Here is a 55,709-nt window from a genome sequence, read left to right on the forward strand (position 1 = left end):
CCAGTCCTCGACCTCGTCGTTCCAGCACAGCTGGGCCCCGGCGCAGCACGCCTCGCTCGGCGCCCTGCGCGCCGCCGAGACGGGCCGCACCTTCGTCCACGCGACGCTCACGGGCGTCTCCGCCGTCTACGACCCGTCGGGCCACCGCGTCGGCCGCACCCTCGGCACGAGCACGAGCGCGACGGCCGTGTACGAGGTCCCGCTCGCGAACGGCCGTACGCTGTACGCCCGTTACGGTGACTGGATGGTGTACGCGGCCCTCCTCGCGCTCGCCGCGTACGCCGTCACCCTGCGGCGGACACCTCGCGCACGACCCGCTCGCACAGCTCATGAGTCGCCAGCGCGTCCCGTGCGCTGAGCGTCTTCCCCGCGCGCACGGCGTCGAGGAACGCCAGCACCGCCTGCTCGATCCCCCGCTGCCGGGCCACCGGCACCCAGTCGCCGCGCCGCCGCACGCTCGGCTGACCCTTGTGGTCGATGATCTCCGCGAGGTTGACGACCTGCCGTTTCGTGTCCTGCCCGGAGACCTCCAGGACCTCCTCGTTCGACCCGCTGAGCCGGTTCATCACGCCGAGCGCGGTGAAACCGTCGCCCGCGAGCTGGAGGACGACGTGGTGCAGGAGCCCGTCCTCGACCCGCCCGCGCACGGTGACGTCCTCGACCTCGCCCGGCACGAGGAACCTCAGCGTGTCGACGACGTGGATGAAGTCGTCGTACACCATCGTGCGCGGGTCCTCCGGGAGCCCTATGCGGTTCTTCTGCATGAGGATCAGCTCGCGGGGATGGTCGGCGCACTGCGTGTACCCCGGCGCGTACCGCCGGTTGAACCCCACGGCCAGCGACACGCCGCGCGCCTCCGCGAGTTCCACCAGCCGTACGCAGTCCGCTAGTTGGTACGCCAGCGGCTTGTCGACGTACGTCGGTACGCCCGCCTCCAGCAGCCGCGTCACGATCTCCGGGTGCGCGGCGGTGGGCGCGTGCACGAACGCGGCGTCCAGCTCCTGGGCCAGCAACTCGTCGAGCCCGGCGTGCCGTTGGGCGGCCGGCACCCGCAACGCCTCCCCGACGTCCTCGAGCGTCGCGGGCGTCCGGGTGTGCAGGTGCAGACTTACTCCCGGCGACCCGCCCAGCACCGGAAGGTACGCCTTCCGCGCGATGTCCCCGAGCCCGATGCAGCCGACCTTCACGCCTACTCCTCACCTCGCCGTCCGCTCCGCAGCATACGGGGGGCGCCAGTCCGCCACGTTCACCTGGGAAAAGGCGTGGTCGGGCGGGGTGGGGTGGGGGATCATGCCGGGTATGAGCAATGAGCGGATCGAGCCCGCGCAGGACGCGTCCGAGCGAGAGATGCTGGAGGGCTGGCTGGAGTATCACCGGCGGACTCTGGCGTGGAAGTGCGAGGGGTTGGACGACGGGCAGTTGAGGACCGCAGCGGTGCCGCCGTCGGAGTTGTCGTTGATGGGGCTGGTGCGGCACATGGCGGAGGTCGAGCGGGGGTGGTTCCGGGCGAAGCTCATGGGGGAGGACGTCGGGGGGATTTATTTCACCGACGCCGATCCGGACGGGGAGTTCCACCTCACCGAGGCGGACACGTGGGCGGAGGCGTACGGGACCTGGCAGGGGGAGATCGTGGTCGCGCGCGAGAACGCCGCGCGGTACGGGCTCGACGAGCTGTCCCGGGGCAAGAGCCGGTCCACCGGGGAGCCGTTCAGCCTGCGGTGGATCTACACGCACATGATCGAGGAGTACGCGCGGCACAACGGGCACGCGGATCTGCTGCGCGAGCGGATCGACGGGACCACCGGGGAGTGACGTCAGTTCCGGCCGACGCGAGCCGTCCGTACGGGGCAGGAGATCACCCTTGCGGGGCAACCTCCGCTTGTCCATGGCCCCTTCGGGCGCCGGAGCCGACAGAGTTGCGCGGGTGCACCGTACGACGACTACCGCGACCCTGCTGGTGACTGTCGCCGCGTCCGCTCTCACCGGATGCGTGACCGTCCAGCATCATCCGACCGCGCCGGGGGCTTCCGCCGTGCCCGTGCCCGCGCCCGCTGTGCCGCCGTTGCCCCGTCCCGACGGGAAGGGGAGGGCCCGGGTGATCCAGGCGCCGGCGCGGGAGGCGCTGGACATGGTCGCGCCGGCGCGTACGGAGGCTCCGGCGCGGCGCCGGGCCGCTGAGCCGACGCCGGTGCCCGCGGCGCGGGGGCGGGAGGAGACGGGGGCCCGGGAGAAGGCCCACCCGCGGCGTCCCGCCGTACCCCATGAGCCCGCCGGGCCGCGGATCGAGATTCCCGATGTGGAGTCGGAGGTTCGGCGGCGGGCGGATGTGTGCGCGTTGGGGCGGCAGTACGGGGGGTGGCGGGAGGGCAGCCCCGAGGCCCGCATCTGTGATGAGGCGTACGGGAGGTAGCGCCAGCCGAAGGGGGGTGTGAGGTGGTGTGGCGACTGCGGGTCTGTTGTGGCTGGTCGCGCAGTTCCCCGCGCCCCTAAGGGCGTGGCAGCCCCGTGGGAGAAAAGTTCCTCGCCAGTCTTTGCGCCAGGCGCCCGCTCAGCCCGCCGACTCCGCCGCGTGCGGGCTCAGCACCCCCGCCGTCACCAGCGCGATGATCACGATCCCCAGCGCCACCCGGTAGTACACGAACGGCATGAACGACTTCGTGCTGATGAACTTCATGAACCACGAGATCACGACATATCCGGTGACGAAGGCGATGCCGGTGGCGAAGATCGTGGGACCCCAGGACACGTGGTCGCTCTCCAGCGCGTCCTTCGTCTCGAAGAGGCCGGACGCGAGGACGGCCGGGATCGCGAGGAGGAAGGAGTAGCGCGCGGCGGCCTCGCGCTTGTAGCCCATGAAGAGGCCGCCCGTGATGGTCGCGCCGGAGCGGGAGACGCCGGGAATGAGGGCGCACGCCTGGCAGAGGCCGAAGATCAGGCCGTCCTTGACGCCGAGGTTCTCCAGGGCCTTGCGCTGCTTGGGCGCGCGGTGCCTGCGGTCGGCCTCGTCGCGCGCGGCGAGCCGGTCGGCGACGCCCATGACTACGCCGATGACGATGAGCATCGTCGCGGTGATCCGCAGGTCCCGGAACGGGCCCTCGATCTGGTCCTTGAGGGTGAGGCCGAGGACGCCGATCGGGATCGAGCCGACGATGACGAGCCAGCCCATCTTCGCGTCGTGGTCGGAGCGCAGCTCCTTCTTGAAGAGGGACTTGCACCAGGCCCCGATGATCCGCCCGATGTCCTTGCGGAAGTAGATCAGCACCGCCGCTTCCGTACCGATCTGGGTGATCGCCGTGAACGCGGCGCCCGGGTCCTTCCAGCCGGAGAAGGCCGCGGTGAGCCGCAGGTGCGCGCTGGAGGAGACGGGGAGGAACTCGGTCAGCCCCTGGACGAGTCCGAGGATGAGGGATTCAAACCAAGACATGAGGTTACGGAGTCCAAGTGCCGATCGGGAACAGACGAGGAACGCGGCGACGACGGCCGCCGACACGGCGGCAGCGCGCCGCGCGCGGAGATCAACGGGTGCAGGGGGCAGCGTAGCGTCCCGGGCGGACAGGCCCGGCACAGGGGCCGTGCGGGCAGCTCGTGCGATGGTCGTACCACCGCGCCCGTCCGCCCCTTCTCGCCCCCTTTGACCTGTTGACCCACCCCGCCACCGGCACATACGTTGCAGGCGAGAGAAAGCGCTTGCTTCGGGTGTCTTCCCCCGCTCGCGCGTACGGCCGCCAGACCGAGGAGTGCTGATCACCCCCATGCCCCCGACCGCTCCCCTCACCGGCCGAAGGATCCGCGCGGCCGTCATCGGCACCGGCGCCATCGCCCGCGGCTCCCACCTCCCCGCGCTCCAGGAACTCGCCGCCGAGGGCGAGGTCGAGGTCGTCGCGGCCGTCGACATCGACGCCGCGGCCGTCGAGAAGTTCTGCGCGGAGGGCGGCATCCCGCATCCGTACACCGACCTGGAGCTGATGCTCGCCGAGCAGCGCCCCGACCTCGTCACCATCTGCACCCCTCCCACCCTGCACCGCGCCCAGAGCCAGGCCGCGCTGCGCGGTGGCGCCTGGGTGCTGTGCGAGAAGCCGCCCGTCCTCACCCTTGCCGAGTACGACGCCGTCGCCGCCGAGGAAGGCGCGGAGACGGGTCCCTACTCCTCCATCGTTTTCCAGCACCGTTTCGGTTCCGGCACCCGCCACATTCGTAAGCTGCTCGCCGAGAAGGCGCTCGGCCGGCCGCTCGTCGTCCACTGCCAGACCACCTGGTACCGCGACACCGCGTACTACGCCGTCCCCTGGCGCGGGCGCTGGGCCACCGAGGGCGGCGGGCCCGCGATGGGCCACGGCATCCACCAGATGGACCTCATGCTCGACCTGCTCGGCCCCTGGAGCGAGGTCCGCGCGATGGCCGGACGGCTCGTGCACGACGTCGAGACCGAGGACGTCTCCACCGCGCTCGTGCGGTTCGAGAACGGTGCGATGGCGACCGTCGTCAACAGCGTCCTCAGCCCCGACGAGGTCAGCCGCATCCGCGTCGACTGCGAGCGCGCGACCGTCGAACTCGTCCACCTCTACGGCCACTCCAACGCGAACTGGCGCATCACTCCCGCGCCCGGCGTCTCCGAGGAGGAACTCGCCGAGTGGCTCGACTTCGGTACGGACGTGCCGAGTTCGCACCTCGAACAGCTCCGGGAACTCGTCGCCAGCATGCGCGCGGGCGCGCGGCCCCGGCTCAGCGGCGAGGAGGGGCGCGCCAGCCTCGAACTCATCAGCGCCCTCTACAAGTCGGCGTTCACCGACGTCACCGTCCGGCGCGGCGAGATCGGTGCCGGTGACCCGTACTACACCGCCCTGCACGGCAACGCGGCCGGCTGGGCGCCCGAGGAGGGGTCCGCGTGAGCGAGCGGCTGAGGATCGTCCACGCGCACGGTGACCGCATCACCGTCACCGAGCCCGTCACCGGCGTCGAACTCCTCTCGTACGTCTACCGCGCCGAGGCCGACTGGGAGGCGCCCAAGCCGTACATCCACCCCCTGCGCACCCTCGCCGGCGACGTCGTCACCGACTACCGGCCCAACGACCACCGCTGGCACAAGGGCCTCTCGCTGACCGCCTCGCACCTCTCCGGCGCGAACCTCTGGGGCGGCAACTCCTATGTCCACGGCGAGGGTTACCTCGCGATCCCCGAACGCGTCGGCTCCATGCGGCACGTCGCCTTCGACGAGGTGTCCGCCGACGACGCCGGGCGCGTCGTCATCGCCGAGCGGCTCACCTGGCACCCCTACGACGGTGAGTTGTGGGCCGAGGAGACGCGGCGCGTGGAGATCCACGACGTCGACCTCGACTCCCGGTCCTGGGCGCTCACGTGGACCAGCGCCATCACCAACCGGCGTACGGAACCCCTGCTGTTCGGGAGTCCCACCACCGCCGGGCGTGAAATGGCCGGGTACACCGGGCTGTTCTGGCGCGGGCCCCGGGCCTTCCGGGACGGCCGCATCATCGGGCCCGACGGCGAGGGGCCCGAACTCATGGGCACGCAAGGGGAATGGCTCGCGCTCTCCGGTGAGCACGACGGGGCCGACGGGTACGCCACGGTCGTCTTCGCCCACGCTCCCGAGAACGCCGGCGGGCATCCCGCGCACTGGTTCGTCCGCAACGAGCCCTTCGCCGCCATCGCTCCCTCCTGGGCCTTCTTCGAGGAACTCGCGCTGCCGCCGGGGGAGACCCTCACCCGCCGCTACCGTGTCGTCGTCGCCGACGGGGCCTGGGAGCGGGCCGATATCGCCAAGTACCTTGAAGGGCGGCCGTGGTGAGCGGGTTCGCGGGGCTGCCGGGCGGGGTCGGGGTCTCGCGGCTGTGCGTGTACGACTGGCCCGCCGCCGACGGCCTCCACGGCGGAACCCCCCATATGCACCTGGCCTGTTCGGAGGGGTACGTCGTGACCGGCGGCCGGGGCGCGGTCCAGACCCTGACCGCGTCCGGCTACGAGGTCACCCCCCTGACGCCGGGCACGATCGCCTGGTTCACCCCCGGCACGATCCACCGCCTCATCAACGAGGACGACCTCCAGATCGCCGTCCTCATGCAGAACAGCGGGCTTCCGGAGGCGGGGGACGCGGTGCTGACCCTTCCCCCCGAGTACCTGACCGACCCCGACACGTACGCGTCCGTGACCCGCATCCCGGTGGACGCGCCCCGCGAGCAGCAGGAACAAGTCGCCCGTCAACGCCGGGACTTGGCATTGGAGGGCTACCGCGCCCTGCGCGAGTCCCCCGACGCCCTGGCCGCCTTCCACGACTCCGCAGCCGCTCTCGTCCGGCCCCGGCTGGGGGAGTGGCGGGAACGCTGGGAGCGGGGCGCGCTGGCGGCGGCCCAGGCCACGGGGGAGCAGCTCGACCGGCTGGGCCGGGGGGATGCCTCGCACTTGCGCGATGCGGTCGTGCGGGCTGAACAGCCGTCCGAGGAGGGGAAGTTCGGCATGTGCGGGCGGCTGGACGTGTACAAGCTGGAGGCGTGAGGGGCGCGGGGCGCGGCGTTGCCGACACCCCGGCCTCTTCGCCCGCCTCGACGGCGGTCCCGGTGACAAGGACGGCTGGGCCGATCTCTGGTCGTCCCTCTGTCACCAAGGGACCGTCCACAGCGCGAGTTTCGCCGCCCTCCCCCTGCTCACGGACATCGCCACGGGCCGCTCGCCCGGCGCCCGCGACAAGGCGCTCCTCATGGCCGGACTCGTCGTCGGCGCGGCCGGGGACGACGAGCGGCAGCTGTACGAGGCCCGGATCGCCGAACTCCTCCCCGTGGCCCGGGATGCCCTCGCCGGCATACCGGCGGACGCGCCCGGCGACTTCGTCCACCACCTCCAAGGGCTCCTCGCCTTCGAGGGTGTCCCCACGAGGACTTCGGCGTCGAACTCCTCGCGGCGCACCCCGCCGAACTCTCCGGCATCGGCGCCCGGTTGCAGGCCCTGGCCATCGAGGGCGGACAGAACGAACCGGCGGAATCACTGACCCGCCTCTTCGGGCGGGCTCGCTGCGCCGAGTGCGAGACGGTGTTCGGGGTGGCCGAGGCGCTGGTCGGTCAGGGCGTTGCCGGAGCCATGGAGCAGGGGGTTACGCCACAGGGCCCGCCACCGTCCAGCCCGGGGATTCCACGTGGGGGGTCAGGTCCTCCTCCGACACCTCCGCGCCGCACATCCGGCAGGTGACCGCCGGGAGGAGTTCGTGGCCGCAGGTGTGCTCGACCACCAGGGGGCGGCCGATGTCGTGGCGCAGGTGGTGGTCGCCCCAGGCCATCAGGGTGAGGAGGACCGGGTTGAGGTCGAGGCCCGCGCGGGTGGGGCGGTACTCGTGGCGGAGGGGGCGGTCCGAGTAGGCGTGTTTCGTGAGGACGCCTGCCTCGACCAGGCGGCGCAGGCGGGCCGACAGGACGTCGCGGGGGGCGCCGATGTTGCGGACCAGCTGGTCGAAGCGGCCGTTGCCCAGCAGGACCTCGCGGACGATCAGGAGGGTGTACTTCTCGCCGACGAGGGACAGGGTGTCGGCGATGGAGCAGGGGCGGGGGTCCTTGGGCGCGGGCATACGGCCCAGTCTAGGTGAGAGTTTGAATTTCCAACCCACCTGGTCAAGGGGGCATCTTTGTCGTTAGAGTGGGTTTGAATTTCAAACTGACCCGCTCTGGAGGCACCTCATGCGCGACGCCGTCATCGTCGAAGCCGTCCGCACCCCCGTCGGCAAGGGCAGACCCGGCGGCTCCCTCTCCCACGTCCACCCCGTCGACCTCCTCGCCCACACCCTGCGCACCCTCGTCGACCGCTCCGGCATAGACCCCGCGCTGGTGGACGACGTCATCGGCGGCACGGTCGACCAGGTCGGCGAGCAGGCGATGAACACGACCCGGTACGCGGCCCTGGCCGCCGGCCTCCCGGAGTCCGTGCCGGCGACGACCGTGGACCGGCAGTGCGGCTCCTCCCAGCAGGCCGTGCACTTCGCCGCGCAGGGAGTGATGGCGGGCGCGTACGACCTGGTCGTGGCCTGCGGGGTCGAGTCGATGAGCCGCGTACCGATGTGGTCGAACGTCCCGGAGGGCAAGGACCCCTTCGGACCGGGGATCGCCCGGCGCTACCCGGAGGGCCTCGTCCCGCAGGGCGTCAGCGCGGAGCTGATCGCCGCGAAGTGGTCCATCACGCGCGCGCGGATGGACGAGTTCGCCACGTCCTCGCACCACAAGGCCGCGGACGCGTGGGGACGGGGCCGTTTCGACGCCGAGGTCGCCCCGCTGGACGACGCCGTGCGCGACGAGTCCGTACGGCCCGGCACGACACCCGAGATCCTCGCCGGTCTGAAGCCCGCCTACTACGACCCCGCCTTCGCCGAGCGCTTCCCGCAGATCGAGTGGAACGTCACCGCGGGCAACGCCAGCCCCGTCAACGACGGCGCGAGCGCGGTCCTGATCGCCTCCGCCGACACGGCCGTACGCCTCGGGCTGCGCCCCCTCGCGCGCGTGCGCGACTTCGCCGTCACCGGCTCCGACCCCCTCCTCATGCTGACCGGCGTCATCCCCGCGACGGAGAAGGTGCTGCGCCGGGCCGGGCTCGGCCTCGGCGACATCGACCTGTTCGAGGTCAACGAGGCGTTCGCCAGTGTCGTGCTCGCCTGGCAGCAGGAGACCGGCGCGGACCTCGCGAAGGTCAACGTCGACGGCGGGGCGATAGCGCTCGGGCACCCGCTGGGCGCGAGTGGGACGCGGCTGACGACGACGCTCGTGCACGCGATGCGCGAGCGCGGGGCGCGGTACGGGTTGCAGACCATGTGCGAGGCGGGGGGACTGGCCAACGCGATGATCCTGGAGGCCGTATGAGACCTGCGGGTGAGGACTACTTCCCCCGCAGGTGATGCCTCTTCCGCCACGCCACCACCGCGCCCGCCACCGACGGCAGCGCGATGGCCGCCACGGCGATCAGGAACACCGGAGACGTGGGCGACGAGGCCCGCGCCCCGGCGACGACGTACGCGGCCGTGTTGGGCACCGAGCCCAGCGCGGTCGCGAACAGGAACGGGAACCAGCCGATGCGGGAGACGGCGGCGCCGTAGTTGGCCAGCCAGAACGGCATCCCCGGGAAGAGGCGCGCGGCGAGCATCGACCGCAGACCGTGCCGGCTCAGCTGGCCGTCCGCCGCCTTCAGGAGCCGCCCGCGCAGCAGGGGCCGCAGCGCGTCCTGCCCCAGCACCCGCCCGAGCCCGAACGCCGCGCCCGCGCCGAGCACCGTACCCGCGAGCGTGGTGACGAGCCCCACCTCCCAGCCGAACAGCGCGCCCGCCGCGAGGTTCAGCAGCGGCCGGGGGACGAACGCGACCGTGCACAGCCCGTACGCGACCGTGAACACGGCGGCGGCCGACGCGCCGGTCAGCTGGGGCGGCCAGCCGTCCTGGAGGAGCTTCTGCGGCTCGAAGAGCAGCACGCTCGACCCGGCCGCCGCGAGCAGCACGACCAGCAGGAAGAAGCGGGACCACGGGGACAGCAGCCGCGTACCGAGGGACACCGGCACGACGAGTTCGGGGGTGACCGGGGGAGCGGCCGTGGCGGTGCCGCCAGAGCGGGTGGTGGCATCGAGCATTCCGTGACGGTAGCCCACGAAGATGTCTGATCGCTGTATGGGGCTTCTCACCAGGACGGCCCTGAACGGCACGGCGCGGAAAACCGTTCGACGTACGACGGTCCTTCGACGATGATCGAGCCATGTTCCGGTACGCCTTCCACCTCGCAGCATCCGCCGTCGCGGATGCGCCGAAGGCTGCCGTCCCGCATCTCACGGCCGCTGTCGACGGCGCCCGAAGCTGACCCTCCCCGGAAAGTCCGGCGGACCCCGCAGGGGGAGGGTCGGACGGTCGGTCGGGGTCCCCTTTTTTCTTCTTCTCACGGACACGCTTCGAGGTACAGCCATGCCCAAGACCGCGTACGTACGCACCAAACCGCATCTCAACATCGGCACGATGGGCCACGTCGACCACGGCAAGACCACCCTGACCGCCGCCATCACCAAGGTCCTCGCCGACCGCGGCACCGGCACGTTCGTGCCGTTCGACCGCATCGACCGCGCCCCCGAGGAGGCCGCCCGCGGTATCACCATCAACATCTCGCACGTCGAGTACGAGACCGACACGCGCCACTACGCGCACGTCGACATGCCCGGTCACGCCGACTTCGTCAAGAACATGATCACCGGCGCGGCACAGCTCGACGGGGCGATCCTCGTCGTCTCCGCGCGCGACGGGATCATGCCGCAGACCGCCGAACACGTGCTGCTCGCCCGGCAGGTCGGGGTCGACCACATCGTCGTCGCGCTCAACAAGGCCGACGGCGCCGACGAAGAGCTCGTCGAACTGGTCGAGTTGGAGGTCCGGGACCTTCTCACGACCCACGGGTACGGGGGTGACAGCGCGCCCGTCGTCCGTGTCTCCGGGCTCAAGGCCCTTGAGGGGGACCCCCGTTGGGTCGCCTCCGTCGAGGCGCTGCTCGACGCGGTCGACACGTACGTGCCGATGCCGGAGCGGTATCTCGACGCGCCGTTCCTGCTGTCCGTCGAGAACGTGCTCACGATCACCGGGCGCGGAACTGTTGTCACCGGGGCCGTCGAGCGGGGGACCGTCCGGGTCGGTGACCGGGTCGAAGTGCTCGGGGCGGAGGTCGACACGGTGGTCATCGGCGTGGAGACCTTCGGGAAGCCGATGGATGAGGCGCAGGCCGGGGACAATGTCGCCCTGCTGCTGCGAGGGGTCGCCCGGGACTCCGTCCGGCGGGGGCATGTCGTCGCGGCGCCGGGGAGTGTGGTGCCTCGGCGGAAGTTCACGGCGCAGGTCTATGTGCTCTCGGCTCGGGAGGGTGGGCGGACCACGCCTGTTTCTTCCGGGTACCGGCCGCAGTTCTACATCCGTACGGCGGATGTGGTGGGGGACGTCGACCTCGGTGAGGTTGCTGTCGTGCGGCCGGGGGAGCGGGTGGACATGACCGTCGAGTTGGGGCGGGATGTGCCTTTGGAGGCCGGTCTGGGGTTCGCCATTCGTGAGGGTGGCAGGACCGTGGGGGCTGGGACTGTCACCGCCGTTTTGGGTTAGGTGAGTGGGGGGCTGTGGGCCGTATGTGGCTGGTCGCGCCCGCGCGGCGGAGCCGCATATGGACACAGCCCCGCGCCCCTAAAAGGACGCACAGCCAGGCACAATGGAAGGGTGAACCCCGAGCCCGTCCCCGTCTTCCGTTCCGTCGATCATGGGTTTGCCAAGCTCATGCCTGACGTGGATCGGGAGCGGGCCTGGTTGCTCACCGTCGACGGGGCTCCTCAGTCTTACGTCGATCTCGATGAGCCCGAGCACCTTGAGTTCGAGTATGTGCGGCGACTCGGGCACGCTCTCGATGTTCTCGTGGAGCCGGTGGACGTCGTCCATCTCGGGGGCGGGGCGCTTACGCTTCCCCGTTATCTCGCCGTCACCCGGCCCGGCTGTCGGCAGCATGTCGTCGAGTTCGATCGCGGGCTGCTGGACCTCGTCGTCGAGCAACTGCCGCTTCCCGACGGGGACTTCACTCTCCACGCCGCCGATGCCCGGGAGTGGCTCGCCGCCGCGCCCGATGCCTCCGCCGATGTCATCGTCGCGGATGTCTTCGGCGGCTCCCGGGTGCCCGCGCAGGTGACGTCCACGGGGTACGTCGATGAGGTCGCCCGTGTCCTGCGCCCCGACGGCGTCTATCTCGCCAACCTCGCCGACTCCGCCCCCTTCGGCTTCCTGCGTTCTCAACTCGCCGGGTTCGCCGAGGAGTTCGAGGAGCTGGCGGTCGTCGCGGAGCCGGCGGTGCTGCGGGGGCGGAGGTTCGGGAACGTCGTTCTTGTCGCCGCGCACCGGCCGCTCGATCTGGCCGCGCTGGCCCGGCGTACCGCTGCCGACGCGTTTCCGGCGAGGGTTGAACACGGGCCCGGTGTACGGAAGTTGATCGGCGATGCGCGGCCCGTGCCGGATGCTGAGGCCGTCGCCTCACCCGAGCCGCCCGACGGCGCCTTCGGGGTCGGGTGAAGGGTCGGGTGAGGGATCGGGCTCCGGTGTACGGAGTTTCAGGTTGCGGACGTCCGGGATGAACAGGACCGCCGCCGTCACCGCGACGACCGCCACCGCGCACCCCCACAGCGCGGACGGGCGGCCGAACGACGTCTCCGCCGGGCCCGCGACGGCCAGTGCGACGGGGACGAGGGCGACGGAGCCGAACCAGTCGTAGGCGGAGACGCGGGACAGCTTCTCCTCCGGGATCTCCTGGTGGAGGGCGGTCATCCAGCTCACTCCGAAGACCTCGACCGTCAGGCCGGTGAGGAACATCACCGCGCACAGGACGGCGATCGGCGCCGGGACCGCGAGGGCGGCGGCCGGGAAGGCGTAGGGGAAGACGCAGAGGGTGCCGACGAGGAGGAGGCGCCGGGGGTGCCAGCGGGTCATCAGGAGGGCCCCGGCGACCGTGCCCGCGCCGAGGAAGCCGAGGGCGATGCCCCAAGGGGCGGCGCCGCCCAGGTGGTCGCGGGCGACGAGAGGGCCGTACACCGCGTCCGCCGCGCCCGCCAGGGCGTTGGCGATCGAGAACTGGAGGACGATGCCCCACAGCCAGGGGCGGCTGCTGAACTCCTGCCAGCCCTCCCGGAGATCGGCGAACAGGCCCTGGGACCCGGTGCGTTCGGGGATGTGACGCACGTCGAGGAACGCCCGCAGCGAGCCCGCGACCGCGAAGGCCGCCGCGTCCACCGCGAGGACCCAGCCGGGGCCGATCGCGGCGACCATGGCCCCGCCGAGCGCCGCGCCACCGAGTGCCGCACCCTGCATCGCCGTCCGGTAGACGGCGAACGCGCGGCCCGCCTGGGAGCCGGAGACCGAGGACAGCAGCATGCCCTCGGACGCCGGGCCGAAGAACGCCTGGCCGGTGCCGCCCAGCGCGCTGAGCAGCATCATCTGCCACAGCTTCGGCTCGCCGGCCAGGACGAGCACGGCGAACGCGCCCTGCGAGAGGAAGTTGAGCGCGTTCGCGGCGACCATCACGCGGTGGCGGGGGAGGCGGTCCGCGACCGCGCCGCCGATCAGCAGGAACAGGACCAGCGGGAGGGTGCGGGCCGCCGCGACGAGGCCCACGTCGCCGCCGTCGCCGCCGGTTTCCAGTACGGCGAACGCGGCGGCGATCAGGGCGCCTTGAGCGCCGAGGTTCGTGACGAACGCGGCGGCGGTGAGGAGGGTGTAGTTGCGTCCGGCCCAGGTGGGGCGGGCGCGTCGGAGGCGGGGGGTGGCGGCTCGGGTCACCGGGTGACTATCGCGGCCGGGCGTGCGGGCCGACAAACGGATTATCGGCGCACGGGTGCCACCCCCACCGGAAAGAACCTCAGCCCTCCACCGGGTCCCCGTGCAGCCGCACCGTGCTCAGGATCTTCATGATCGTCGCGTCCGGCACCTCGTCCTTGACGCCCTTCGCCGTGGACAGCGTCCACGACACGAAGTCGCCCTTCGAGTTCTTGAACCCGAACGTGATGGCCTTGCCGTCCGCCGCGCACTTGCCCTTCGTGGGGTTGTTCGCGGACCGCGCCCAGCCGTAACTGCCCGCGATCCCGGCGGCGGTGGTGTACGGCGTGCCCTTCTTGTCGAAGGTGATGCTCTTCTTGTCGGGGTTCGTGTACCCGCCGAACACCCACCACGCGGGCGTGTTCACGGCGATCTCGTCGGTGTTCTTCGCCCCGGACGCGCCCTTCGTGCCGGTCACGCCGAGCCGCGAGTCGCTGGTCTTGCCGTCCTTGTCGGGGTCGGACGTGCACCACTTCGGCTTCAGCGCGGCGGTGCCGGTCATGATGACCGAGTCGTAGCCGGTGGGCTTGGTCTTGTCCTCCCACTCGTAGCCGAGCGCGGTTCCGGGCGGCTGCACCTCCCACTCGGGCGGCACGTCGAACGCGGTGCCCCACTTGGGGTTGACGACGACCTTCCACCCCGCGACCGTCGGCTTCTCCTCGCTGTCACCGCTGCGCGGGTTGGACCCGGCGTCGGTGGACACGGACGGCGTCGGCGACGCGGAGGCGCTCGCGCCGCCCCCCTTCGCCTCGGTCTTCGTGCCGCCGTCGTCGCCGAGCACCACGAACCCGGTCACCGCGGCGGTCAGCACGACCGCCGACGCGGAGACGATCGCGACGAGCTTCGTCCGGTTGCGGCCACCGCCGCCCCCGCCCCCCGGCTGCGCCTGCGGACCGCCCACGACGGTCGGCGCGCCCCAACCGGGCTGCTGCGCATAGGGGTTGGGCTGCTGAGCCCCAGGCTGCGGGTAGCCCGGCTGCGGGTACCCGGGCTGAGCCGGACCGGGCTGCGGGGCGCCCGGCTGCTGGGCCCCCGGCTGCGGGGTGCCGGGCTGCTGGTAGCCGCCCTGCTGGTACGGATTGCCCTGCTGATAGCCCGGCTGCTGATACGGATTGTTCTGCGCCTGCGGGTTCTGCTCTCCCCCGGGCGGCTGCTGTCCTTGCCACATGCGGAGAAACCCTAGTGGCGCCGTGGTCGCCTTTCGGCCACCACCCCCGGACGCTCACGGTTCGATCACGACTCGGACGGTTCGTACGTGTCCGTACCCCCCTGGCCGCCGTTGGCTACTCGTGGGTAACATCCTGGCATGAGCGCTGACCAGAAAACCCTCGGCGAGCAGCTCGCCGCCACCGTCCCCTTGGTCCGGACCCTCGGCCTTGAGTTCCTGGAGACCAGCCGGGAGCGGGCCGTCCTCGCCCTCCCGGACCAGGACGCCTTCCACAACCACGTCGGTGGCCCGCACGCCGGCGTCATGTTCGCCCTCGGTGAGTCCGCGAGCGGCGCCATCGTCCTCGCGGCCTTCGGCGACCAGCTCTCCCGCGCGGTCCCCCTCGCCGTCAGCGCCCAGATCGCCTACAAGAAGCTCGCGATGGGCCGCGTCACCGCCACCGCCACCCTCGGCCGCCCGGCCGCCGACGTCGTCGCCGAACTCGACAAGGGCGAGCGCCCCGAGTTCCCCGTCACCATCGAGATCCAGCGCGAGGACGGCGCGGTGACCGGCGAGATGACGGTCGTCTGGACCCTTCGCCCCAACAGCTGACCCCGTACGACGCGGGAGGGGCCCCAAGCCGGCCCCTTCGGCGTCTTCAGGCGGCCGGCCGCCTTCCCCCGGCCCTCTCCTCGAACCCGGCGACAAACTCCTGCTAGGCGCGTCCTCGCGCGCAGGCTTCTCCATGAGCCCGGTGACGCGTACGACGCCGTCCTAGCCGACCGGCTCCACGGCCGCGCAGCCGACGACCGGGACGACGGCCTCGCGGACGGTGGGCGCGGGGCGGCGGGGGGTGGTCATGCGGCCATGTTGGAGCGCCGGTCCGGGAGTGCGCCGGGAGCCGGATCGGAGAAAGCTGTGGATCCGGAACGTGCGGCGAACGACGGGCCGCCGTACGGAAGTTGAAGATTTCGTGTGCCATCCACCGGGGTGCGCGCACAAGTTGAGGTCCGTCTTCCGGGCACTCGGCGGAAGTTTTCGAATGCCGGTGCGGATACCGGCGGTAACTTATCTGAAATTCCCTCTGTTTGAACTTGGGTCACCCGAACTTCTTGTTTCCTCTGAGGCGTATGTGCGAAGGTAAGCGTCCCTTAAGGAGGGTCGGTTCAAGCCAAGAGAGCCGATCCGGCCACAGGTACGCACCAATCACGCACCTGCTTTTCCGGCGCGCCCTTATTCCCTGAGTGGACGCCGGCTTGGAAGGAAATGGTTCCGTGCAGTCGCCCAACCCACCCCGTCCGCCCTATCCGCCCCGTCCCGGCCGGCACCCCGGCGACTCGGACCGCGACCTCGTGGCCCACATCGGCGCGGCCGGCGACGGGAGTTCCCGCGCCGTCGCCCTGCTGCTCGCCCGGCACTGGCGCGCCACCCACGAGTACGCGGCGATCTGTCTCGCCGCCCGAGGCCAGTCCCCGCAGCTGGTGGCCGCGGCGGCCTTCCACCGCGTACTCGGCCGGCTCGCCGCGGGCCGTACCGGCGGCGCGCTGCGTCCCCAATTCCTCGTCGCCGTACGGGACGTCGTGCGGGAATGGGCCGGAGCCGACGCTGTACCCGCCGCGCTGCCGGAACTCCGTAAGACCGTCGGTGCGCGCGGCCTCAGGGCCTCGCGGGCCGGGACGCCGGAAAGGCGGCAACTCGCGGAAGCGGCTTTCCGTTCGCTGCCCGCCGCTTCTCAATGCCTCTTGTGGCACACGGAAGTGGAAGCCGAGTCCATATCCATACCCGCTGGTCTGCTGGGTGTCGACGAGTTGACGGCGGGCGCCGGGCTGCGGGAGGCGCGGACCCAATTCCGGACCGCCTGCGTGCGGGCGCACCGCGAACTCGCGCCGTCCGATCAATGCCGGTTCTACAACCGGCTCCTCGATGTGCCGCTGCGGCGGGGCGGGTCCCTGCTGCCCGACGTCCGCGACCATCTCGCCGAGTGCCGGTACTGCCGGCACGCCGCCGAGCAACTCAGCTTCTTCGACGACGCGTTGGACGTTCTGCTGGCCGAGACCGTGCTCGGGTGGGGCGGGCGGCGGTATCTCGAGTCGCGGGCCGGGCGGGGCGGGGGCCACGGGGCCGCCGTGACGCCGGTCCACAGTGGGAGACACCGGAGCGCCAGGATCGTCGATCTCGCCGGGCGGCGGGCCAGGGCCGTGCTCATCGGGGCGGGGGTGACCTCGCTCGTGCTCGTCGGGAGCGTGCTGGTCGGGTCGGGGTGGAGCGGCGGGGGGAGCGGGCCGGGGCCGCAGGTCACGTGGGGTGCGCCTGTCGGAGGGCCCGGGTTCGCCGCGGATTCCGGGAGCCCCGCGCCGTCCGCCTCCGGTGCCGCGTCGCCCGCGTCCGTCGAGCGGGAGCCCGCCGAGATCGCCCAGGGGAGGCTGTTCGCGCCGTCCGCCGGGCTCTGCATGGACAGCGCGGGCGGGCGGGTCGAGGACGGGGCGCGGGCCGTGCTCGCCGCCTGTTCCGCCGCCGCCTCGCAGCAGTGGTCGTACCAGGCGGACGGGTTGCTGCGGAGCGCCGCCACGCCGACCCTGTGCCTCGCCGCCGACGCCGACGGGCATCAAGGGGCCGCCGTCCTCGCCGGGTGCGTCGTGCACTCCGGGGAGGTGTTCTTCGATCTGACCGTGCGGGGGGAGTTGCTGCTGCGGCGGAGCGGGGGGCTCGTGGTGGCGCCCGGGGAGAGCCGCGAGGGGATGGGGGTCGTGGTGACCCGACGGGACGGGTCCGCCGGGCAGCGGTGGGTCTTCGGCTCGTCCTCCGGGAGTGAAGGGGGTCCGGTGACTCCGGCTCCGTCCGGCGGAGCGGCTCCGGACACGGGGCGGCCCCAGGAAGGGCCGGAGAAGAAGGCGTCCGGGGGGTCGCAGGGTTCGGAGGGGGATTCTGCGGCTCCCGGGGCTCCTACTGGAGACGCGGGCGGGTCCGGGACCGGCGGGACCGGCGGGACCGGCGGGACCGGCGCGAGCGGTGGGACGGGGGCGCAGGGCGGGCCCGAGGGGGGTGACGGGGCCGACGCTCCGCGCTACCACACGCGGATGGTGCAGGTGGGGGCGCCCGGGACGGTGGACTCGACGCCGGGCTCGGGAACGGGTCAGGGGCAGGGCGAGGGCCAGGGCTCTGGCTGGGGTCCGGGTTCGGGTTCTGGTTCGGCCCACGCTCCGGTCCCGGTCTCGCTTCCCGCTTCGGTGAGCGGGGTGGCGGAGCAGGCGACCGCGACCCTGCGGGAGCCGGTACGGCAGGTCGCGGGGCAGGTTTCCGCGGTGGCCGGACAGGCGTCCGGGGTCACGGGCTAGGTTTCCGTGATGGCCGGGCAGGCGTCCAGGAGCGTCGTGCGGGCTTCCGGGGCGGCGGGGCAGGTGTCCAGCGGCGTCGGGCAGGTGTCCGGCGTGCTCGGTGGGCTGGCCCGGGGCGTGTCCAGGGGCTGACGGGGCGAGAGGCGGGGTGGTTCGGCGGGTTCGTGGTGTGTCCGGCTGATCGTCGGGCCGGTGTCGGCGCATAGTGCCGTGCAAGGTCCGACGATCAGCCTCGACGCCCCCGCCCCTCGACGCCCCTGCCCCCAGCGCCCCGCCCCTCGGTGTCCCGCCTCTCAGCGCACCGCGCCCCGCGCCCCGCCCCGAAGGAGTCCCGCCCCATGCCCTCCCCCGTCTCCCGGCGCACTCTCCTCGCCTTCCTCGCCGCCGCCGGGGCCGCGTCCCCCGCGCGGGCGTGGGCGACCGGCGAGGAAGAGGGGGCCGTCGTGGCCGGCGGTCGCGTCGACAGCCTCGTATCCCGCCTCACCCTCGACGAGAAGCTCGGCCTCCTGCACGGCGCCCTCGATCCCGAGCCCCTCGGCCAGGCCGGATACCTGCCCGGCGTGCCCCGGCTCGGCATTCCGCCGCTGCGGCTCGCCGACGGGCCGGCCGGGGTGAGGGTGTCCGCGCCCGCCACCGCGCTGCCCGCGCCCGTGCTGCTCGCCTCGGCCTTCGATCCGGACCTCGCGCGCCGGTACGGGCAGGTCATCGGGCGTGAGGGGCGGGCGCTCGGGCAGGACGTACTGCTCTCGCCGATGGTCAACCTGCTGCGTACCCCGTACGGGGGCCGGAACTTCGAGACGTTCACCGAGGACCCGCTGCTCGCCGCCGACCTCGTCGCCGCCGAGATCGAGGGCATCCAGGGCGAGGGGCTGATCGCCACCGTCAAGCACTTCGCGCTGAACAACCAGGAGGCGGACCGCGAGAACGTCGACGTCAGGGTCGACGAACAGACGCTGTACGAGGTCGAGGCGCGGGGTTTCGAAGCCGCCGTCGCCGCACGCGTCGGCTGTGTCATGGGCGCCTACAACAAGGTCGACGGCACCTACGCCTGCGAGAACGAGCGCCTCCTCACCGGCCTCCTGCGCGACCGCTGGGGCTTCACCGGCTGGGTCATGACCGACTGGAACGCCGCGCACAGCACCGCCGCCTCCCTGCGGGCCGGGCTCGACATGGAGATGCCGGACGGGGCGTACTTCGGGGCCGCGCTGAAGGCGGCGGTCACCAGCGGGGAGGTCCCGGAGGCGTACGTCGACCGGGCGGTACGGCGGATCCTCGCCGTACGGGAGCGGTTCGGGCACTTCGACGCGGCCGTACGGCCCGCGCGGGACGCCGAGGCGGGCGCGGCCGTCGCGCTGGAGGTCGCCAAGGCGGGGGCGACCCTGCTGCGCAACATGAACGGGACCCTGCCCCTGCGCGCCGGGTCGGTCGCGGTGATCGGGGCCAGTGCCGACTACCCCTTCGTCAGCGGCGGGGGCAGCGCGCACGTCGTCAGCGCGGGTGCGCAGAGCCCGCTCGCGGCGATCAGGCGGCGGATGGGGGAGGTGACGTACGCGCTCGGGGAGGACCTGTTCGGGAAGGACCTGGCGCTCGGCGAGTCGGGCGTGTTCACCGGCGAGGGCGAGCACACCTTCGTCCTGCACTTCACCGGCTCCCCGGTCGAACGGCCGAAAGTCCTCCTCGACGGCGAGGAACTCTTCCCGCTCGCCCCCGGCTGGGCCGAGTACTTCGTCGGCGGCCTCACGACCACCGCCCCCGACGGCATGACCGTCCGCCGCGCCACCCGCCGGCTCGCACCCGGCGAACACACCCTCAAGATCACCGGCGGCGGGCGCTTCCGTATCCGGTGCATCACGGAGGCCACCCGCGCGCGGGACGTCGCCGAAGCCGTGGCCGCGGCCCGCGCCGCCGACCAGGTCGTCCTGTTCGCGTACGAGGACGCCACCGAGTCCCTCGACCGCACGACCCTCGCCCTCCCCGGCAACCAGGAGCGCCTGATCGAGGCGGTGACCGAGGCCAACCCGCGCACGACCGTCGTCCTGAACACGTCCTCCGCGACGGCCATGCCGTGGCTGGCGCGGACCGGCGCGGTTCTCCAGATGTACTACCCCGGCCAGGAGGGCGCCGCCGCGACGGCCGCCGTCCTCGCCGGGGACTGCGACCCGGGCGGACGGCTCACCCAGTCGTTCCCCGTCGACGACACGCACCACCCCGTCGCCGGGGACGCGCGCCGCTACCCCGGCGCGGACGGGGTCGTCGAGTACTCGGAGGGCGTGCACACGGGCTACCGCTGGTACGACGCGCGGGGCGTGCGCCCGCTGTTCCCCTTCGGGCACGGGCTGTCGTACACGTCGTTCGCGTACAGCGACCTCGCGGTGAGCGCCGACGGGCACGGCATCGGCGTGGAGTTCACGGTCGTCAACACGGGCGGGCGGGACGGGGTGGACGTGCCGCAGGTGTACGTGGGTCCCTCGCCGGACGTCACCGTCCCGCAGGCCGTGCGCGTGCTGGCCGGGTACCGGCGGGTGGCGCTGCGGGCGGGGGAGCGGCGGCGGGTCCGGGTGGAGGTGGCGGCGCGGACGCTGTCGTCGTGGGACCCGGGGCGAGGCGCGTGGGTGCTGGGGACGGGGGCGCGGACCGTGTGGGTGGGGGCGTCCGCGGGGGAACTGCGGCTGCGGGCCCGGGTGGAGGTGTGAGGCTCCGGTCGCGCAGACGTCGTTGAAGCGGTGGGGGCCCGGCCCCGAGGTGCGGCCCGCTCCACCCCCGCGCGTTCGGTAGGCTCGCGGGGTTCGTCGACGTCCAACGGAAGGAACCCGGCGGTGCACGTCCAGGAGTGGCTCGACTCGGTGCCTCCGGCCGCCGTGTACGCGGTGGTGGGGCTGGTCATCGGGCTGGAGAGCCTCGGCATTCCGCTGCCCGGCGAGATCATCCTCGTCTCGGCCGCGCTGCTCTCCTCCCAGCACGCGGGCGTCAACCCGATCGTCCTCGGCGCCTGCGCGACCGTCGGCGCCGTCGTCGGCGACTCCATCGGCTACGCGATCGGCCGCAAGGGCGGACGGCCGCTGCTCGCCTGGCTGGGCAGGAAGTTCCCGCGCCACTTCAGCGCCGGGCACATCGCGACCGCCGAGCGCTCCTTCGAGAAGTGGGGCATGTGGGCGGTCTTCTTCGGCCGCTTCGTCGCCCTCCTGCGGATCTTCGCCGGACCGCTGGCCGGGGTGCTGCACATGCCGTACTGGAAGTTCCTCACGGCGAACGTCCTCGGCGGGATCGCCTGGGCCGGGGGCACCACCGCCGTCATCTACTACGTCGGGATCGTCGCCGAGGACTGGCTCAAGCGGTTCTCGTGGCTGGGTCTCGTCCTCGCGCTGCTCATCGGGGTCACGTCGATGCTGGTGCTGAAGCGGAAGGCGAAGAAGGCGCAGGCGCAGGGGAACGCCGAGGGCGCGGAGCCGGTTCCCGCAGCCGAGTGAACGGTCTAGTCGCCGTGAACTTCCTTGTGCGCCTTGGCCAGTTCGGCGTACGCCGTGCCGTTGAGCGTGACCCCGTCGCGCTCCTCGGCGGTCAGTTCGCGCCGCACCTTCGCGGGGACGCCCGCGACCAGTGAACCGGGCGGGACGACCATCCCCTGCGGGACCAGCGCCTGCGCGGCGATCAGTGAACCCGCCCCGATCACCGCCCCGTTGAGGACGGTCGCCCCCATCCCGACCAGGCAGTCGTCCTCGACCGTCGCCCCGTGCACGACCGCGTTGTGGCCGACCGACACGCGCTCCCCGATGGTCACCGGGAACCCGGGGTCCGCGTGCAGCGTGCAGTTGTCCTGCACGTTGCTGGCCGCGCCGACCGCGATGGACTCGACGTCCCCGCGCAGCACGGCCCCGTACCAGACGCTCGCGCCCGCCCCGAGCGTCACGTCCCCGATCACGCTCGCCGTCGGCGCGACGAACGCCTCGCCGTCGATCTTCGGCTCCCTGCCCCCGATGCCCGTGATCAGAGCCCGCTGCGTCATCGACGCCTCCTCGTGTCGCTGGTGTCACCGCACCGTACGCCACCGGGGGTGGGGTGAAGATCACAGGGCGGGGGCGTGCGCGGACGACTACGGTGGGCGCGTGCCGAAGCCCAAGAACACGTTCTCGTCCTGGCGGCGCCGTCTCGCCCAGCGCGCCGTGCACGCCGGATGGGAGTGGGTGCGCAGCACGGGCGCGGTCACCGCCGAGCGCCCCGGACGGCTGCGGTTCGGCGCCATCGGCGAGCACACCCGCCTCGCGTTCCCGCTCGGTACGGTCTTCGGCGAGCCCTGGATCCACCTCGGCTCCCACTGCATCGTCGCCGAACAGGTCACGCTGACGGCCGGTCTCATGCCCGACCTCGACCTCGGCCCCGACCCGATCCTGCGCATCGGCGACGGCGTCGTCCTCGGCCGGGGCAGCCACGTCATCGCGGACACGACGGTGACGATCGGCAGCGACTGCTACGTCGGGCCGTACGTGTACGTCACGTCCACGAACCATTCGTACGACGATCCCCACGAGCCGATAGGCAAGCAGTGGCCCCGCATGGAGCCCGTCGAGATCGGCCCCGGCTGCTGGATCGGCACCGGCGCGGTGATCCTCCCGGGCGCGCGGATCGGCCGGAACGTGGTCGTCGCCGCCGGCGCCGTGGTCCGGGGCGAGGTCCCCGACCACGCGGTCGTCGCGGGCGCGCCCGCGCGGGTCGTCCGCCGCTGGACCTCCGACGGGGGCTGGCAGCCGCCGCTGCGTACGCCCCCGCCCGTGCCGATCCCCGAGGGCGTCACCTCCGAGGAACTCGTCGCGCTCTCCGGTCTTGACGAGGAGGCCGTGGCGGGGCTGGCGCGGCTCGAACCGGAGCGCTGAGTAGACTCGGCGCTTCCCAAGTACCGGCCCTGAAGTGGATGGATCGTGGCGGACCTCGAACTGCTGACCCAGTACCTGGCACGCAACGTCAAGCACTGGCGGGCCGTACGCGGCTTCACCCTCGACGTCCTCGCCGCGCGGGCCGGGGTGAGCCGGGGGATGCTCATCCAGATCGAGCAGGCCCGCACCAACCCGAGCATCGGCACGGTCGTGAAGATCGGCGACGCGCTCGGCGTCAGCATCACGACCCTCCTCGACTACGAGCGGGGCGCGAAGGTCCGCGTCGTCCCCGGCGAGGACGCGGTACGCCTGTGGCACACCGACGCGGGCAGCTACAGCCGCCTCCTCGCGGGCACGGAGGCGCCCGGGCCCGTCGAGCTGTGGGAGTGGAAGCTCATGCCGGGCGAGAGCAGCACGTCCGAGCCGCATCCCGCCGGGACCGTCGAACTACTCCACGTCACCTCCGGCGAACTGACCCTCACGGTCGACGACACGGAGTACCGCGTACCGGCCGGGGCGAGCGCGACGTTCGACGCGAACAACCCTCATACGTACGGCAATCAGGGTGCCGTGCCGGCCGTCCTGGTCCTCGCGGTCTCGGTCCCGCCGGTGTCCTGAGGCTTCCCGGACGGGTTCCTGGGAGGGGCGGCGGGCGTGCATCCGGGAGGGTTCGCCGGCGTGCTCCTGGGGGTGGTTCCGGGAGGGTTCGCTGGCATGCTCCTGGGGGTGGTTCCGGGCGGCGCGGCCCGTCGCGGTGGCTGCTGTTAGCGTGCGGCCATGCGCGCACCCATCGGAGACTTCGACACCGCGACCCCCGCTCCCGACTGCCTCGACGACCTGGCCGGCCCCGTCGCCGACGCCGTACGCGGCTGGTCCGCGAGCGTCCCCGCGGACCAGATCCTGTACGTCGAGACCGATCCGCAGTGGGCCGACACCGCTGTCTTCGTCGAGCACTACGGGCGCGAGCTGCTGGAGCAGTCGGCGAACTGCGTGGTGGTCGCGGGCAAGCGGGGCGGGGAGACGACCCTGGCCGCGTGCCTGGTGCTGTCGACCACGCGGGTGGACGTCAACGGTGTGGTCCGGCGCCGACTGGGCGCCCGCAAGGCGTCGTTCGCGTCGATGGACGTCGCCACCGGGGAGTCCGGGATGGAGTACGGGGGGATCACGCCGATCGGACTGCCGGGCGGGTGGCCGCTGTTGGTGGACGCGGCCGTGGTGGAGCTGCCGTGGGTGCTGGTGGGGAGCGGGCGGCGGCGGGGGAAGCTGCTGGTGCCGGGGAAGGCGTTGGGGGAGCTGGCGGGGGCTGTGGTGGTGGAGGGGGTGGGGGTTGAGGGTTGAGGGGGAGTCGGTGGGTGGGGTGAGGGGCGGCGTGGTGAGGGGCGAGGTGAGGTGGGGCGGCGTGGTGTAGCGGGGCGGCAGGGTGGGGCGGGGCGGTGTTGTGGGGGTGGGGCTCGCTGGTGGGTGAAGTTCGTTCGGCGGGGCCCCACTTGGCCGGGGGCGCGTGGGCGGGGCGCCTTGGCCGGGCCCGGTCGGCGTGGCTCGCTCGGCGAGGCTGGGTTTGATGGCCGAGGCGGGGTGTTTGGTGGGGCTGGGTTCGACGGTCGAGGTGGCCTGCTCGGCGAGGCTCGGGCCGCCTGCCGACCTGGCCTGCTCGGCGAGGAACTGCTGCACGGCCAACCCGGCTCGCGCGGCGAGGCGCGGTTCGGCGGCTGCCCTGGGGTGTTCGGTGGGGCTCGGTCCGGCGGCTGACCCGGCTCGTCCGGCGGCTCCCCGGGGGCGCGGCCCCTCGCGCTCACGCCCGGGCATGGTGCGCCAGCCTCAAGTGCGGGTCCGCGAGGCCCTGTTGTGGTGCCGGGTCCGCGTGGACCAGGGCTGCTGTGAGGCGGGGGACGGCGTGCAGGAGGGCGTGTTCCGCGTTCACCGCGATCTCGTGGGCCGCGCGGAGCGTCGCCTCGCCGTCCACCACGAGCGCGACCTCCGCGCGCAGGCGGTGGCCTATCCAGCGCAGGCGCAACTCGCTGACGTCGCGCACGCCGTGGACCTCACGGAGGGCCGCTTCCGCGCGGTCCGTGAGGGCCGGGTCGACCGCGTCCATGACGCGCCGGAACACCTCGCGCGCGGCGTCGCGCAGGACGAGGACGATGGCCGCCGTGATCGCCAACCCCACGATGGGGTCGGCGAGTTGCCAGCCCAGGGCGGAGCCGCCCGCGCCGAGCAGCACCGCGAGCGAGGTGAACCCGTCCGTGCGGGCGTGCAGGCCGTCGGCGACCAGCGCGGCCGAGCCGATCTCGCGGCCGACGCGGATGCGGTAGCGGGCCACCCACTCGTTCCCGGCGAAACCGGCCAGCGCGGCGACGGCCACCGCCCCGACGTGGTCGACGGGACGCGGGTCCAGGAGCCGGTCCAGCGCCGCCCACCCCGCGAACGCCGCCGACGCCGCGATCGTCAGCACGATCACGATGCCCGCGAGGTCCTCGGCCCGGCCGTAGCCGTACGTGAAGCGCCGGGTCGCCGCGCGGCGGCCCAGGACGAAGGCGATGCCCAGGGGGACGGCGGTGAGCGCGTCCGCCGCGTTGTGCACGGTGTCGCCGAGGAGCGCTACGGAGCCGGAGACGGCGACGACGGCGGCCTGGGTGAGGGCGGTCAGGCCGAGGACCGCGAGCGAGATCCACAGGGCGCGCATGCCACGCGCGGAGGACTCCAGGGCGGGGTCCAGCTTATCGGCGGTCTCGTGGGAGTGGGGGCGCAGGAGGTGGGCCAGGCGGTGGCGGATGGGGTGCGGATGCGTGTGTCCGTGCTCGTGTCCCCGCGGGTGCTCGTGCCCGTGGTGGTGCTGTCCGCTCATCGTGTTCCCCTTCCCTCGCCCTGGACTTACCCCGCCCTCCGCCGCATTATGTGCGTATGAGCGCACGCATGCACCTTTCATCTGCGCACCATGTGCACCCACACACCCCGGGCGAGGAACAGTTCGCCCTCGCCGCCGAACTCCTCGCGCTGCTGGGCGACCGCACCCGCCTGACCCTGCTGCACGCCCTGAAGGAGGGCGAGGCGGACGTCGGGACGCTCACGGAGGTGTGCGGCGCGGCCCGTCCGGCGGTGAGCCAGCACCTCGCGCGGCTGCGGCTGGCGGGGCTGGTGGCCACGCGCAAGGAGGGACGGCGGGTGATCTACTCGCTGCGCCACAGCCACCTGGAACGGCTGGTCGCGGAGGCACTGAACGTGGCGGACCACCGGATGACCGAGACGGGCTCGGACACGCCGCCTCAGTAGTGCTCGCCTCGGTGGTGCTCGCCTCAGTAGTGCCCGGCTCAGTAGTGCTCGGCGCTGCCCAGGTACTGCTCCGCGAACGCCGTGGCCGCCGCCGGTGACGTGAACAGCCGCCGCAGCCGCGCGAACGACGTCCCCGCGCGGAAGGGGTCACCGCTCGCGGAGCCGTGGTAGACCTCCGACAGCCACTGCGAGAACTCCTGGTAGTCCCACACGCGGCGCAGGCACGCGTCCGAGTACCCGTCGAGCCCCCGCCCGTCGCCCCGCAGCAGGTAGGCCACCAGCGCGTCGCCGAGCAGGAACGCGTCGTGCAGCGCGAGGTTCAGGCCCTTCGCGGCGATCGGCGCGATCAGGTGCGCCGCGTCCCCGGCGAGGAAGAGCCGCCCGTACGTCATCGGCTCGACCACGTAGTCGTGCATGTCCAGGACGCGCTTCTCGATCAGCTCGCCCTCGGTGGGCGAGGGGGCGCCGGCCGCCGCGAGGCGCGTCCGCAGGGCCGCCCACACGCGCTCCGGCGGCCAGTCGTCCGGGTCGTCCCCGGGCGGGCACTGGAGGTAGTACCGGGTCACCTCGGGGCTGCGCGCCATGTGCCCGGCGAACCCGTCCGGATGCACGCCGAACAGCACACAGTCCGAGGACGGCGGCGCCTGCGCGAGGAGCGCCAGCCAGCCGATGCCGTAGTCGTGCCGGGCCACCCGCGCGTGCCCCTCCGGTATCGCCGCCCGGCTCACCCCGCGCGCGCCGTCCGCGCCGACCACGAAGTCGCAGTGCAGCAGCCGCCGTTCGCCCGTGGGGTCGGTGTACGACACCGTGGGGCGCCCCGTCGTGAGGCCGTCGATCCCGACGTCCCGGACCCCGAAACGGGCGTCCCCGGCGCGCACGTCCGCGTACTCCCGGACGAGGTCCGTGACCAGCAACTGCTGCGGGTACACGTAGTGGTGGCGGCCCGTCAGCTCGCCGTACGCGAAGCGGTATCCGACGCCGCCGAAGCGGAACTCGCACGCCGTGTGCCGCTCGGCCCGCTCCAGCAGGCGGTGCGCCAGGCCCCGGCGGTCCAGCGCGCGCACCGCCCACTCCTCCAGCACGCCCGCGCGCGGGCGCTGTTCGATGAACGCGCGGCTCTCCGCCTCCAGCACCACGCAGTCCACCGACGCGGCCCGCAGGATCGTGCCGACGGCGAGCCCTGCGGGACCTGCGCCGATGACGACGACCGGGACGCGTTCGGGGGACGGTGAGTTCACACCGCCAGTATGGCCGCCGGGTCCGACAACGCCCTCGGCCCTACCGGCCCAGCCTGGGGATCTCGATCGCGGGGCAGCGGTCCATGACCATGTCGACGCCCTGCGCACGCGTGCGCGCGTACGCGTCCTCGTCGACCACGCCCAGCTGGAACCACACCGCCTTCGCGCCCTTCGCCACGGCCTCGTCGGCCACCGCGCCCGCGAGGTCGCTGTTCACGAACACGTCCACCACGTCCACGGGGAACGGGATCTCCGCGAGGGACGCGTACCCCTGCTCCCCGTGCACCGTCTCCGCCTTCGGGTGCACCGGTACGACCCGCTTCCCGAACCGCTGGAGCACCTCGGCGACCCCGTACGCCGCGCGCGCGGGGTTCGTCGACAGGCCCACCACGGCCCAGGTGTCGCCGCTCTCGGTGAGGATCTTGCGGATCGTTGCCTCGTCGCCGTACACGGGTGGCCTCCAGGGGACGCGGAAGAAGTGTCGTTGGTGCCAACCTCCGGAGGTGGCGGGGGATTCCGGGGCGGCCGTACGCGCGCGGGAGGGCGGCCGGGGCTCGGGCGGCGACGGCCCGCGCGCGGGCGGGACGTGTCACCGGTGTCCTGTTTCCGTGCCTTTCCCGTCGTTTCCGCTCCATCGAACTGCGCGCGGGCGCCGGGCCGCCTACGCTCGCCCCGTGCTCCGCATCATCGACGCCCGTACCGGCCAGTCCGTCTCCGCAGCCCCTGTCCGCCGTGGTCTCACCCGCGTCGAGGTGCATGCCTCGGGGTACGGGACGGGATCGCTGAGGGTGCTGCTCGTCGCCGACCTCCTCGTGCGGGCGCTCGAACTCGGCGGCACGCCCGTGTGGGCGCTGCTCACCGGGGAGCGGGACCAGGCCGAGCTGCGGGCCGGGGCGGTGGCGCTCGGGGCGCGGCCCTTCGAGGACAGCCGGGACGTCGGGGCGGGACTCGGGGAGGCCCAGGTGGTGCACGTCGCGCAGGAAGGCGCCGCCGGGCCCGACGGGCTGGTGCTCGCCGTGGCCCCCGTGGAGGGCGTGACGAGCCCCTCGGCGGCCAGGGACACCGACCCGGCCGCCTTGCGCCTCGCGCTGCTCGCCGTGCGCCGGGGGACGGCCCTCAGGCTCGACGAGGACGCGGTGCGCGAGGCCCGCGAGACGCTGGCGCGCTGGCGGCACGCCGTAGCCGACTGGGCCCGCCGCCCCTCACGCCCGGTCCCCGACCCCGTACGCGCGCGCCTGCGCCACGCCTGGGAGGACGACCTCGACATCCCGGCGGTCCTCACCGTCCTGCGCGCCGTCGAGACCGACCCCGCCCTCCCCGACGGCGCCCGCTTCGAGACGTACATGTACGCCGACCGCCTCCTCGGCCTCGACCTCGCCCGCGACCTCGGGACCCTGGCGTGAACGCGCCGCGCGCGTACGCGGGAGGTGGCGTGAGCGGTGTCGGCCTGGTGCGCGCCCGCGCCGGAAGTGTCGGAGAAGGCGGCGACGCCCATGCCGACCGTGCCCGCGCGGGAGATGGCCAGGAGGGGAGCGGCGTCGGTTTCGCGCGCGCCCGCGCTGGGGGTGCCGCAGAAGGCGACGGCGTCGGCTCCACGCGCGCCCAGGAGAGCCGCTTCGTCCCCGCCGGTGCCGGTGCCCTGCGTCGGCTGGTCGTTCTGCGGCATGCGAAGTCCGCCTGGCCCGACGGGGTGCCCGATCATGACCGTCCTCTCGGGCCCCGGGGTCTGCGGGACGCCCCCGCCGCCGGGCGGGCGCTCGCCGAGGCCGACTGTCTGCCCGACCTCGCCCTGTGCTCGACAGCCGAACGCGCCCGCCGTACCTGGGAGCTGGCGTCGGCGGAGTGGGGCACCCCGCCTCCCGTACGCCATGACGCCCGCCTGTACGGCGCCGATGTCGCCGAGATCCTGGACGTCCTGCGCGAGACGCCGCCCGAGGTCGAGACGCTCCTGCTGGTCGGCCACAACCCCGGCCTGGAGGACCTGGTCCTGGACCTCGCGGGCGACGGCGTGGACGACACCCTGGAGCGGGTCGCCGTGAAGTTCCCCACCTCCGCTATCGCCGTCCTCGCCTGGCACGCGGCGACCTGGCGCACGCTCGCGCGGGGGACGGCGCTCCTGACGTCGGTGACCGTCCCGCGCGGGAGGAAGCCCTGACCGGACGCCCCGTAGGCTGACCGGATGCAGGACGAGTACCGAACCGTCGCCCGCGCGGGCGTGCACGAGACCGAGGTCAACCGCTCCCGCTTCCTGTGCGCGCTCGCCCCGGCGGCCACCGAGCAGGAGGCCCAGGACTTCATCGCGTCCGTCCGCAAGGAGCATGCCGACGCCACGCACAACTGCTGGGCGTACGTCATCGGCGCCGACGCGTCCGTGCAGAAGGCCAGCGACGACGGCGAACCGGGCGGCACCGCCGGGCTCCCCATGCTCCAGATGCTGACCCGCAGGGACATGCGGTACGTCGTCGCCGTCGTCACCCGCTACTTCGGCGGCGTCAAACTCGGCGCGGGCGGCCTCATCCGCGCCTACGGCGGCGCGGTCGGCGAGGCCATCGACACCCTCGGCACGATCACCCGGCGCCGCTTCCGCCTCGCCACCCTCACCGTCGACCACCAGCGCGCGGGCAAGCTCCAGAACGACCTGCGCGCGACCGGGCGCGAGGTCCGCGACGTCCGGTACGGGGAGGCCGTCACGATCGGGATCGGGCTGCCCGACGCCGATGTGGACGCCTTCCGGAGCTGGCTCGCGGACGCGACGGCGGGGACGGCCGGCTTCGAACTGGGCGGAGAGGCGTACGGGGAGGTGTGAGGGGGCGTGAAGGGGCGGGTGAGAGCCTCGGCAACCCCCGATGTCACTGACGCCGCACGGGATGTCGGACCCGGCCGTTAACCTCGGTGACCATGAGGCTCCTGCACACTTCCGACTGGCATCTGGGCCGGGCGTTCCACCGGGTGGACATGCTCGGCGCCCAGGCCGGATTCATCGCCCACCTCGTGGCGACCGCGCGCGAACGCGAGGTCGACGCGGTGGTCGTGTCGGGGGACGTGTACGACCGCGCGGTCCCGTCCCTCGCGGCGGTGGAGCTGTTCGACGACGCCCTGCACCAGTTGGCCGCCCTGGGCGTGCCGACGGTGCTGATCTCCGGCAACCACGACTCGGCCCGCCGCCTCGGCGTCGGCTCCGGGCTCATCGACCGCGCGGGCATCCACCTGCGCACGGACCCCGCGTCGGCGGGCACCCCGGTGATCGTCCCGGACGCGCACGGGGACGTCGCCTTCTACGGCCTCCCGTACCTCGAACCCTCCCTCGTGAAGGACGAGTTCGGCGTCGAGAAGGCCGGGCACGAAGCGGTCCTCGCCGCCGCCATGGACCGTGTCCGCGCCGACCTCGCCACGCGCGCGCCGGGCACCCGCTCCGTCGTCCTCGCGCACGCCTTCGTCACCGGCGGACAGCCCAGCGACAGCGAGCGGGACATCACGGTCGGCGGCGTCGCCTCCGTCCCGGCGGGCGTCTTCGACGGCGTCGACTACGTCGCGCTGGGCCACCTGCACGGCGCCCAGACCCTCACCCCCCGCGTCCGCTACTCCGGCTCGCCCCTGCCGTACTCGTTCTCGGAGTCGACGCACCGCAAGAGCATGTGGCTGATCGACCTGGACGCGGCCGGTGAGGTCACGGCGGACCGCGTGGACTGCCCCGTCCCGAGGCCCCTGGCCCGCGTCAGGGGCACGCTGGACCACCTCCTGACGGACCCGGAGCTGGCGCGGCACGAGGACGCCTGGGTGGAGGCGACCCTCACGGACCCGGTCCGCCCCACCGACCCCATGGCCCGCCTCACGGCCCGCTTCCCCCACACCCTGAACCTGGTCTTCGCACCCGACCGCGCCCCGGAGGACCCCGAGGCGTCGTACGCGCGCCGCCTGGCGGGCCGAACGGACGAGGAGATCGCCGAGGACTTCGTGACGCACGTACGGGGAGCGGGCCCGGACACGGACGAACAGGGCGTGCTGAGGGCGGCGTTCGACGCGGTGCGCGCGCAGGAGGCGGTGGCCCGATGAGGCTGCACCGGCTCTCCCTCACCGCCTTCGGCCCCTTCGGCGCCACCCAGACCGTCGACTTCGACGCCCTCTCCACCGCCGGCCTCTTCCTCCTGCACGGCCCCACGGGCGCCGGCAAGACCTCGATCCTGGACGCCGTCTGCTACGCCCTGTACGGCGTCGTCCCCGGCGACCGGCACAACGGCCAAGGGCTCACCCTGCGCAGCGACCACGCCGCCCCGGACGTCCGCACGGAGGTCGTCCTCGACCTCACCGTCGCCGGACGCAGGCTGGAGATCACCCGGCAACCCCCCTGGCAGCGCCCCAAGAAGCGCGGCGCGGGCACCACCCTCGACAAGGCCCAGACCTGGCTCAGGGAGCACAAGGCGGGCGCCTGGAAGGACCTCAGCCGCTCCCACCAGGAGATCGGCGAGGAGATCACCCAGCTCCTCGGCATGAGCCGCGAACAGTTCTGCCAGGTCGTCCTCCTCCCGCAGGGCGACTTCGCCCGCTTCCTGCGCGCGGACGCGGAAGCCCGCGGCAAGCTCCTGGGCCGCCTCTTCGACACCCAGCGCTTCGCCGAGGTCGAGAAACGCCTCGCCGACCGCCGCCGCACCACGGAGGCCCGCGTCAAGGACGGCGACGCCACTCTCCTCGCGGACGCGCACCGTATGCAGCAGGCCGCGGGCGACTCGATGGACCTCCCTGAACTCACCCCGGGCGAACCGGGGCTGGCGGAAGCGGTCCTGGCGGCGGCGGCGATCGCCCGCAGCACGGCGCGCGAGCAGCTCACGATCGCCCACTGCGGACGCTCGGCGGCGGACGAGGCCCAGCACCAGGCGCAACGCGCGCTGGACGAGGTACGCGAGCTCGCGCGCCTCCAACACCGCTTCGACGAAGCACGGACCAGGGCAACCAGACTCCAGGAACGCTCCGGCGCCTACGAGGAAGCCCGCGCCCGCATGGACCGCGCGCGCAAGGCGGAGGCCGTCAAGCCCGCGCTGGACCTGCGCGAGGAGGCCGACGCGGAACACGCCAGGGCCGTGCGGGACGAGGCCCGCGCGCGGGCGCTGCTCCCGCAGCCCGACAGCGAGGCCGACGCCGTCACCCTCGCGGCGGCGGCCCGCCGCACCACCGAGGAACTCGGCGGCCTGGAATCGGCCCGCAGAGCGGAACGCAGGCTCACCGAACTGACCGGCGAACGCGCGACCCTGGACCGCCAGGAGCGCGCCGACGCGGCCGACCTCACCGACGCCGAGACCTGGCTCACCGGCTGGGACGCGACCCGCGAGGCCCTCCAGGCCCGGGTCGACGCCGCGCAGGACGCCACCACACGGGCCGAGAAACTCGCCGAGCGCCGCGAACCGGCACGCCACAGGCTCGCGGCGGCCGAACTCCGCGACAGCCTCGCCCGCGACGTCGAAACCGCCCAGCAGCGCGCGCTCACCTCCGGCGAAGCCGCCCAGCAGGCCCGCGCGCGCTGGCTCGACCTCAAGGAACAGCGCCTCGACGGCATCGCCGCCGAACTCGCCGCGAGCCTCGTCGACGGCGCCCCCTGTGCGGTCTGCGGCGCCACCGAGCACCCCGCGCCCGCGCGCAAGGACGCCGGACACGTGGACCGCGCCGCCGAGGAGAACGCCCTGGACGCCCTCCAGCGCGCGGAAGCACGGCACGGCGAGGACGAACAGCACCTCAACAACGCCCGCCAGGCCCTCGCCGCCGCCTCCGCCGAGGCCGGCGACACCCCGACCGCCACCCTCGCCGCCGAGTTCGAGGAACTGGAACGCCAGTACGCGCACGCGCGCCGCGAGGCGTCCGGCCTGCACGCCGCGCGCGAGGAACTGCACGCCGCGGAGCAGGAGCGCGAGCGGCGTATCGCCGTCCAGCGCGACGCGGCCGTACGCGTCGCCTCGCGGGCCGTCCACCGCGAGAACCTGGAGCGTGAACAGGCCGACCTCGAAGAGGAGTTGGCGCGGGCGCGCGGCAGCGCCGAGAGCGTGGCCGCGCGCGCCGCCCATCTGGAGCGGCGTGCCGGACTGCTGACCGGCGCGGCGGACGCCGTCCGCGCCGCCGAGGAGAGCGCGAGCCGCCTCAAGGACGCCGACGGGCGGCTCGCCGAGGCCGCCTACCGGGCGGGCTTCGGCACCCCCCGCGAGGCCGCCGAGGCCCTCCTCGCCCCCGACGTCCACCGCGACCTGCAACACCGCCTGGACGCCTGGCAGGCCGAGGAGTCCGCCGTCCGCGCGGTCCTCGCCGAACCCGAGACGGCAGCCGCCGCCCGCCGCCCGCCCGCCGACGTCACTGGCGCCGCCGAACGCGCCTCCGCCGCCGCCGAGGCCCTGCGCCGGGCCGCCTCCGCGCGGGACGCCGCCGCCCGCCGCTGCGAGGAACTGGACCACCTCTCCGCGCGCGCGGAAAGCGGCGTACGCCACCTCGCGCCCCTGCGCCGGGAGTACGACCGGGTGGCCCGGCTCGCGGGGCTCACGGCGGGCACCTCGGCGGACAACGAACGCAAGATGCGCCTGGAGGCGTACGTGCTCGCCGCACGCCTGGAGCAGGTCGCCGCCGCCGCGACCGTACGGCTCCAGCGGATGTCGTCCGGGCGCTACACCCTCGTCCACTCCGCCGACCGCTCCGGGCGCGGGCGCAGCGGGCTCGGGCTGCACGTCGTGGACGCCTGGACGGGGCGCGAGCGCGACACGGCGACGCTGTCCGGCGGGGAGACGTTCTTCGCGTCTCTCGCGCTCGCGCTCGGGCTCGCGGACGTCGTCACCGACGAGGCGGGCGGGGTGCGGCTCGACACCCTGTTCATCGACGAGGGGTTCGGCAGCCTCGACGACCAGACCCTCGACGAGGTCCTCGACGTCCTGGACTCACTGCGCGAGCGCGAGCGCAGCGTGGGCATCGTCAGCCATGTCGCGGACCTGCGGCGGCGCATCCACGCCCAGCTGGAGGTGGTGAAGGGGCGGACCGGGTCGACGCTGCGCAGGCGCGGTCACTGACCGAGCGGGCGGCGCGGCAGCGGCGAGGAGTAGACGACGCTCGTCGTCACCGACCCGAGCGCGCCGAGCTTCCCCGACACCTCCTCCAGGTGCCGCATCGAGCGGGCGGTGACCTTGATGACGAAGCAGTCGTCGCCGGTCACGTGGTGCGCCTCCAGGATCTCCGGGGTGACCGCCACCAGGTCGTGGAACGGCTTGTAGTTGCCGTTCGGGTAGCGCAGCCGGACGAAGGCCAGGATCGGCAGGCCGAGCCGCTCCGGGTCGACGACCGCCGCGTACCCCTGGATCACCCCGGTCTCCTCCAGCCGCCGCACCCGCTCCGTCACCGCGCTCGGCGACATGGACACGGCGCGCGCGAGGTCGGCGAACGAGGCGCGGCCGTCGCGCTGGAGGACGTCGAGGATGCGCCAGTCGGTGGCGTCCGGGGAATACGCGGTCATGGGGCCAGAGTGCCGGGGAATCCCCGGCCGATCAAGGTCAGGGCCGGGGAACCGCTCTTCAGGCCCGGCGCCGCCGGCCGTAGATTTCTCGCCATGACGACGATCACGAACCCCGTCCTGCGCACCGCGCCCGCCGCCCCCGCCGAAGCCGCCGCCTACTTCCGCGCGAGCCTCGCCTTCCACGCGGACGTCTCCGACGTCGCCGCCGCGCTGCCCACCGACGAGTTCGTCGTCATCGACTCCCGCTCCACCGAGGCGTGGGACCAGGGCCACATCCCCGGCGCGATCCACCTGCCGACCGCGCTCATCCCCGAGCAGGCGGGCCAACTCCTCGACAAGAGCGTGCCGGTGGTCACCTACTGCTGGGGGCCCGGCTGCAACGGCGCCACCCGGTCCGCTCTCGCGCTCGCCGAACTCGGCTACCAGGTCAAGGAGATGCTCGGCGGGTTCGAGTACTGGGTGCGCGAGGGCTTCGAGTTCGAGACCTGGGAGGGACGCGAGACCCGCGACGCCGACCCGCTCACCGCGCCTGTCGGTTCGGACAACTGCGGCTGCTAGTACAGGAGGTGGGCGCCCTCGCCGACGTACAGCGAGGGCGCCCGGAAGCCTTACAGGGCGGCCAGTTCGTCCACCAGGTCGTCCAGGCCGAGCGAACCCTGCGACAGCGCGGCCATGTGCCACGCCTTCAGGTCGAACGCGTCGCCGTGGCGCTCGCGGGCCTTCTCGCGGCCCAACAGCCAAGCCCGCTCACCGAGTTTGTAGCCGATGGCCTGGCCGGGGATCGTCAGGTAGCGGGTGAGTTCGCTGACCACGAAGTCGGCCGGGCGGCTGCTGTGGGCGAGGAAGAACTCCTGGGCCAGCTCCGGGGTCCAGCGCTCGCCGGGGTGGAACGGGGAGTCCGCCGGGATCTCCAGCTCCACGTGCATGCCGATGTCGATGATCACGCGGACCGCGCGCATCATCTGCGCGTCCAGGTAGCCGAGGCGCTCCTCCGCGTCGGCCAGGAAGCCGAGTTCGTCCATCAGGCGCTCCGCGTACAGGGCCCAGCCCTCGGCGTTGGCGCTGACGATGCCGACGGTCGCCTGGTAGCGGGAGAGGTTCTCGGCGACGTGCGCCCACTGCGCGAGCTGCAAGTGGTGCCCGGGAACGCCCTCGTGGTACCAGGTGGACACCAAGTCGTAGACGGGGAACCGAGTCTGACCCATCGTCGGGAGCCAGGTGCGGCCCGGACGGGAGAAGTCCTCCGAGGGGGGCGTGTAGTACGGCGCGGCGGCGCTGCCCGGCGGCGCGATGCGGGACTCCACCTTCCGCACCCGCTCGGCGAGTTCGAAGTGCGTGCCGTCCAGGGACTCGATCGCGCGGTCCATCACGCCTTGCAGCCAGTCGCGGACCTCGTCGACGCCCTCGATGTGCCGGCCGTGCTCGTCGAGGTGCGCGAGCGCCGTCCACGGGGTCGCGGCGCCCGGCAGGATCTTCTCGGCCTCCTTCCTCATCTCGCCCAGCAGGCGGTGGTATTCGGCCCAGCCGTACGCGTACGCCTCGTCCAGGTCGAGGTCGGTGCCGTTGTAGTAGCGCGTCAGGCGCGCGTACCGCTCACGGCCGACGACGTTCGGGGCGCCCTCGACCGCCGGGGCGTACACCTCCCGCATCCAGTCCCGGAGTTGGACGACGGCGGCGGTCGCTTCCCGCGCGGCGGCGTCGAGTTCGGCGCGCAGCGCGTCGGGGCCGGCCGCCGCGAAGTCCTCGAACCAGCCGCGCCCCTCGCCCGTGTCGGCCCACTCGCCCAACTGCTCGATGAACGTCGCCGTCGGCCTCGGGGCCGCGAACAGCTTGCGTTCCAGGCCGAGTTCGAGGGACTCCCGGTAGCCACGCAGCGCCTCCGGCACGGCCCGCAGCCGCTGCGCGATCGCCGTCCAGTCCTCGTCCGTGTCGGCCGGGGTCACCGTGAACACCTCGCGCACGTGCTGCGCGCGCGTCCCCAGGTTGCCGACCGAGCGCAGCTCCTCCCCGGCCTCCAGAACGGCGAGTTGGGCGGTCAGCCGCTCCCGCAGCAGCCGCGCGCACCGCCGCTCCACGCCACTGTCCGCGCCGGGCACGCGCTCCGCCTCGTCCAGCGCGGCCAGCGTGCGCCGCGCGAGCTCCGCCAGCGCCTCCTGGCCGGCGGGCGAGAGGTCCGGCATCCGGCTCGAACTCTCCTTCGCGCCGAGGTAGGTACCGGTGACCGGATCGAGGGCGATGAGGCCGTCGACATACGCGTCGGCGACCTCGCGGGGCAGCGGGCTGTTCGTCTCTGACATGCGGACATCCTCATACGGATACCGGTGCCGCGTCAGCCCGGATCGCGCGGGGGCCGGGCGGAGGCGGCCGGATTTCGCCGAGAGCCGAGCGGCGTACGTATCCCGAGGCGGCGTACCGGCCGTACGTCCTACGCCCGCCCGATCACTCCCGCCCGATCCGCTCCTGTGCCCGCACCTCGAACGGCAGCGTCTCGGGCGTCACCCCGTCGAGGCGGGCCGTGATGACCAGCGTGCCCTCCTCGATCTGGTAGTCGAGCGGCAGCCCCAGCGAGCGCATCGCAGCGACCATGGCCGTGTTGCCGGAGCGGGTCACCGCGTACACGCTCTCGCCGCCCGTCTCGACGGCCATCCGCACCAGCCTGCGCAGCAGTTCGCCGCCGATGCCGCGCCCCTGCCAGTCGTCCTCGACGAGGAGGGCGACCTCGGTCTCGTCGCCGTCCCACAGGAGGTGGCCGAGGGCGACGACGCGGCCGGAGGCGGTGCGGACGGCGAGGGTGCGGCCGAAGCGGGGGCTCAGGAGGTGGCCGAGGTAGCGGTCGGCGTCGCCGACGGGGCCGTGGTAGCGCTTCGTGAGGGTCTGCGGCGAGCAGCGGTCGTGCATCGCCTTCGCGGCGTCCAGGTCGGCCTGGTCGGCGCGGCCCACGGTGATGTCGGCGCCCTCGGGCAGCGTCAGGACGTCCTGGCCGCGCGGCACCCGGGGCCCGAGCCGTGTGTCGAGCTCGACCAGCGCGCGGGCGCGCGCGAACTCGGTCGGGGTGAACGGCAGGTACGGCCGCTCCACGGTGATCACTCCGCCTTCCGGCGCCCGCAGGCGCAGCACTGTCTCCTCCAGGACCCCCTCGGCTGGCACGTCGTGCGCGCCCGGCAGCGAGCGGATCGCGCACCGGCCCAGCAACTGCCGCAGCGCGAGCGGCAGTTCCGCCGCGTCCAGGGCGGTACGGGTGGCGAGGCCGAGGACCCGGGTGGGCGCGTCGACGAGGTCGTGCGTGTCGGCCCGCTCGATCCACGTCGAGGTGCCGCCGGCCGCCGCGACCGCGTGGGTGATCTCGGCGGAGGTGAGGTCGCCCGGCGCGCGCAGCAGGAACTCGTCGACCGTCTCCAGGCCCAGCGGGTGCGTCTGGAGGCTCAGGATGTCCACCCGGTGCCCGGCGAGCGCGGCGCACAGCGCGGCCAGTGAGCCGGGTGCGTCCCGCACGGTCGTCCGCATCCGCCACAGCGTGCCCGCGAGGGTGTCGGTGTCCCCGGCGGGTGGCCGGGGGCCGGTATCGCTCCCGGGTGGGGCGGGGTCGTGGCCGTGTGATCGCCAGGCGTGCAGGGCCGCCCGGAGGGCCGCGACGGAACGGGTGACGGCAGTCGTCTTCTGAGTCATGCATCCACTGTGCAGGAACGGTGTTGCGTGATCACGAACGTACTGTGACCGATGGGTAAAAGCCCATTTCGCATTTTCGTCGCGGACCGCTTCTTTCCGGCCAAAGCGGGACACCGCGCACCGGGGGATGACGCCGGTACGCGGCACACCGCCGAGCCTACGGGACCCGGGCCCTACTGGCCGACACGTCCCGGCTGAAGTACCCGCGTGTACAGGACAGTTCCGTCCGACTCGCGCAGCCGGACCGTCAACTCCCCGCTGTGGCCGTCGATGTCGACCTCGCCGAAGAACTGGTACCCGTCGGCCGGCGAGACGTTCGCGGTCGCCGGCGCCTTGACGAACACCCGCTCGGGGCCGAACGTGCCGTCCAGATCATTGGCCGGAAACGCACCCGCGTTGAGCGGCCCGGAGACGAACTCCCAGAACGGCTCGAAGTCCTTGAACGCCGCCCGCGACGGCTGGTAGTGCTGCGCCGACGTGTGGTGCACGTCCGCCGTCAGCCACACCGTCCCGGTGATCCGGCGGTGCTTGATGAACCGCAGCAGCTCCGCGATCTGGAGCTCACGCCCCAGCGGCTGCCCCGGGTCGCCCTGCGCGACGGCCTCGAAGTTCGGCTTGCCCTCCACCGGGTCCGGGACGACGAGCCCGAGCGGCATGTCGGCGGCGATCACCTTCCACACCGCGCGCGAGCACGCCAGCTCGCGCTTCAGCCACTCCAACTGCTCCCGGCCGAGGATGCCCTGCGGGTCGGTCGTCTGGACGTCCGTCGAGTTCGCGTTGCGGTACGTGCGCATGTCCAGCACGAACACGTCCAGCAGCGGACCGTGCCGCAGCACACGCTGTACGCGGCCCTGCCGCGCGCCCGGCGTGAGCGTCGACACCGGGAAGTACTCGCTGAACGCCCGGCGCGCGCGTGCGGCGAGCACGTCGAGGCTCTTCTCCGTGTAGCGCGGGTCCGAGTCGGTGATGACCTCGCCCGGGTACCAGTTGTTGCGGACCTCGTGGTCGTCCCACTGGATGACCGACGGCACCTGCGCGTTGAACCGGCGCAGGTTCTCGTCCAGCAGGTTGTAGCGGAAGTTGCCCCGGTACTCCGCGAGCGTCTCGGCGACCTTCGACTTCTCCTCGGTCACCAGGTTGCGGTACACCCGGCCGCCCGGCAGCGCCTGCGTCGCCGCGATCGGCCCGTCCGCGTAGATGTTGTCGCCGCTGCACAGGAAGAAGTCCGGGTCCAGCTTCGCCATCGCGTCGTAGATGCGGTAGCCGCCGATGTCCTGGTTGATGCCCCAGCCCTGCCCGGCCAGGTCGCCCGACCACAGGAACTTCACGCCCTGGCGCCGCTTCTCGGACACCGTCCGGAACGTGCCCGTCACCGGCTCACCCGTACGGCGCGGGTCGTCCGGGTCCGCCAGCAGCACCCGGTAGTGGATCTGCTCGCCCGACGGCAGCCCGTGCAGCCGGGTCGTGCCGGTGAAGTCCGTCCCCGCGCCGAGCAGCGGCCCGTGCCACCGCTTCGGGTTGCGGAACGACTCGGTCGCCGCCGTCTCGACGATCATCCGCGCCGGCCGGTCCGAGCGCACCCACACCAGCCCCGAGTGCGCGCCGACGTCCCCGGTCTGCACACCCCACCCGGCGGCGGGCCGCCCCGACAGTGCGAACGCGGGCGCGGCGCCCAGCGCGCCGGGCAGGGACAGCGCCGCCGACGCGGCGAGCGAGCCGCGCAGGACGCCGCGACGGCTGGGAGAAGGGAACGACGACATGACAGGGCCTCCGGAAAGGGGAAGGGGCCGGGGTGCACCGTCAGACCTACGGGGAGCGGAGAACCGGTTCGGAAATGCCGGGTGAACAGCGGGACGCCCGGGGGAGTGGCTTGGGGGTGACGCGGGTACGACGCCGGCTCACCCGCCGACGGCCCGCGCCATCAGCTCGACGCCGGTACGGATGCGTATCGGCGTGAGGTGGGCGTAGCCGAGGACGAGACGGGGGCGTACGTCGCTACGGGACCGTACGTCGCCCTGTACGCGTGCGCGTGGGTACGAGGGTGAGGGGGCGGGGTGGGAATCGTCGCCCCCGCGCGCGTGCCCGTACTCCGCCAGCGCCCGCACCTCCACCCCCGCCTCCGTGACCCTCTTGAGGAACCGCTCCTCGTCCCCGTACCGCTCCGGCAGCGTCGCGATGACGTGCAGCCCGGCGGCGATGCCGGAGACCTCCGTGCCGGGGAAGTGGTCCGCGAGGGACGCGAGGAGGGTGTCCCGGCGTTCCCGGTAGGCGCGCCCGCAGCGGCGCAGGTGGCGGTCGTGGTCGCCGCGTTCGACGAAGCGGGCGAAGACGGCCTGGTCGAGGGCGGGATGCCCGAGGTCGGCGGTGCGCTTGCGCTCGATGACGTCCTCGGCGAGCGCCTCGGGGACCAGCAGCCAGCCCAGGCGCAGCCCCGGCGCGAGGGACTTGCTGACGGACCCGGTGTAGGCGACGCGCTCGGGGTCGAGCCCCTGGAGCGCGCCGACGGGATCGCGGTCGTACCGGAAGTCGCCGTCGTAGTCGTCCTCCACCACGAACCCGTCCACCGCGCGCGCCCACTCCAGGAGCCGTGCGCGGCGCTGCGGCGCGTACGCGATGCCGGTGGGGAACTGGTGGGCCGGCGTGGTGACGACCGCGCGCACACGCGCGTGGCGCAGCGGTCCGAGGGCGAGCCCGCCGTCGTCCAGGGGCAGCGGTACGACGCCCAGACCGGCGCCCGCGTACAGGGCGGCGTGCGGCGGGCTCCCGGGGTCCTCCACGCCGACCTCGCGGATCCCGCGCGCGTGGAAGGCGCCGCCGAGCAGCGTGAGCGCCTGCGCGACGCCGGAGACGACGATCAGCCGCTCCGGATCGGCGACGACTCCCCGGCGCCGGGTCAGCAGGGCGGCGAGGGCGGTGCGCAGGCGGGGCAGGCCGCGCGGGTCGGGGTAGCCGAGGTCCTGGTGGGGGAGTCCGGCCAGCACGGCGCGCTGGGCGGCGGACCAGGCGGCGCGCGGGAACAGCGACAGGTCCGGTGAGCCGGGCACGAAGTCGGCGCGCGCAGCCGGTGAGCGCGGCGCACGGTCCCGCGCGCGGGGCGCCGCCGCGCGGACGGCGTCCCCGACCCAGGTTCCCGCGCCGCGCCCGCTGCGGAGATACCCCTCGGCCGTCAACTGCTCGTACGCCTCGGTCACCAGCCCCCGTGACACGCCCAGATCGGCGGCGAGGTCCCGGCTCGACGGCAGCCGTGTCCCGGCGGCCAGCCGTCCCGTACGGATCGCCTCCCGCAGCGCCTGCCGCACCGCGCGTCCCCGCGTGCGTGCGGGCGCGGCGACCGCAGGCCGCAGCACCTCCCACGGAGTGGTCCCCGACGACGCCATGGAAGTGGACCTTAACGCGGGCCGCCGCCGTTCCTAACGTCCCGTCCATGAACGCCACTTCCGCGCGCGGAGCGCTCTTCGCCGCGCTCGCCTGCCTCCTCGTCGGGGCCTCCTTCACCGCCAACAGCGTGCTGGGCGACTATCCGTACGCGGGCGGGCAGGCGCTGCGCTACGGCCTCGCCTTCCTGCTGCTGGCGCCTCTGGCGCGTGGCGCACGGCAGCGCCTTCGGCGGCTGACCCGCCGCCAATGGCTGCGCGTCGCGCTGCTGTCGGGCGTCGGCATGGTCGGCTTCAACCTGGCCGTCCTCGCGGCGGAACGGTCCGCCGAACCGGCCGTCCCCGGGGTGTTCGTCGGGTGCGCGCCGGTCGTCGTCGCCGTCCTGGTGCCGCTCCTGGAGGGGCGTCGGCCCCGGCTGTGGGGTGCGTCTCTGGTGGCCGCCGGCGCGTTCGTCGTGCAGGGGTGGGGGCGTACGGACAGTGCCGGGCTCGTGTTCTCGGCGTGCGCGCTGGCCGGGGAGGTGGGGTTCGCGGTCCTGGCGGTGCCGGTGCTGCGGGTACTCGGGCCGGTGCTGACGTCGGCGACGGTGTGCGGGGTGGCCGCGGTCGAGTCGGCTGTGCTGGGGATGACCGTCGACGGGGGCGCGTGGGTGCGGTGGCCGGACGGGGGTGAGGCGGTGGCGTTGCTGTGGCAGGCCGTGGTGGTGACCGTCGTCGGGTTCGTGTGCTGGTACCGGGGGCTGCGGGTGCTCGGGGCCGAGCGGGCGACACTCTTCTCCGGGCTCATCCCGGTCGCCGCCGCCGCAACGGCTCCCGCCGTCGGCGCGGGCTCCTACGGGGCCGCTCAGGCGCTGGGGAGCGCCCTGGTGGCCCTCGGAGTGGCAGCGGGCTCCGGGGCCCTCAGACGGCCATCTGAGGCCACGGGGAGGGGCGGCTTGGCCGCGGGGGCGGGGGAGACGGGGTGAGGGGCGGCCTGCGGGCCTGGGGCGGGGGCTTCCGACGGCGGCCGGTTCGCGGCGAAGGTCTGCCACGGCGACAGCCCGCAGTGGCTTTTGGCGGCAGTCGGTTCGGTGACGTTTGCTTCTGGCGGCGGCCCGCAGTTGGTCTCGGCGGCAACCGGGTTGGTGGCGGTAGCCCGCCCCGGAGACGGTTCGCAGTGGCTTTTGGCGGCAGCCCGTGACTGGGCTTGGCGGTAGCCGACTTCCGGCGACGGTCCGCTGCCCCGGCGGCGGGCGCCATCGGTAGCAGTCGGCTGGCGGTGACAGCCCGCCCCCGGTAAGAGCCCGCCCCTGGCGGTAGGCGCTTGTGGCGGAGGCCCGCAGCGGGTCTCGGCGGCAGCCGGCTCGTGGCGACGGTCCGCTTTCCGGCGACTGGCGCTCTCGGCGGCAGCCCGCTCCCCGCAGGTCGCCCCGTTCTCAGCGGCTTCCGTCCAGGATCACCCGCGCCACCAGCGCCGGATCGTCCGGCATCGGGACGTGGCCGCAGCCGGGGAGGCGGATCAGGCGGGACTGGGGGATGACGTGTTTCGCGCGGATGCCCTGGCGGCGCAGGAGGACGCGGTCGCGGGTGCCCCAGGCGATCGTTACGGGGAGGTCGTGGACGTTGTCCGTGAACTGGACGGAGCCGCCCGCGCGCAGGGTCGCGTCGAAGCCGGTCGCGCCGGTGAGGGCGAGGGTCTCGGCGACCACGGACTCGGGTGAACGGCGCGCGGGGCGGGCGTAGATGGTGCTGGTCAGGGCTGTGCGGCCGGCTGCCGACTTGGAGAGGCGCTCCACCAGGGGCAGCGGCATCCCGCGCGCGATGCGGCGCATCGTCAGCAGCAGGGTGAACGCGTATCGGCGCTCGGCCTCGGACCAGAACCCGGCGGGGGACAGGGCGGTGACGGACCGTACGAGGTGCTCGCGGCCCAGCTCCAGGGCTATCAGGCCGCCCAGGGAGTTGCCCGCCACGTGCGGCCGGTCCAGGCCCAGGGTCTCGCAGAACGCCGCGAAGACCGCGCTGGTCGTGGGGAGGTCGTAGGCGAGGCCCTCCGGGAGCCCCGGGGATGCGCCGAAGCCGGGAAGGTCCACCGCGACGACGTCCCGCTCGGTCGCCAGGATGTCGATCACCGGGTCCCAGGCCTGGCGGTGGTGCCCGATGCCGTGCAGCAGGAGCAGCGGCTCGCCGTGCCCCACGCGCGCGTAGGAGACGGTCACGGGCTGCGGCCCGCGCGCGGAGGGGACCTTGAAGGAGACGGTGGCGGACATCGGGTGCTCCTCGGATGGACTCGGCTGTGCAACTCCGTAGACAGCTTGTCAGTTGTTGCTACCGACGGGTAGCCCCCGGCTGGGGTGGAGCCGTCGATTCCGGGCCACGCCTGACCGAAAGCGGTTTCTCCCATTGGTATTGACCAAGGTTGGGGCCCGTCCTATGGTCGCTGACAAGTGAAACAACCTTTAATAAACAAGGGCGCGTAAAGGGCCTGAGCCACACGGGGCGGGGTGGAGGACAGGGTGGGGACCACGCAGCTGGAAACGGTGCCGGAACCGAAGTACTGGCATCTGCGGACAGTGCTCAGCGAAGCACTCGACTCGGAGTTCACGGTGGGGGAGGTGCTGCCCAACGAGCGCGACCTCGCGGCCCGTTTCGGCGTCGCCCGCGCGACACTCCGGCAAGCACTGGAACAACTCGAACTGGAGGGCCGCCTCCATCGCCGGCGAGGCGTCGGCACGACCGTCGCGCCCCCGCGCGTAGGCGTCGACGTCGGCCCCGAGGGCACGGCCTGGCCCAGCGACGACACCTGGCAGCCCGTCGACAGCGACCTGACGGCGCCCCCTGCGGCCGTCTCCACCGCCCTCGCACTCCCGCGCGGGCTCGCCGTCCACGTCGTGCGCCGCTCCCGCGTCTCCCACGGGCAGCCGGTCGCCGCGGAACTCCTCTACGTCCCGGAGGGCTCGGTACCCGCGCTGCCGCCCACGGACGCCCTCTCGGGCCCCGCCCGCGCGCGTGCCCTGCTCCGCGAACTCCACCACCTGGACCTCTCGGCCCAGAACCGCTCCGTGGAACTCGGCTCCGCGCGCGCGGACGACGCGAAGCAGCTCGACCGGCTGCCGGGGGCTCCGGTCCTGGTCGTCACGACCCACTTCATGACCGCCGGCCGGGTCGCCGCCCTCTCGGTCGCGACGTACCGCGCTGACACGTGCCGCTTGACGTTCGGCGCGGCGGGCGGCGTGGAGATCGAGGAAGGCTTGGGCGAGAGGGCCTCCTGAGCCCGTGCGGGGCACCCGGCTTCTCGGCTGTACGCCGGGCCGGGTGCCCCGGCTGGCGAGGTGGACGGGGCGGGCGGTACGGCTCGGCGACCTCGGAGCCTGCGGCCCTGAAGTCAGCGGCCTCGGAGTCAGCGGTCTGGGAGCCTGCGGCCTCCCAGCCAGTCACCTCGGAGTCAGCCGTCCTGGAGTCAGCGGCCCCAGAGTCAGCGGCCTCGGGGGCAGCGGCCTGGGAGCCTGCGGTCTGGGGCAGCCGCCTCCCCGCCAGCCGTCCCGGAGTCGGCGACCCTGAAGCCAGCGGCCCCAGAGTCAGCGGCCTGGGAGCCTGCGGCCTCGGGCAGCCGCCTCCCCGCCAGCCGCGTCGGAGTCAGCGACCCTGAAGCCAGCGACCCCGGAGCTAGTGGCCTCGGAGAGCGGCCTCCCCGCCAGCCGCCTCGGAGCCAGCGACCCTGAAGCCAGCGCCCCCAGAGCCAGCCGCCTCGAAGTCAGCCGCCTCCCAGTCAGCCGTCTCGGAGCCAGCGGCCTCGGAGCCAGCCTCGGGGGCAGCGGCCCCAGAGCCAGCCGCCCCGGCTCCAGCCGCCCAGAGCTGCGAAGCCCCCCGGCTCGCTCGCCCCGCGTCGGTTCCCGGCATTCCGCCGCAGCCCCGCCTCCGGGAACTTCCCCGAAGCGCCGCCCGTTTCGCTGACAAGCGAGGAGCACTCAAGCCAGGAGCGCCTCCGCGCGAGGAGCCCCTCCCGGCCGGGACACCTCGCCGCCGTCCCCCAACCGACCCCGACCCCGACCACCGCCACCCGCAACCGCCCTCACCACCCCAACCCCTGCCTCCCCGTCACCGTCCCCTCCACCGCGAACAACTGCTGCTCCACATGGTCCAGCGCCAGCCGCAGCGCCCCCATGGCCACGGCAGCCTCCCCCAGGGACGACAGCGTGACCCTCGGCGGGCGCAGGCAGTAGCGGGCGAGTTCGTCGCGGAGGGGCCCGAGGAGGTCGGAGAGGCCGGCCGTCGCGCCGGCGATGACGACCAGCTCGGGGTCCAGCGCGAGCGCGAGGGCCGCGACGTCGTGGACCAGGCGCCGGAAGAACCGGTCGACAGCCGCGCGGGCACCGGGATCGCCGTCCCCCGCGCGCGTGAAGACGTCGATCGCCGCCTGATGGTCGAGAGGCGGCAGCGGCACGTCCGTCGTGGACAGCAGCGCCTCGGGCGTGACCTCGCGCCCCAGCAGATGCAGCGCCCCGATCTCCCCCGCCGCCCCGCCGTACCCGCGATGCAGCCGCCCCCCGATCAGCGAACCCGCCCCCGGACTCAGCCCCGCGAGGACCAGCACCACGTCGTCGGAGTCGACCGCCGCACCCTTCCAGTGCTCGGCCACGGCCGCGGCGTTCGCGTCGTTCTCCACCAGCACCGGGCACTTGAACGACCGGCTGAGCCGCTCACCCAGCCGCAGCCCCGTCCACTCGGGCAACGCGGCGCACAGCCGCACCGTCCCGTCCGCCTCCACGACCCCCGGCGTCCCCACCCCGACCGCCCTCAGCGCACTGCGCGGCACCCCCGCCCGCCGCAGCAACTCCGCGACGACCGTCCGCGCCCGCTCCAACCGCTCCTCGGCGGACGCACCCTCCGCCACCTCCCGGTCCTGCGCCCCCAACACCCGCCCGTCCAGATCCGCCACCACCGCCGACACCCGGTGCGCCCCGATGTCCAGCCCCAGCAGATACCCGGCCTCCGCCCGGAACCGGAACCGCCGCGCGGGCCGCCCCTGCCGCCGCACGACCGTCACATCGGCCGCCTCCTCGACGACCAGCCCCGCCCCGATCAGATCCTCCACCACCCCCTCCACCGTCGGCCGCGACAGCCCGGTCACCCGCGTGACCTCCGTCAACGTCGCCCGCTCCGCCGCACGCAACGCATGCAGCACCACCGCGGAGTTGATCCGCCGCAACAACGACGGATCCCCACCGATGAGCCGCCCCACGCGCGTCCTCCCCACCAGTCGAGTGTGGGCGGATCGTACGTCCCGGTGGCACGCGCTGGGGCCACCGGGACGTACACGAGTCGGGTTCAGGCCTCCGACACGTACCCCACGAAGTGGGTCCAGCCGTCGCGGGCGACGGAGAAGTGGGGGCGGGTCACGTCTTTGGAGTCCCGTACGCAGATGGCTTGTTCGGCGATGGAGACTTCGACGCAGTCGTCGCCGGAGCTGCCGCTGTAGCTGGACTTGAACCAGAAGGCGACCTCGACGCAGTCGTCACCGTCCGTCCCGCTGTAGCTGGACTTGAACCAGGCGAGTTCCGTCGTGCTCATAGTTCTCCTCGCAGTTGCTCCAACAGGCCCCGCGATTCATGAGGGTTCGGAGCCTGCGAGCGCAGTCTTTCATAGCGCTGACGGAGAACACTCACTGCTTTCGGATCGGAGATCAGCCGCCCGTTCTCCTGTCCTTCGGAGTAGGCCAGCCACCGTTGCTTCGGGGTCTCCAGGAGTCGGATCGGTCCGTCCGTGCACGAGTGCAACCCGGCTTCCAGCGGCACGAGTTGAATCGACACGTTGCGCAGCTGACTCAGGTCCAGCACGTGATCGATCAGCCTGCGCATCTGATCGGCCCCGCCCATCCTGCGGCGGAACAGGTGCTCCTCCAGGATGAAGCTGAACTCGACGTTCGGCCGTCCCCGCAGCAGTTCCTGACGCTCCATCCGAGCGAACACCTGATCCTCGATCTGCTCGTCGGACAGCAGCGGAACGCGGTGCTCGAACAGGGCCCGCAGGTATTCCTCCGACTGCAACAGCCCTGGTACCAACCGGCACTCGTAGGTGCCCAGCCTGACCGCCTTCTTCTCCAGCCGCGCCCACTTCCTGAACCACACCGCCAACCCGGCCTCGCCCCGCGTCAGGAACCGCGCCGCCTTCCGCAGCGCCCCCGTGTTCCCCAGCGCGTTCTCCGCCTTGTCCACGAAGCTCTCATCCGGCATCCGCCGCCCCAACTCCACCGATTCCACCGTGTGCTTGGAGTACCCGACGAGCAAACCGAATTGTTCCCTGCTGAGCCCCTGATGCTCCCGCAGACCCTGGACGACAGCCCCGAACGTCTTCAGACTGTCGGAAGGATCGGGCTCACGTTCGTGGTCGTCGACCGCCTCCACCCCGTCCCCGTCCTCGTCCAAGATCTCCGCACCGTCGGTCATACGCGGCCACCTCCGGGTCTGTACGTGCGCTGTTCCCCGCGATCGACCCGCCCAGGGTGACGGCAACACCCGCGTACCGTCTACGGATTGCCCCCGTACGCTGACGGAGCGTACGGGCCTCAGGTCTGGAACGCGCCCCCGCGCGCCCTCCACCTTGGCCTCATGAACACCACGACTCCCCAACTCCCCGACACCGTACACACTTTCGACCAGCTCCTGTCGTCCACGCGCAGGGGCGCCCGGCTGGCCCGGCTCCTCACGGTCGAGCGCCTCCAGGCGTGGCGGGTCCCCCCGGCGCACACGGAGCGGATCGAGCAGGTCGTCGCCGAACTCGCGTCGAACGCCGCGCTCCACGGCCGTGTCCAGGGCCGCGACTTCCGTGTCGGCCTGGCTCTCGACACCACGACCGGCATCCTGCGCGCGGCGCTCACGGACGCGCGCGGGGACCGGCTCCCGTGGCCGCAGCCGAACCCGGACGCCGAGTCGGGACGGGGCCTCGTCCTCGTCGCGGCGCTCGCGGACCGCTGGGGGACCGTCCCCTACCCGCCGAGCGGCAAGACGGTGTGGGCGGAGTTCGACCTCCGCCGGCCTGCTCGGTAGGCGCCGGCCGTCTTCTCGTACGGCTGCGACCAAGGCTCCAACTCGGCCCGCACCCAAGCCGCTTCGGCCTCCGGCAGGGGTACCGGCGCTCGCCGCGGCCGTACGCTCCACGTGGCCGGGCCGGGGAGGGAAGGCGCTGCTGTCACCGCCTGCGGCGCCCCTTCTCGCCCCTGTCCTCGACGAGTTCGATACGCAGCCGCCCCCGCGTCCGCATCAGCATCCGCCCGAGCATGTTCTTCCCCGTCCCGGTCCTGCCCCGCCCCCAGTAGTGATCCGTGGTGGTGTCCTCGACGATCTCCTCGTCGCCGGTGGACAGGAGGATGTCCCGGATGTCGTCGTGCGCACGGAACTTGGCCGCGACGGCACGGCGCATCACGTCGTCTTTGACGCGCTCCCAGTCCCTGCGCAGCGGCTTGGCCGGATCACGGCCCAACTCGGCCGCCCGCAGCGGCGTACGCGCGCGCCGGACGAGGTCCGCGTGCCGGGTGCCCGCGAACTTCTGCGCCTGGAAGTAGTGTTCGGACGTCGGCCACCACAGGCCGTCGAGGTCGAAGCCGTGGCCGGAGAAGTTCGAGAAGCATCCGTAGGGCACTTCGTCGGCACCGTAGAAGTAGATCGCCATGGAAGCCTCACAGGGTCGCGGAAACCCGAACAGTTTCGGACACCCCGCCGCCGCCCGCACACCGGTTTTCCGACGGCGCGCTCTCACCGGGGCGCCACGAACCCCGACTCGTACGCCGCGATGACCGCCTGGGTCCGGTCCCGCGCCCCCAACTTCCCGAGCACGGCGCTCACATGGGACTTCACGGTCTCCGCTCCCACCACCAACTCCCCGGCGATCTCCGCGTTCGACAGCCCCCGGGCCATCAACCGCAGCACCTCGCCCTCCCGTTCGGTCAGCCCGGCCGACTCCAGCCGGTCCCGCGCGTCCTGGTCCCCGTACTCTGCCGCCAGCTTCCGCAGGGACGCCGGGAACAGCAGCGACTCCCCGGCGGCCACCACCCGCACCGCGTTGACGATCTCCGCGGCCGGCGCCCGCTTCAGCAGGAACCCGTCGGCCCCGGCGCGCAGCGCGTCGTACACGTACTCGTCGTTCTCGAAGGTCGTCACGACCAGAATCTTCGGCGGCGCGTCGACTCCCCGCAGGACGGCGCGCGTCGCGGCGATCCCGTCGAGCAGCGGCATCCGTACGTCCATGGCGACGACGTCGGGCCGCAGCCGCCGGACGAGGGGGACGACGGCGGCTCCGTCGGTCGCCTCACCGACGACCGTGATGTCGGGCTGGGCCTCCAGGACGGCCCGCAGCCCCGCGCGGACCAGCGGTTCGTCGTCGACGAGGAGAACAGTGACCGGCATCCGGTCAGCGTAGATCAGCCCAACGGCAGCTCCGCGCGCACCCGCCAGTCCCCGGCGTCGGGCCCGGTGGACGCCTGTCCGCCGAGGAGCGCGGCGCGCTCGCGGATGCCGCGCAGCCCGCTGCCGCGCCCGGGCCCGGGGATGTGCGCGGTCAGCGGATTGCGGACCTCCAGGCGCAGGACGTCCGCCTCGACGCCCACGCGGACGCGCACCGGCACCGGCCCCGCGTGCCGCAGGACGTTCGTCAGGGCCTCCTGGAGAATCCGGTAGCTCTCCCGGGACACGGGCCCCGGCACGGTCTCCAGCGGCCCCGACAGCTCCGCGTCGACCAGGGCCCCCGACGCCCGCGCCGACTCCAGCAGCCGGTCCGCCTCCGCGAGCGTGGGCCGCCCGCTCGCCGGCCGCTCGGACTCCCGCAGCACCCCGAGCACCCGCTCCAGATCCTCCAGCGCCGCCCGCCCGGTCTCCTCGATCGCCTCCAACGCCCGCGCGGTGAACGCCGGATCACCCGCCGCACGCGCGGCGCCCGCCTGCACGACGGCCACCGTCAGCGCGTGCCCGATCGAGTCGTGCAGCTCGCGGGCGATGCGCGTGCGCTCCAGCAGCCGTTCCGTCCGCTCCTCCAGCGCCGCGAGCCGCTCGGCGGCGGACGGGCCGAGGAGGGTGCGCGCGGCGGCGGTCGCGAGGTGTCCGAGGCCGACGACGGCGCCGTACAGGGCGAGGAGCGGGAACGGTGTCAGGAGGGCGTACGACCAGTGCGGCGACGGATGCCAGGCCACCAGGTCGCTCGGGTGCCCCAGGGACAGCCGCACCAGGTCGTACACGAGCGACGGCATCCACACGCACACGAACATCGCCGCCGCCCCCAGCAGCAGCCGCACTTCGAGCCAGACGGCCGTACGCAGCCGGTCCCGCCAACTCCTCGACGGCGCGATCGAGAACCCGGGGTCCTCCTCGCCCGGCGTGAGCATCCAGCGGGCCTGCACGCCCTCGCCCGTGCGCACCCCCGCGATCAGCCCGGCCGGGATCACCAGCAGCGCGGGCACCCACGGCCGCCTGGGGTCGATGAACATCCACAGGCTCACGACGAGCATCGGCACCCACAGATGCAGGAGCCGTGTGTACGTCGTCCCCCGCAGCAGCGGGCTCAGGAACCGGGCCATACGGACATCGTGACAGCCGCCACTGACAACGGGCCTCCCCCGGGCGGGGGAGACGGTTCCCACCCCCGGGGGAAGCCCCTGACCAGGCGTCACGGCGAGGGTGGCGGACATGACCAGCATCGACGTCCGCGACCTGACCAAGGTCCACGGCACCCGCCGCGCCGTGGACGGCCTCACCTTCAGCGTCCGCCCCGGCCGGGTGACCGGTTTCCTGGGCCCGAACGGGGCGGGAAAGTCCACGACCCTGCGCCTCCTGCTCGGCCTCGACCACCCCACCTCGGGCACCGCCACCCTCGACGGCCGCCCGTACGCGGCACTCACCGAACCCCTGCGCCACGTCGGCGCGCTGCTCGACGCGCAGGCCGCGCACGGCGCCCGCACCGGCCGCGACCACCTGCGCGTGCTGGCCGCGAGCAACCGCGTCCCCGTACGCCGGGTCGACGAGGTCCTGGAGGAGACCGGCCTCGCGTCCGCCGCGCGCAGGCGCGTACGGACGTACTCCCTCGGTATGCGCCAACGCCTCGGCATCGCCGCCGCGTTGCTGGGCGACCCCGGGGCGGTCCTGCTGGACGAGCCCTCCAACGGGCTCGACCCGGAAGGCATCGTCTGGATCCGCGGCCTCCTGCGCCGCCTCGCCGGGGAGGGCCGCACGGTCCTGGTCTCCAGCCACCTCATGAGCGAGACCGCCTCCTACGCCGACCACCTGATCGTCCTCGGCCGGGGCCGCCTCCTCGCGGACACGCCGCTCAAGGAGTTCGTCCACGCGCGCGTGCACCCGCGCGTACGGGTGCGGACGACGGACCCGGCCGCCCTCGTCGACGCCCTCGCGCGCGCGGGCCATCACGCCGACGAGCACCCCGACGGGCACTGGACCGTGCGGCACGCGCGCGTGGACGACGTCGGCCGCCTCGCCTCCGACGCCGGTGTCACCCTCCTCGAACTCGCCGCCGAGGAGGGCACGTTGGAGGAGGCGTACTTCGATCTGACCGTCGGCGAGACCGAGTTCACGGCCCACCTCTAGGAGCCCCGCATGTACGTTTCCGCTCTCCACGCCGAGTGGCTCAAGATCCGCACCCTGCGGTCGCAGCTCGTCGCCCTCGCCGCGATCCTCCTCGCCACGGTCGCCTTCTCCGCGCTCGCCGGCCTCGACGCCTCCGGCGACGACCCGCTCTACTCGGCCTACTTCGGCGTCTCCTTCGGCCAGATCGCCGCCGTGTCCTTCGGGACGACCGCGATGGCGGCGGAGTTCCGGGACGGCGCCCTGCGGACGTCCCTCGCGGCCGTGCCCGACCGGACACGCTGGTTCGCCGCGAAGGCGACGGCGATCGCCGTGCCCGTACTGGCGGTCGGGCTCCTCACCGGGTTCGTCACCCTTCTGGCCGGTGACGTAGTGGGGTGGGGTGAGGGGGTCAGGGGCGCCGTGGGGTGCGGGATCTACCTGACGCTGATGGCGCTGCTGGCCGCCGGGCTCACGGCCGTACTGCGCAGTGGGGTGACGACGCTCGGGATCGTCGTACCGTTTCTGCTGATCGTGTCGTTCGTCGTCGGGGACATGTCCGGGACCGTCGCGGACTGGTTTCCGGACCGGGCGGGGCAGGCGGTGCTGCACAGTGAGCCGACCGTCGATCCGTGGGCGGGGCTGCTGGTGACGGCTCTGTGGAGTGCTGCGGCGCTGGGTGTGGGTGTGTGGCGGGTGCGGAGGCGGGACGCGTGAACGTTTCTCCCGCCAGCCGCCAGCCGCCAGCCGCCAGCCGCCAGCCCAAGCCGCTGGATGTCAGCCCGAGTTGACCGGCGTCAGTCCTCCGCCGCCTCCCGCAGCCGCGCGAACTCCTCCGTCATCGTCGCCGCCGTCCAGTGCGCGTTCAGCCCGCTGGGGTTCGGCAGCACCCACACGCGCGTGTCACCGATGACGCGTTCCTGCGGTCCTACGCGCGCGTGCCGCTCGGCGAAGGCGGCGCGGTAGGCGGTGATGCCGACGACCGCCAGCCAGCGGGGCTTCAGGCGGGTCACCTTGGCGGTCAGGACGCGCCCGCCCTCCTCGTACTCCTCGGCGGAGAGTTCGTCCGCACGCGCGCTCGCGCGGGCGACGACGTTCGTGATGCCGAGGCCGTACGTGAGGAGCTGCGACTGTTCCGCCGGTTTCAGCAGGCGGGGGGTGAAGCCGGAGAGGTGCAGGACCGGCCAGAAGCGGTTGCCGGGGCGGGCGAAGTGGTGGCCCGTCGCGGCCGTCATCAGGCCGGGGTTGATGCCGCAGAACAGCACACGGAGGCCGGGCGCGGCCACGTCGGGGACGAGGCGGTCGCGCGCGGCCTCCAGCTCGGCCTGGGTGAAGCGGGTCAGAGGATCGCCCCGGGGGTGTAACCGGCCGCCTCCGGACGCTGCTTGACGATCTCCTCGACGCGGGAGACCACCGAGGCGACCTGACCGGCCGCCGCGCCCGTGAAGGACAGCTTGTCGGCCATCAGCGCGTCGAGCTGCGCGCGGTCCAGGGGGATGCGGTCGTCGGCGGCGAGCTTGTCGAGGAGCTCGTTGCGCTCGGCGCCCTGCTCGCGCATCGCCAGCGCGGACGCGACGGCGTTCTCCTTGATCGCCTCGTGCGCGACCTCGCGGCCCACGCCCGCGCGTACGGCGCCCATCAGGACCTTCGTCGTCGCCAGGAACGGCAGGTAGCGGTCCAGCTCGCGCGCGACGACCGCCGGGAACGCGCCGAACTCGTCGAGCACCGTCAGGAACGTCTCCAGCAGGCCGTCCAGCGCGAAGAACGCGTCCGGCAGGGCGACGCGGCGGACCACCGAGCACGACACGTCGCCCTCGTTCCACTGGTCGCCCGCCAGCTCGCCCGTCATCGACGCGTACCCGCGCAGGATGACCATCAGGCCGTTGACCCGCTCGCAGGAGCGCGTGTTCATCTTGTGCGGCATCGCCGAGGAGCCGACCTGGCCCGGCTTGAAGCCCTCCGTCACCAGCTCGTGGCCCGCCATCAGGCGGATCGTCTTCGCCAGCGAGGACGGGGCCGCCGCGAGCTGTACGAGGGTCGTGACGACCTCGTAGTCCAGCGAGCGGGGGTAGACCTGGCCCACCGACGTGAACGCCTGCGAGAAGCCCAGGTGACCGGCGATCCGGCCCTCCAGCTCCGCGAGCCTGTCCGCGTCGCCGCCGAGGAGGTCCAGCATGTCCTGCGCGGTGCCGACCGGGCCCTTGATGCCGCGCAGCGGGTAGCGGCCGAGGAGTTCCTCCACGCGCGCGTACGCCACGAGGAGTTCGTCCGCCGCCGTCGCGAAACGCTTGCCCAGGGTCGTCGCCTGCGCCGCCACGTTGTGCGAGCGGCCGGCCATCACCAGCTCGCCGTACTCCGAACTGAGCTTCGCGAGCCGGGCCAGCACCGCGACCGCGCGGTCCCTGATCAGCTCCAGCGACTGCCGCACCTGCAACTGCTCGACGTTCTCGGTGAGATCCCGGGACGTCATCCCCTTGTGCACCTGCTCGTGCCCGGCGAGGTCGTTGAACTCCTCGATCCTGGCCTTCACGTCGTGCCGGGTGACCTTCTCGCGCTCGGCGATCGACCCGAGATCGACGGTGTCGAGCACCCGCTCGTAGTCCTCGATCGCCCCCTGAGGCACCTCGATCCCGAGGTCCCGCTGCGCCCGCAGCACCGCGAGCCAGAGCTGCCGCTCCAGCTTCACCTTGTGCTCGGGCGACCACAGAGTGGCCAGCTCGACGGAGGCGTACCGTCCGGCGAGGACGTTCGGGATGCGGGGCTTTGCGGCAGCGGAAGTCACGTGACGTGATTCTACTGGCGATTCACGCAGGCCAGGGCCGGGGCCGGGTTGGTGGGAACCTACGAGACGCGGGTCACCGCCCGCCTATGTCCTCGGCCCCTCGTACGGCAGCAGCTCAGGGTGTTTCGGGGCGCGGCCGTCTCCTGAGGAGCGGCCTGTCAGGCGGCGGGCTATCCAGGGGAGCAGGTGTTGGCGGGTGAAGCGGGCGTCGGCGATGCGGCGGGCCGTCCAGGTGGGTGGGGGAGTGGGCGGGATGGGGTCGCGCCAGTCGGGGAACTCGGGGGTGTGGCCCAGGGTCTGCCAGACCGCCTCGGCGACGCGGCGGTGGCCGTCGGCCGTGAGGTGGAGGCGGTCCACGTCCCAGGAGCGGGGGTCCGCGAGGGACGGGGCGCCGTAGAGGTCGACCACCAGGGCGTCGTGCTTCGACGCCAGGTCGTCCACGCAGGCGAACAGTTCCTCCATGCGGGGGCGGAAGCGCTGGAGCACGGGGCCCTCGCGGCCGGGGCTGCGCATCAGGACCAGGTGTTTGCAACTCGGCGCCAGGCGTTCCACCGCCTCCGTGAGGAGGTCCTTCACTCGGACCATGTCGCACTTCGGGCGGAGGGTGTCGTTCAGGCCGCCGACCAGGGTGACGACGTCGGCGCCCATGCCGGCCGCCACGGGCACCTGCTC

At 73.1% G+C, this 55,709-nt stretch carries 54 protein-coding genes (2 of these 54 cut by a window edge); 29 read left to right on the top strand and 25 right to left on the bottom strand.

The genetic code is table 11. From position 1 onward, the window contains the following. Window positions 1-358, top strand: partial view of an apolipoprotein N-acyltransferase gene (lnt, locus tag PV682_RS02465; RefSeq protein ID WP_319723449.1) — the final stretch only. 1,247 nt of this gene lie to the left of the window's left edge; 358 of the gene's 1,605 nt are visible here — the last part of the coding sequence; its start codon lies beyond the left edge, outside the window; the stop codon is at window positions 356-358. On the opposite strand, the gene PV682_RS02470 is transcribed toward lnt, so the two are convergent. After that, window positions 285-1,187 carry a Gfo/Idh/MocA family protein gene (locus tag PV682_RS02470; protein ID WP_319723451.1) on the bottom strand — a complete coding sequence of 301 codons (903 nt, stop codon included), beginning with the start codon at window positions 1,185-1,187 and terminating at the stop codon, window positions 285-287. The genes lnt and PV682_RS02470 overlap by 74 nt on opposite strands. Window positions 1,188-1,299: 112 nt before the next feature. Between PV682_RS02470 and PV682_RS02475 the strand changes: the two genes are divergently transcribed. Next, window positions 1,300-1,812, top strand: coding sequence for a DinB family protein (locus tag PV682_RS02475; RefSeq protein ID WP_319723453.1), 513 nt, complete (start codon window positions 1,300-1,302; stop codon window positions 1,810-1,812). 112 nt (window positions 1,813-1,924) lie between these two features. Beyond that, on the top strand, window positions 1,925-2,410 hold the full coding sequence (locus PV682_RS02480; protein ID WP_319723455.1) for a hypothetical protein: 486 nt from the start codon (window positions 1,925-1,927) through the stop codon (window positions 2,408-2,410). A 138-nt stretch (window positions 2,411-2,548) separates the two neighbouring features. Here the strand turns inward: PV682_RS02480 and PV682_RS02485 are convergent, their stop codons facing one another. Further along, window positions 2,549-3,424, bottom strand: coding sequence for an undecaprenyl-diphosphate phosphatase (locus tag PV682_RS02485; RefSeq protein ID WP_319723458.1), 876 nt, complete (start codon window positions 3,422-3,424; stop codon window positions 2,549-2,551). 328 nt (window positions 3,425-3,752) lie between these two features. Here PV682_RS02485 and PV682_RS02490 point away from each other — a divergent pair, with 328 nt between their 5' ends. From PV682_RS02490 to PV682_RS02505, 4 genes are all read left to right on the top strand, one after another. Further along, window positions 3,753-4,889 carry a Gfo/Idh/MocA family protein gene (locus PV682_RS02490; protein WP_319723460.1) on the top strand — a complete coding sequence of 379 codons (1,137 nt, stop codon included), beginning with the start codon at window positions 3,753-3,755 and terminating at the stop codon, window positions 4,887-4,889. After that, the gene (locus tag PV682_RS02495) at window positions 4,886-5,803 is read left to right on the top strand and encodes a DUF6807 domain-containing protein (RefSeq protein WP_319723462.1); all 918 of its coding nucleotides are present in this window, start codon (window positions 4,886-4,888) and stop codon (window positions 5,801-5,803) included. Before PV682_RS02490 ends, PV682_RS02495 begins: the two co-directional genes overlap by 4 nt. Then, on the top strand, window positions 5,797-6,507 hold the full coding sequence (locus tag PV682_RS02500) for a cupin domain-containing protein (RefSeq protein ID WP_319723464.1): 711 nt from the start codon (window positions 5,797-5,799) through the stop codon (window positions 6,505-6,507). The genes PV682_RS02495 and PV682_RS02500 overlap by 7 nt, the downstream gene beginning before the upstream one ends. Before the next feature lie 202 nt (window positions 6,508-6,709). Beyond that, a complete protein-coding gene (locus PV682_RS02505; protein ID WP_319723466.1) occupies window positions 6,710-6,997 on the top strand; it encodes a hypothetical protein in 288 nt (95 codons plus the stop codon). A 102-nt stretch (window positions 6,998-7,099) separates the two neighbouring features. Here PV682_RS02505 and PV682_RS02510 read toward each other — a convergent pair whose 3' ends face one another. After that, a complete protein-coding gene (locus PV682_RS02510; RefSeq protein WP_319723468.1) occupies window positions 7,100-7,567 on the bottom strand; it encodes a winged helix-turn-helix transcriptional regulator in 468 nt (155 codons plus the stop codon). Window positions 7,568-7,676: 109 nt separating this feature from the next. On the opposite strand from PV682_RS02510, the gene PV682_RS02515 reads away from it, so the two are divergent. Next, on the top strand, window positions 7,677-8,846 hold the full coding sequence (locus PV682_RS02515) for a thiolase family protein (RefSeq protein ID WP_319723470.1): 1,170 nt from the start codon (window positions 7,677-7,679) through the stop codon (window positions 8,844-8,846). Between the two features lie 16 nt (window positions 8,847-8,862). Here the strand turns inward: PV682_RS02515 and PV682_RS02520 are convergent, their stop codons facing one another. Then, the gene (locus tag PV682_RS02520) at window positions 8,863-9,603 is read right to left on the bottom strand and encodes a TVP38/TMEM64 family protein (RefSeq protein WP_319723471.1); all 741 of its coding nucleotides are present in this window, start codon (window positions 9,601-9,603) and stop codon (window positions 8,863-8,865) included. Between the two features lie 325 nt (window positions 9,604-9,928). Here PV682_RS02520 and tuf point away from each other — a divergent pair, with 325 nt between their 5' ends. Both tuf and PV682_RS02530 read left to right on the top strand, forming a co-directional pair. Next, on the top strand, window positions 9,929-11,101 hold the full coding sequence (gene tuf, locus PV682_RS02525; protein WP_055723201.1) for an elongation factor Tu: 1,173 nt from the start codon (window positions 9,929-9,931) through the stop codon (window positions 11,099-11,101). A gap of 168 nt (window positions 11,102-11,269) precedes the next feature. Continuing rightward, window positions 11,270-12,049 (top strand): spermidine synthase, encoded by a 780-nt coding sequence (locus PV682_RS02530; RefSeq protein ID WP_319723472.1) that lies wholly within the window; start codon window positions 11,270-11,272, stop codon window positions 12,047-12,049. Here PV682_RS02530 and PV682_RS02535 read toward each other — a convergent pair. Further along, window positions 12,011-13,309, bottom strand: a complete 1,299-nt coding sequence (locus PV682_RS02535) for an MFS transporter (protein ID WP_319723474.1) — start codon at window positions 13,307-13,309, stop codon at window positions 12,011-12,013. The two genes, PV682_RS02530 and PV682_RS02535, sit on opposite strands and share 39 nt — an antisense overlap. Window positions 13,310-13,388: 79 nt before the next feature. Beyond that, the gene (locus PV682_RS02540) at window positions 13,389-14,513 is read right to left on the bottom strand and encodes a hypothetical protein (RefSeq protein ID WP_319723476.1); all 1,125 of its coding nucleotides are present in this window, start codon (window positions 14,511-14,513) and stop codon (window positions 13,389-13,391) included. Window positions 14,514-14,651: 138 nt separating this feature from the next. On the opposite strand from PV682_RS02540, the gene PV682_RS02545 reads away from it, so the two are divergent. The 4 genes from PV682_RS02545 (at window position 14,652) to PV682_RS02560 (ending at window position 21,294) form a co-directional block, all read left to right on the top strand. Continuing rightward, window positions 14,652-15,104, top strand: a complete 453-nt coding sequence (locus PV682_RS02545) for a DUF4442 domain-containing protein (RefSeq protein WP_319723478.1) — start codon at window positions 14,652-14,654, stop codon at window positions 15,102-15,104. 662 nt (window positions 15,105-15,766) lie between these two features. Further along, window positions 15,767-17,827 (top strand): RICIN domain-containing protein, encoded by a 2,061-nt coding sequence (locus tag PV682_RS02550; RefSeq protein ID WP_319723480.1) that lies wholly within the window; start codon window positions 15,767-15,769, stop codon window positions 17,825-17,827. Window positions 17,828-18,165: 338 nt separating this feature from the next. Continuing rightward, window positions 18,166-20,520, top strand: a complete 2,355-nt coding sequence (locus PV682_RS02555; RefSeq protein WP_319723482.1) for a beta-glucosidase family protein — start codon at window positions 18,166-18,168, stop codon at window positions 20,518-20,520. A gap of 123 nt (window positions 20,521-20,643) precedes the next feature. Next, the gene (locus PV682_RS02560) at window positions 20,644-21,294 is read left to right on the top strand and encodes a DedA family protein (protein WP_319723484.1); all 651 of its coding nucleotides are present in this window, start codon (window positions 20,644-20,646) and stop codon (window positions 21,292-21,294) included. Between the two features lie 5 nt (window positions 21,295-21,299). Here PV682_RS02560 and PV682_RS02565 read toward each other — a convergent pair whose 3' ends face one another. After that, window positions 21,300-21,830: a gamma carbonic anhydrase family protein gene (locus PV682_RS02565; protein WP_319723486.1), complete on the bottom strand. Its 531-nt coding sequence runs from the start codon at window positions 21,828-21,830 to the stop codon at window positions 21,300-21,302. 100 nt (window positions 21,831-21,930) lie between these two features. Between PV682_RS02565 and PV682_RS02570 the strand changes: the two genes are divergently transcribed. From PV682_RS02570 to PV682_RS02580, 3 genes are all read left to right on the top strand, one after another. Then, the gene (locus PV682_RS02570) at window positions 21,931-22,695 is read left to right on the top strand and encodes an acyltransferase (RefSeq protein ID WP_319723488.1); all 765 of its coding nucleotides are present in this window, start codon (window positions 21,931-21,933) and stop codon (window positions 22,693-22,695) included. A 45-nt stretch (window positions 22,696-22,740) separates the two neighbouring features. Then, window positions 22,741-23,313 (top strand): helix-turn-helix domain-containing protein, encoded by a 573-nt coding sequence (locus PV682_RS02575; RefSeq protein WP_319723491.1) that lies wholly within the window; start codon window positions 22,741-22,743, stop codon window positions 23,311-23,313. A 159-nt stretch (window positions 23,314-23,472) separates the two neighbouring features. Then, the gene (locus tag PV682_RS02580; protein ID WP_319723493.1) at window positions 23,473-24,033 is read left to right on the top strand and encodes a YbaK/EbsC family protein; all 561 of its coding nucleotides are present in this window, start codon (window positions 23,473-23,475) and stop codon (window positions 24,031-24,033) included. 454 nt (window positions 24,034-24,487) lie between these two features. Here the strand turns inward: PV682_RS02580 and PV682_RS02585 are convergent, their stop codons facing one another. Then, window positions 24,488-25,540 (bottom strand): cation diffusion facilitator family transporter, encoded by a 1,053-nt coding sequence (locus PV682_RS02585; RefSeq protein WP_319723495.1) that lies wholly within the window; start codon window positions 25,538-25,540, stop codon window positions 24,488-24,490. A 56-nt stretch (window positions 25,541-25,596) separates the two neighbouring features. Between PV682_RS02585 and PV682_RS02590 the strand changes: the two genes are divergently transcribed. Next, window positions 25,597-25,965 (top strand): ArsR/SmtB family transcription factor, encoded by a 369-nt coding sequence (locus PV682_RS02590; RefSeq protein ID WP_319723497.1) that lies wholly within the window; start codon window positions 25,597-25,599, stop codon window positions 25,963-25,965. 38 nt (window positions 25,966-26,003) lie between these two features. On the opposite strand, the gene PV682_RS02595 is transcribed toward PV682_RS02590, so the two are convergent. After that, a complete protein-coding gene (locus PV682_RS02595) occupies window positions 26,004-27,203 on the bottom strand; it encodes a 4-hydroxybenzoate 3-monooxygenase (RefSeq protein WP_319723499.1) in 1,200 nt (399 codons plus the stop codon). Between the two features lie 40 nt (window positions 27,204-27,243). Beyond that, a complete protein-coding gene (locus PV682_RS02600; RefSeq protein ID WP_055722920.1) occupies window positions 27,244-27,654 on the bottom strand; it encodes a CoA-binding protein in 411 nt (136 codons plus the stop codon). Between the two features lie 223 nt (window positions 27,655-27,877). Here PV682_RS02600 and PV682_RS02605 point away from each other — a divergent pair, with 223 nt between their 5' ends. From PV682_RS02605 to PV682_RS02625, 5 genes are all read left to right on the top strand, one after another. After that, a complete protein-coding gene (locus tag PV682_RS02605; protein WP_319723502.1) occupies window positions 27,878-28,606 on the top strand; it encodes a hypothetical protein in 729 nt (242 codons plus the stop codon). A 236-nt stretch (window positions 28,607-28,842) separates the two neighbouring features. After that, window positions 28,843-29,358 (top strand): SixA phosphatase family protein, encoded by a 516-nt coding sequence (locus PV682_RS02610; RefSeq protein WP_319724183.1) that lies wholly within the window; start codon window positions 28,843-28,845, stop codon window positions 29,356-29,358. Between the two features lie 24 nt (window positions 29,359-29,382). Next, window positions 29,383-30,009 carry a YigZ family protein gene (locus PV682_RS02615; RefSeq protein WP_319723504.1) on the top strand — a complete coding sequence of 209 codons (627 nt, stop codon included), beginning with the start codon at window positions 29,383-29,385 and terminating at the stop codon, window positions 30,007-30,009. A gap of 92 nt (window positions 30,010-30,101) precedes the next feature. Next, window positions 30,102-31,256, top strand: coding sequence for an exonuclease SbcCD subunit D (locus PV682_RS02620; protein ID WP_319723506.1), 1,155 nt, complete (start codon window positions 30,102-30,104; stop codon window positions 31,254-31,256). Next, entirely contained in the window at window positions 31,253-34,237 is a 2,985-nt protein-coding gene (locus tag PV682_RS02625) for an SMC family ATPase (protein ID WP_319723508.1), read from the top strand. The genes PV682_RS02620 and PV682_RS02625 overlap by 4 nt, the downstream gene beginning before the upstream one ends. Here the strand turns inward: PV682_RS02625 and PV682_RS02630 are convergent. Then, window positions 34,231-34,677, bottom strand: a complete 447-nt coding sequence (locus tag PV682_RS02630) for an Lrp/AsnC family transcriptional regulator (RefSeq protein ID WP_055719669.1) — start codon at window positions 34,675-34,677, stop codon at window positions 34,231-34,233. The genes PV682_RS02625 and PV682_RS02630 overlap by 7 nt on opposite strands. A gap of 93 nt (window positions 34,678-34,770) precedes the next feature. Here PV682_RS02630 and PV682_RS02635 point away from each other — a divergent pair, with 93 nt between their 5' ends. After that, complete coding sequence (locus PV682_RS02635; RefSeq protein ID WP_319723512.1) at window positions 34,771-35,235, top strand: rhodanese-like domain-containing protein; 465 nt, start codon at window positions 34,771-34,773, stop codon at window positions 35,233-35,235. 50 nt (window positions 35,236-35,285) lie between these two features. On the opposite strand, the gene PV682_RS02640 is transcribed toward PV682_RS02635, so the two are convergent. The 4 genes from PV682_RS02640 to pdxR form a co-directional block, all read right to left on the bottom strand. Next, window positions 35,286-36,974, bottom strand: coding sequence for a DUF885 domain-containing protein (locus tag PV682_RS02640; protein ID WP_319723514.1), 1,689 nt, complete (start codon window positions 36,972-36,974; stop codon window positions 35,286-35,288). A 142-nt stretch (window positions 36,975-37,116) separates the two neighbouring features. Continuing rightward, window positions 37,117-38,343: a GNAT family N-acetyltransferase gene (locus tag PV682_RS02645; RefSeq protein ID WP_319723515.1), complete on the bottom strand. Its 1,227-nt coding sequence runs from the start codon at window positions 38,341-38,343 to the stop codon at window positions 37,117-37,119. Between the two features lie 173 nt (window positions 38,344-38,516). After that, a complete protein-coding gene (locus PV682_RS02650) occupies window positions 38,517-40,103 on the bottom strand; it encodes an alkaline phosphatase D family protein (protein WP_319723517.1) in 1,587 nt (528 codons plus the stop codon). A gap of 138 nt (window positions 40,104-40,241) precedes the next feature. After that, window positions 40,242-41,720, bottom strand: a complete 1,479-nt coding sequence (pdxR, locus tag PV682_RS02655; protein ID WP_319723519.1) for a MocR-like pyridoxine biosynthesis transcription factor PdxR — start codon at window positions 41,718-41,720, stop codon at window positions 40,242-40,244. A 47-nt stretch (window positions 41,721-41,767) separates the two neighbouring features. Here pdxR and PV682_RS02660 point away from each other — a divergent pair, with 47 nt between their 5' ends. Beyond that, window positions 41,768-42,682, top strand: coding sequence for an EamA family transporter (locus PV682_RS02660; protein ID WP_319723521.1), 915 nt, complete (start codon window positions 41,768-41,770; stop codon window positions 42,680-42,682). Window positions 42,683-43,132: 450 nt separating this feature from the next. Here PV682_RS02660 and PV682_RS02665 read toward each other — a convergent pair whose 3' ends face one another. Continuing rightward, window positions 43,133-43,963, bottom strand: a complete 831-nt coding sequence (locus PV682_RS02665) for an alpha/beta fold hydrolase (RefSeq protein WP_319723523.1) — start codon at window positions 43,961-43,963, stop codon at window positions 43,133-43,135. Window positions 43,964-44,209: 246 nt separating this feature from the next. Between PV682_RS02665 and PV682_RS02670 the strand changes: the two genes are divergently transcribed. Beyond that, a complete protein-coding gene (locus PV682_RS02670) occupies window positions 44,210-44,965 on the top strand; it encodes a GntR family transcriptional regulator (RefSeq protein WP_319723526.1) in 756 nt (251 codons plus the stop codon). A gap of 800 nt (window positions 44,966-45,765) precedes the next feature. On the opposite strand, the gene PV682_RS02675 is transcribed toward PV682_RS02670, so the two are convergent. The 3 genes from PV682_RS02675 to PV682_RS02685 form a co-directional block, all read right to left on the bottom strand. After that, entirely contained in the window at window positions 45,766-46,935 is a 1,170-nt protein-coding gene (locus tag PV682_RS02675) for an ROK family transcriptional regulator (protein ID WP_319724185.1), read from the bottom strand. Window positions 46,936-47,021: 86 nt separating this feature from the next. Then, window positions 47,022-47,264: a DUF397 domain-containing protein gene (locus PV682_RS02680; RefSeq protein ID WP_319723528.1), complete on the bottom strand. Its 243-nt coding sequence runs from the start codon at window positions 47,262-47,264 to the stop codon at window positions 47,022-47,024. Next, complete coding sequence (locus PV682_RS02685; RefSeq protein WP_319723530.1) at window positions 47,261-48,139, bottom strand: helix-turn-helix domain-containing protein; 879 nt, start codon at window positions 48,137-48,139, stop codon at window positions 47,261-47,263. The genes PV682_RS02680 and PV682_RS02685 overlap by 4 nt, the downstream gene beginning before the upstream one ends. A 162-nt stretch (window positions 48,140-48,301) precedes the next feature. On the opposite strand from PV682_RS02685, the gene PV682_RS02690 reads away from it, so the two are divergent. Further along, a complete protein-coding gene (locus PV682_RS02690; protein WP_319723532.1) occupies window positions 48,302-48,739 on the top strand; it encodes an ATP-binding protein in 438 nt (145 codons plus the stop codon). 142 nt (window positions 48,740-48,881) lie between these two features. On the opposite strand, the gene PV682_RS02695 is transcribed toward PV682_RS02690, so the two are convergent. The 3 genes from PV682_RS02695 to PV682_RS02705 form a co-directional block, all read right to left on the bottom strand. Then, the gene (locus PV682_RS02695; protein WP_319723534.1) at window positions 48,882-49,361 is read right to left on the bottom strand and encodes an NADAR family protein; all 480 of its coding nucleotides are present in this window, start codon (window positions 49,359-49,361) and stop codon (window positions 48,882-48,884) included. A gap of 83 nt (window positions 49,362-49,444) precedes the next feature. Beyond that, window positions 49,445-50,095 carry a response regulator transcription factor gene (locus PV682_RS02700; protein WP_319723536.1) on the bottom strand — a complete coding sequence of 217 codons (651 nt, stop codon included), beginning with the start codon at window positions 50,093-50,095 and terminating at the stop codon, window positions 49,445-49,447. A gap of 14 nt (window positions 50,096-50,109) precedes the next feature. Then, entirely contained in the window at window positions 50,110-51,258 is a 1,149-nt protein-coding gene (locus PV682_RS02705; protein ID WP_319723538.1) for a sensor histidine kinase, read from the bottom strand. A 109-nt stretch (window positions 51,259-51,367) separates the two neighbouring features. On the opposite strand from PV682_RS02705, the gene PV682_RS02710 reads away from it, so the two are divergent. After that, window positions 51,368-52,279 (top strand): ATP-binding cassette domain-containing protein, encoded by a 912-nt coding sequence (locus tag PV682_RS02710; protein ID WP_319723540.1) that lies wholly within the window; start codon window positions 51,368-51,370, stop codon window positions 52,277-52,279. A 9-nt stretch (window positions 52,280-52,288) separates the two neighbouring features. Continuing rightward, window positions 52,289-52,972, top strand: a complete 684-nt coding sequence (locus PV682_RS02715) for an ABC transporter permease (protein WP_319723542.1) — start codon at window positions 52,289-52,291, stop codon at window positions 52,970-52,972. 80 nt (window positions 52,973-53,052) lie between these two features. On the opposite strand, the gene mug is transcribed toward PV682_RS02715, so the two are convergent. The 3 genes from mug to PV682_RS02730 all read right to left on the bottom strand — a co-directional run. Beyond that, window positions 53,053-53,598: a G/U mismatch-specific DNA glycosylase gene (gene mug / locus PV682_RS02720; RefSeq protein ID WP_319724187.1), complete on the bottom strand. Its 546-nt coding sequence runs from the start codon at window positions 53,596-53,598 to the stop codon at window positions 53,053-53,055. After that, entirely contained in the window at window positions 53,595-55,037 is a 1,443-nt protein-coding gene (purB, locus tag PV682_RS02725) for an adenylosuccinate lyase (RefSeq protein ID WP_319723544.1), read from the bottom strand. Before purB ends, mug begins: the two co-directional genes overlap by 4 nt. An 84-nt stretch (window positions 55,038-55,121) precedes the next feature. Continuing rightward, window positions 55,122-55,709 carry the 3' portion of an SGNH/GDSL hydrolase family protein gene (locus PV682_RS02730; RefSeq protein ID WP_319723546.1) on the bottom strand. The gene runs 201 nt beyond the window's last position, so 588 of the gene's 789 nt are visible here — the last part of the coding sequence; its start codon lies off the right edge, out of view — the gene reads right to left on this strand; the stop codon is at window positions 55,122-55,124.

It is taken from the genome of Streptomyces niveiscabiei (genome assembly GCF_033794345.1).
GTDB lineage: Bacteria > Actinomycetota > Actinomycetes > Streptomycetales > Streptomycetaceae > Streptomyces > Streptomyces niveiscabiei.

What these genes read in the sequence shown, in the direction of transcription:
- PV682_RS02475 (WP_319723453.1), top strand. Translation starts at nt 1,300, where the DNA reads ATGAGCAATGAGCGGATCGAGCCCGCGCAGGACGCGTCCGAGCGAGAG.
- PV682_RS02485 (WP_319723458.1), bottom strand. Translation starts at nt 3,424, where the DNA reads ATGTCTTGGTTTGAATCCCTCATCCTCGGACTCGTCCAGGGGCTGACC.
- PV682_RS02490 (WP_319723460.1), top strand. Translation starts at nt 3,753, where the DNA reads ATGCCCCCGACCGCTCCCCTCACCGGCCGAAGGATCCGCGCGGCCGTC.
- PV682_RS02505 (WP_319723466.1), top strand. Translation starts at nt 6,710, where the DNA reads ATGGCCGGACTCGTCGTCGGCGCGGCCGGGGACGACGAGCGGCAGCTG.
- PV682_RS02510 (WP_319723468.1), bottom strand. Translation starts at nt 7,567, where the DNA reads ATGCCCGCGCCCAAGGACCCCCGCCCCTGCTCCATCGCCGACACCCTG.
- PV682_RS02515 (WP_319723470.1), top strand. Translation starts at nt 7,677, where the DNA reads ATGCGCGACGCCGTCATCGTCGAAGCCGTCCGCACCCCCGTCGGCAAG.
- PV682_RS02520 (WP_319723471.1), bottom strand. Translation starts at nt 9,603, where the DNA reads ATGCTCGATGCCACCACCCGCTCTGGCGGCACCGCCACGGCCGCTCCC.
- tuf (WP_055723201.1), top strand. Translation starts at nt 9,929, where the DNA reads ATGCCCAAGACCGCGTACGTACGCACCAAACCGCATCTCAACATCGGC.
- PV682_RS02530 (WP_319723472.1), top strand. Translation starts at nt 11,270, where the DNA reads ATGCCTGACGTGGATCGGGAGCGGGCCTGGTTGCTCACCGTCGACGGG.
- PV682_RS02540 (WP_319723476.1), bottom strand. Translation starts at nt 14,513, where the DNA reads ATGTGGCAAGGACAGCAGCCGCCCGGGGGAGAGCAGAACCCGCAGGCG.
- PV682_RS02545 (WP_319723478.1), top strand. Translation starts at nt 14,652, where the DNA reads ATGAGCGCTGACCAGAAAACCCTCGGCGAGCAGCTCGCCGCCACCGTC.
- PV682_RS02555 (WP_319723482.1), top strand. Translation starts at nt 18,166, where the DNA reads ATGCCCTCCCCCGTCTCCCGGCGCACTCTCCTCGCCTTCCTCGCCGCC.
- PV682_RS02565 (WP_319723486.1), bottom strand. Translation starts at nt 21,830, where the DNA reads ATGACGCAGCGGGCTCTGATCACGGGCATCGGGGGCAGGGAGCCGAAG.
- PV682_RS02580 (WP_319723493.1), top strand. Translation starts at nt 23,473, where the DNA reads ATGCGCGCACCCATCGGAGACTTCGACACCGCGACCCCCGCTCCCGAC.
- PV682_RS02585 (WP_319723495.1), bottom strand. Translation starts at nt 25,540, where the DNA reads ATGAGCGGACAGCACCACCACGGGCACGAGCACCCGCGGGGACACGAG.
- PV682_RS02590 (WP_319723497.1), top strand. Translation starts at nt 25,597, where the DNA reads ATGAGCGCACGCATGCACCTTTCATCTGCGCACCATGTGCACCCACAC.
- PV682_RS02615 (WP_319723504.1), top strand. Translation starts at nt 29,383, where the DNA reads ATGCAGGACGAGTACCGAACCGTCGCCCGCGCGGGCGTGCACGAGACC.
- PV682_RS02620 (WP_319723506.1), top strand. Translation starts at nt 30,102, where the DNA reads ATGAGGCTCCTGCACACTTCCGACTGGCATCTGGGCCGGGCGTTCCAC.
- PV682_RS02625 (WP_319723508.1), top strand. Translation starts at nt 31,253, where the DNA reads ATGAGGCTGCACCGGCTCTCCCTCACCGCCTTCGGCCCCTTCGGCGCC.
- PV682_RS02630 (WP_055719669.1), bottom strand. Translation starts at nt 34,677, where the DNA reads ATGACCGCGTATTCCCCGGACGCCACCGACTGGCGCATCCTCGACGTC.
- PV682_RS02635 (WP_319723512.1), top strand. Translation starts at nt 34,771, where the DNA reads ATGACGACGATCACGAACCCCGTCCTGCGCACCGCGCCCGCCGCCCCC.
- PV682_RS02640 (WP_319723514.1), bottom strand. Translation starts at nt 36,974, where the DNA reads ATGTCAGAGACGAACAGCCCGCTGCCCCGCGAGGTCGCCGACGCGTAT.
- PV682_RS02645 (WP_319723515.1), bottom strand. Translation starts at nt 38,343, where the DNA reads ATGACTCAGAAGACGACTGCCGTCACCCGTTCCGTCGCGGCCCTCCGG.
- PV682_RS02650 (WP_319723517.1), bottom strand. Translation starts at nt 40,103, where the DNA reads ATGTCGTCGTTCCCTTCTCCCAGCCGTCGCGGCGTCCTGCGCGGCTCG.
- pdxR (WP_319723519.1), bottom strand. Translation starts at nt 41,720, where the DNA reads ATGGCGTCGTCGGGGACCACTCCGTGGGAGGTGCTGCGGCCTGCGGTC.
- PV682_RS02660 (WP_319723521.1), top strand. Translation starts at nt 41,768, where the DNA reads ATGAACGCCACTTCCGCGCGCGGAGCGCTCTTCGCCGCGCTCGCCTGC.
- PV682_RS02665 (WP_319723523.1), bottom strand. Translation starts at nt 43,963, where the DNA reads ATGTCCGCCACCGTCTCCTTCAAGGTCCCCTCCGCGCGCGGGCCGCAG.
- PV682_RS02680 (WP_319723528.1), bottom strand. Translation starts at nt 47,264, where the DNA reads ATGAGCACGACGGAACTCGCCTGGTTCAAGTCCAGCTACAGCGGGACG.
- PV682_RS02685 (WP_319723530.1), bottom strand. Translation starts at nt 48,139, where the DNA reads ATGACCGACGGTGCGGAGATCTTGGACGAGGACGGGGACGGGGTGGAG.
- PV682_RS02690 (WP_319723532.1), top strand. Translation starts at nt 48,302, where the DNA reads ATGAACACCACGACTCCCCAACTCCCCGACACCGTACACACTTTCGAC.
- PV682_RS02695 (WP_319723534.1), bottom strand. Translation starts at nt 49,361, where the DNA reads ATGGCGATCTACTTCTACGGTGCCGACGAAGTGCCCTACGGATGCTTC.
- PV682_RS02700 (WP_319723536.1), bottom strand. Translation starts at nt 50,095, where the DNA reads ATGCCGGTCACTGTTCTCCTCGTCGACGACGAACCGCTGGTCCGCGCG.
- PV682_RS02705 (WP_319723538.1), bottom strand. Translation starts at nt 51,258, where the DNA reads ATGGCCCGGTTCCTGAGCCCGCTGCTGCGGGGGACGACGTACACACGG.
- PV682_RS02710 (WP_319723540.1), top strand. Translation starts at nt 51,368, where the DNA reads ATGACCAGCATCGACGTCCGCGACCTGACCAAGGTCCACGGCACCCGC.
- PV682_RS02715 (WP_319723542.1), top strand. Translation starts at nt 52,289, where the DNA reads ATGTACGTTTCCGCTCTCCACGCCGAGTGGCTCAAGATCCGCACCCTG.